This window comes from Paludibaculum fermentans (assembly GCF_051172195.1).
GTDB classification, from domain to species: Bacteria; Acidobacteriota; Terriglobia; order Bryobacterales; family Bryobacteraceae; genus Paludibaculum; species Paludibaculum fermentans_A.
Genome location: NZ_JBPJAQ010000004.1, coordinates 287,371 through 343,195, shown reverse-complemented (window position 1 = coordinate 343,195; position 55,825 = coordinate 287,371). Strand labels below are relative to the sequence as shown.

54 protein-coding genes (1 of these 54 cut by a window edge) are annotated in these 55,825 nt (G+C 62.7%); 28 read left to right on the top strand and 26 right to left on the bottom strand.

What is annotated here, in order from left to right; all coding sequences use genetic code 11:
• Positions 1-322, top strand: partial view of a hypothetical protein gene (locus ACR9Y2_RS38230; protein ID WP_435047178.1) — the final stretch only. 1,334 nt of this gene lie to the left of the window's left edge; the window shows 322 of its 1,656 coding nt (coding positions 1,335-1,656); its start codon lies off the left edge, out of view; its stop codon occupies positions 320-322.
• On the opposite strand, the gene ACR9Y2_RS38225 is transcribed toward ACR9Y2_RS38230, so the two are convergent.
• From ACR9Y2_RS38225 to ACR9Y2_RS38210, 4 genes are read right to left on the bottom strand one after another with little or no spacing between them, the layout of a single operon-like run.
• Complete coding sequence (locus ACR9Y2_RS38225) at positions 319-909, bottom strand: class I SAM-dependent methyltransferase (protein ID WP_435047177.1); 591 nt, start codon at positions 907-909, stop codon at positions 319-321. The two genes, ACR9Y2_RS38230 and ACR9Y2_RS38225, sit on opposite strands and share 4 nt — an antisense overlap.
• Complete coding sequence (locus tag ACR9Y2_RS38220; RefSeq protein ID WP_435047176.1) at positions 906-1,865, bottom strand: uroporphyrinogen decarboxylase family protein; 960 nt, start codon at positions 1,863-1,865, stop codon at positions 906-908. The genes ACR9Y2_RS38225 and ACR9Y2_RS38220 overlap by 4 nt, the downstream gene beginning before the upstream one ends.
• A gap of 21 nt (positions 1,866-1,886) precedes the next feature.
• Positions 1,887-3,314, bottom strand: coding sequence for an FAD-linked oxidase C-terminal domain-containing protein (locus ACR9Y2_RS38215; RefSeq protein WP_435047175.1), 1,428 nt, complete (start codon positions 3,312-3,314; stop codon positions 1,887-1,889).
• 23 nt (positions 3,315-3,337) lie between these two features.
• On the bottom strand, positions 3,338-3,859 hold the full coding sequence (locus ACR9Y2_RS38210; protein ID WP_435047174.1) for a TlpA family protein disulfide reductase: 522 nt from the start codon (positions 3,857-3,859) through the stop codon (positions 3,338-3,340).
• 115 nt (positions 3,860-3,974) lie between these two features.
• On the opposite strand from ACR9Y2_RS38210, the gene ACR9Y2_RS38205 reads away from it, so the two are divergent.
• The 8 genes from ACR9Y2_RS38205 to ACR9Y2_RS38170 all read left to right on the top strand — a co-directional run bounded on the left by ACR9Y2_RS38205 (position 3,975) and on the right by ACR9Y2_RS38170 (position 7,563).
• Positions 3,975-4,385, top strand: a complete 411-nt coding sequence (locus ACR9Y2_RS38205; RefSeq protein ID WP_435047173.1) for a 6-pyruvoyl trahydropterin synthase family protein — start codon at positions 3,975-3,977, stop codon at positions 4,383-4,385.
• A gap of 13 nt (positions 4,386-4,398) precedes the next feature.
• Complete coding sequence (locus tag ACR9Y2_RS38200; RefSeq protein WP_435047172.1) at positions 4,399-4,890, top strand: 6-carboxytetrahydropterin synthase; 492 nt, start codon at positions 4,399-4,401, stop codon at positions 4,888-4,890.
• 37 nt (positions 4,891-4,927) lie between these two features.
• Positions 4,928-5,482, top strand: coding sequence for a GTP cyclohydrolase I FolE (gene folE, locus ACR9Y2_RS38195; RefSeq protein ID WP_435047251.1), 555 nt, complete (start codon positions 4,928-4,930; stop codon positions 5,480-5,482).
• Positions 5,483-5,574: 92 nt separating this feature from the next.
• Complete coding sequence (locus ACR9Y2_RS38190; protein WP_435047171.1) at positions 5,575-5,964, top strand: hypothetical protein; 390 nt, start codon at positions 5,575-5,577, stop codon at positions 5,962-5,964.
• 85 nt (positions 5,965-6,049) lie between these two features.
• Entirely contained in the window at positions 6,050-6,292 is a 243-nt protein-coding gene (locus tag ACR9Y2_RS38185) for an MJ0042-type zinc finger domain-containing protein (protein ID WP_194446547.1), read from the top strand.
• Positions 6,240-6,674, top strand: a complete 435-nt coding sequence (locus ACR9Y2_RS38180) for a carboxypeptidase-like regulatory domain-containing protein (protein WP_435047170.1) — start codon at positions 6,240-6,242, stop codon at positions 6,672-6,674. Before ACR9Y2_RS38185 ends, ACR9Y2_RS38180 begins: the two co-directional genes overlap by 53 nt.
• Positions 6,675-6,683: 9 nt before the next feature.
• A complete protein-coding gene (locus ACR9Y2_RS38175; protein WP_435047169.1) occupies positions 6,684-7,079 on the top strand; it encodes a carboxypeptidase-like regulatory domain-containing protein in 396 nt (131 codons plus the stop codon).
• A gap of 10 nt (positions 7,080-7,089) precedes the next feature.
• Positions 7,090-7,563: a TlpA family protein disulfide reductase gene (locus ACR9Y2_RS38170; RefSeq protein WP_435047168.1), complete on the top strand. Its 474-nt coding sequence runs from the start codon at positions 7,090-7,092 to the stop codon at positions 7,561-7,563.
• Here the strand turns inward: ACR9Y2_RS38170 and lysA are convergent.
• From lysA to ACR9Y2_RS38140, 6 genes are all read right to left on the bottom strand, one after another.
• Positions 7,560-8,807, bottom strand: coding sequence for a diaminopimelate decarboxylase (lysA, locus tag ACR9Y2_RS38165; RefSeq protein WP_435047167.1), 1,248 nt, complete (start codon positions 8,805-8,807; stop codon positions 7,560-7,562). The two genes, ACR9Y2_RS38170 and lysA, sit on opposite strands and share 4 nt — an antisense overlap.
• Before the next feature lie 24 nt (positions 8,808-8,831).
• Complete coding sequence (locus ACR9Y2_RS38160; RefSeq protein ID WP_435047166.1) at positions 8,832-10,583, bottom strand: GAF domain-containing protein; 1,752 nt, start codon at positions 10,581-10,583, stop codon at positions 8,832-8,834.
• A gap of 4 nt (positions 10,584-10,587) precedes the next feature.
• Positions 10,588-11,250, bottom strand: coding sequence for a deoxyribose-phosphate aldolase (deoC, locus tag ACR9Y2_RS38155; protein WP_435047250.1), 663 nt, complete (start codon positions 11,248-11,250; stop codon positions 10,588-10,590).
• Between the two features lie 230 nt (positions 11,251-11,480).
• Positions 11,481-12,167, bottom strand: coding sequence for a ribose 5-phosphate isomerase B (rpiB, locus tag ACR9Y2_RS38150; RefSeq protein ID WP_435047165.1), 687 nt, complete (start codon positions 12,165-12,167; stop codon positions 11,481-11,483).
• Between the two features lie 31 nt (positions 12,168-12,198).
• On the bottom strand, positions 12,199-14,748 hold the full coding sequence (locus ACR9Y2_RS38145; RefSeq protein WP_435047164.1) for an ABC transporter permease: 2,550 nt from the start codon (positions 14,746-14,748) through the stop codon (positions 12,199-12,201).
• Between the two features lie 12 nt (positions 14,749-14,760).
• Positions 14,761-15,087: a PadR family transcriptional regulator gene (locus ACR9Y2_RS38140; protein ID WP_435047163.1), complete on the bottom strand. Its 327-nt coding sequence runs from the start codon at positions 15,085-15,087 to the stop codon at positions 14,761-14,763.
• A 115-nt stretch (positions 15,088-15,202) separates the two neighbouring features.
• On the opposite strand from ACR9Y2_RS38140, the gene ACR9Y2_RS38135 reads away from it, so the two are divergent.
• Positions 15,203-16,147 (top strand): beta-propeller domain-containing protein, encoded by a 945-nt coding sequence (locus ACR9Y2_RS38135; protein ID WP_435047162.1) that lies wholly within the window; start codon positions 15,203-15,205, stop codon positions 16,145-16,147.
• Here the strand turns inward: ACR9Y2_RS38135 and ACR9Y2_RS38130 are convergent, their stop codons facing one another.
• Positions 16,148-16,804: a flavin reductase family protein gene (locus ACR9Y2_RS38130; RefSeq protein WP_435047161.1), complete on the bottom strand. Its 657-nt coding sequence runs from the start codon at positions 16,802-16,804 to the stop codon at positions 16,148-16,150.
• A 92-nt stretch (positions 16,805-16,896) separates the two neighbouring features.
• Here ACR9Y2_RS38130 and ACR9Y2_RS38125 point away from each other — a divergent pair, with 92 nt between their 5' ends.
• The 4 genes from ACR9Y2_RS38125 to rtcA all read left to right on the top strand — a co-directional run bounded on the left by ACR9Y2_RS38125 (position 16,897) and on the right by rtcA (position 22,395).
• Positions 16,897-19,554 carry a hypothetical protein gene (locus ACR9Y2_RS38125; RefSeq protein WP_435047160.1) on the top strand — a complete coding sequence of 886 codons (2,658 nt, stop codon included), beginning with the start codon at positions 16,897-16,899 and terminating at the stop codon, positions 19,552-19,554.
• 334 nt (positions 19,555-19,888) lie between these two features.
• Complete coding sequence (locus tag ACR9Y2_RS38120; RefSeq protein ID WP_435047159.1) at positions 19,889-20,050, top strand: hypothetical protein; 162 nt, start codon at positions 19,889-19,891, stop codon at positions 20,048-20,050.
• A 44-nt stretch (positions 20,051-20,094) separates the two neighbouring features.
• A complete protein-coding gene (locus tag ACR9Y2_RS38115; protein ID WP_435047158.1) occupies positions 20,095-21,330 on the top strand; it encodes an RtcB family protein in 1,236 nt (411 codons plus the stop codon).
• A 45-nt stretch (positions 21,331-21,375) separates the two neighbouring features.
• Complete coding sequence (rtcA, locus tag ACR9Y2_RS38110) at positions 21,376-22,395, top strand: RNA 3'-terminal phosphate cyclase (RefSeq protein ID WP_435047249.1); 1,020 nt, start codon at positions 21,376-21,378, stop codon at positions 22,393-22,395.
• A 28-nt stretch (positions 22,396-22,423) separates the two neighbouring features.
• Here rtcA and ACR9Y2_RS38105 read toward each other — a convergent pair whose 3' ends face one another.
• The 7 genes from ACR9Y2_RS38105 to ACR9Y2_RS38075 form a co-directional block, all read right to left on the bottom strand.
• Entirely contained in the window at positions 22,424-23,221 is a 798-nt protein-coding gene (locus tag ACR9Y2_RS38105) for an SDR family NAD(P)-dependent oxidoreductase (RefSeq protein ID WP_435047157.1), read from the bottom strand.
• Positions 23,222-23,459: 238 nt separating this feature from the next.
• A complete protein-coding gene (locus ACR9Y2_RS38100; RefSeq protein ID WP_435047156.1) occupies positions 23,460-25,688 on the bottom strand; it encodes a molybdopterin cofactor-binding domain-containing protein in 2,229 nt (742 codons plus the stop codon).
• Positions 25,685-26,140, bottom strand: a complete 456-nt coding sequence (locus ACR9Y2_RS38095) for a (2Fe-2S)-binding protein (RefSeq protein WP_435047155.1) — start codon at positions 26,138-26,140, stop codon at positions 25,685-25,687. The genes ACR9Y2_RS38100 and ACR9Y2_RS38095 overlap by 4 nt, the downstream gene beginning before the upstream one ends.
• A 77-nt stretch (positions 26,141-26,217) precedes the next feature.
• Positions 26,218-27,021, bottom strand: a complete 804-nt coding sequence (locus ACR9Y2_RS38090; RefSeq protein WP_435047154.1) for a transporter — start codon at positions 27,019-27,021, stop codon at positions 26,218-26,220.
• 106 nt (positions 27,022-27,127) lie between these two features.
• Positions 27,128-27,628, bottom strand: coding sequence for a hypothetical protein (locus tag ACR9Y2_RS38085; protein WP_435047153.1), 501 nt, complete (start codon positions 27,626-27,628; stop codon positions 27,128-27,130).
• Positions 27,625-29,088, bottom strand: a complete 1,464-nt coding sequence (locus ACR9Y2_RS38080; protein ID WP_435047152.1) for a hypothetical protein — start codon at positions 29,086-29,088, stop codon at positions 27,625-27,627. Before ACR9Y2_RS38080 ends, ACR9Y2_RS38085 begins: the two co-directional genes overlap by 4 nt.
• 38 nt (positions 29,089-29,126) lie before the next feature.
• The gene (locus tag ACR9Y2_RS38075; RefSeq protein ID WP_435047151.1) at positions 29,127-30,389 is read right to left on the bottom strand and encodes a hypothetical protein; all 1,263 of its coding nucleotides are present in this window, start codon (positions 30,387-30,389) and stop codon (positions 29,127-29,129) included.
• 195 nt (positions 30,390-30,584) lie between these two features.
• On the opposite strand from ACR9Y2_RS38075, the gene ACR9Y2_RS38070 reads away from it, so the two are divergent.
• From ACR9Y2_RS38070 to ACR9Y2_RS38035, 8 genes are read left to right on the top strand one after another with little or no spacing between them, the layout of a single operon-like run.
• A complete protein-coding gene (locus ACR9Y2_RS38070; protein WP_435047150.1) occupies positions 30,585-31,637 on the top strand; it encodes an SPFH domain-containing protein in 1,053 nt (350 codons plus the stop codon).
• 27 nt (positions 31,638-31,664) lie between these two features.
• The gene (speD, locus tag ACR9Y2_RS38065; RefSeq protein ID WP_435047149.1) at positions 31,665-32,027 is read left to right on the top strand and encodes an S-adenosylmethionine decarboxylase; all 363 of its coding nucleotides are present in this window, start codon (positions 31,665-31,667) and stop codon (positions 32,025-32,027) included.
• Positions 32,024-32,659 carry a DUF4178 domain-containing protein gene (locus ACR9Y2_RS38060; protein ID WP_435047148.1) on the top strand — a complete coding sequence of 212 codons (636 nt, stop codon included), beginning with the start codon at positions 32,024-32,026 and terminating at the stop codon, positions 32,657-32,659. Before speD ends, ACR9Y2_RS38060 begins: the two co-directional genes overlap by 4 nt.
• Positions 32,653-33,978: a DUF4178 domain-containing protein gene (locus tag ACR9Y2_RS38055; RefSeq protein ID WP_435047147.1), complete on the top strand. Its 1,326-nt coding sequence runs from the start codon at positions 32,653-32,655 to the stop codon at positions 33,976-33,978. Before ACR9Y2_RS38060 ends, ACR9Y2_RS38055 begins: the two co-directional genes overlap by 7 nt.
• A complete protein-coding gene (locus tag ACR9Y2_RS38050) occupies positions 33,978-34,163 on the top strand; it encodes a hypothetical protein (RefSeq protein ID WP_435047146.1) in 186 nt (61 codons plus the stop codon). The genes ACR9Y2_RS38055 and ACR9Y2_RS38050 overlap by 1 nt, the downstream gene beginning before the upstream one ends.
• Before the next feature lie 30 nt (positions 34,164-34,193).
• Complete coding sequence (locus ACR9Y2_RS38045; protein WP_435047145.1) at positions 34,194-34,409, top strand: DUF350 domain-containing protein; 216 nt, start codon at positions 34,194-34,196, stop codon at positions 34,407-34,409.
• A gap of 39 nt (positions 34,410-34,448) precedes the next feature.
• On the top strand, positions 34,449-35,945 hold the full coding sequence (locus ACR9Y2_RS38040) for a polyamine aminopropyltransferase (RefSeq protein WP_435047144.1): 1,497 nt from the start codon (positions 34,449-34,451) through the stop codon (positions 35,943-35,945).
• Positions 35,924-37,453, top strand: a complete 1,530-nt coding sequence (locus tag ACR9Y2_RS38035; protein ID WP_435047143.1) for an FAD-dependent oxidoreductase — start codon at positions 35,924-35,926, stop codon at positions 37,451-37,453. The genes ACR9Y2_RS38040 and ACR9Y2_RS38035 overlap by 22 nt, the downstream gene beginning before the upstream one ends.
• Positions 37,454-37,457: 4 nt before the next feature.
• Here ACR9Y2_RS38035 and ACR9Y2_RS38030 read toward each other — a convergent pair whose 3' ends face one another.
• Positions 37,458-38,180: a methyltransferase family protein gene (locus tag ACR9Y2_RS38030; protein ID WP_435047142.1), complete on the bottom strand. Its 723-nt coding sequence runs from the start codon at positions 38,178-38,180 to the stop codon at positions 37,458-37,460.
• Between the two features lie 97 nt (positions 38,181-38,277).
• Positions 38,278-39,018: a 3-oxoacyl-ACP reductase family protein gene (locus tag ACR9Y2_RS38025; RefSeq protein ID WP_435047141.1), complete on the bottom strand. Its 741-nt coding sequence runs from the start codon at positions 39,016-39,018 to the stop codon at positions 38,278-38,280.
• A gap of 443 nt (positions 39,019-39,461) precedes the next feature.
• On the opposite strand from ACR9Y2_RS38025, the gene ACR9Y2_RS38020 reads away from it, so the two are divergent.
• Positions 39,462-41,471, top strand: a complete 2,010-nt coding sequence (locus ACR9Y2_RS38020; RefSeq protein ID WP_435047140.1) for a hypothetical protein — start codon at positions 39,462-39,464, stop codon at positions 41,469-41,471.
• An 18-nt stretch (positions 41,472-41,489) separates the two neighbouring features.
• Here the strand turns inward: ACR9Y2_RS38020 and ACR9Y2_RS38015 are convergent, their stop codons facing one another.
• The 5 genes from ACR9Y2_RS38015 to ACR9Y2_RS37995 all read right to left on the bottom strand — a co-directional run bounded on the left by ACR9Y2_RS38015 (position 41,490) and on the right by ACR9Y2_RS37995 (position 46,127).
• Positions 41,490-42,260: a hypothetical protein gene (locus ACR9Y2_RS38015; RefSeq protein WP_435047139.1), complete on the bottom strand. Its 771-nt coding sequence runs from the start codon at positions 42,258-42,260 to the stop codon at positions 41,490-41,492.
• Positions 42,261-42,311: 51 nt separating this feature from the next.
• Positions 42,312-42,710, bottom strand: a complete 399-nt coding sequence (locus ACR9Y2_RS38010) for a carboxymuconolactone decarboxylase family protein (RefSeq protein WP_435047138.1) — start codon at positions 42,708-42,710, stop codon at positions 42,312-42,314.
• Between the two features lie 9 nt (positions 42,711-42,719).
• Positions 42,720-43,520, bottom strand: a complete 801-nt coding sequence (locus ACR9Y2_RS38005; protein WP_435047137.1) for a hypothetical protein — start codon at positions 43,518-43,520, stop codon at positions 42,720-42,722.
• 163 nt (positions 43,521-43,683) lie between these two features.
• Positions 43,684-45,033 (bottom strand): Gfo/Idh/MocA family protein, encoded by a 1,350-nt coding sequence (locus ACR9Y2_RS38000; RefSeq protein ID WP_435047136.1) that lies wholly within the window; start codon positions 45,031-45,033, stop codon positions 43,684-43,686.
• A 125-nt stretch (positions 45,034-45,158) separates the two neighbouring features.
• Positions 45,159-46,127 (bottom strand): PEP-CTERM sorting domain-containing protein, encoded by a 969-nt coding sequence (locus ACR9Y2_RS37995; RefSeq protein ID WP_435047135.1) that lies wholly within the window; start codon positions 46,125-46,127, stop codon positions 45,159-45,161.
• 519 nt (positions 46,128-46,646) lie between these two features.
• Here ACR9Y2_RS37995 and ACR9Y2_RS37990 point away from each other — a divergent pair.
• The 5 genes from ACR9Y2_RS37990 (at position 46,647) to ACR9Y2_RS37970 (ending at position 53,157) form a co-directional block, all read left to right on the top strand.
• Positions 46,647-49,397: an InlB B-repeat-containing protein gene (locus ACR9Y2_RS37990; RefSeq protein WP_435047134.1), complete on the top strand. Its 2,751-nt coding sequence runs from the start codon at positions 46,647-46,649 to the stop codon at positions 49,395-49,397.
• A 249-nt stretch (positions 49,398-49,646) separates the two neighbouring features.
• On the top strand, positions 49,647-50,057 hold the full coding sequence (locus ACR9Y2_RS37985) for a gluconate 2-dehydrogenase subunit 3 family protein (protein ID WP_435047133.1): 411 nt from the start codon (positions 49,647-49,649) through the stop codon (positions 50,055-50,057).
• Positions 50,054-51,712 carry a GMC family oxidoreductase gene (locus ACR9Y2_RS37980; protein WP_435047132.1) on the top strand — a complete coding sequence of 553 codons (1,659 nt, stop codon included), beginning with the start codon at positions 50,054-50,056 and terminating at the stop codon, positions 51,710-51,712. The genes ACR9Y2_RS37985 and ACR9Y2_RS37980 overlap by 4 nt, the downstream gene beginning before the upstream one ends.
• Positions 51,709-52,770: a cytochrome c3 family protein gene (locus ACR9Y2_RS37975; RefSeq protein WP_435047131.1), complete on the top strand. Its 1,062-nt coding sequence runs from the start codon at positions 51,709-51,711 to the stop codon at positions 52,768-52,770. The genes ACR9Y2_RS37980 and ACR9Y2_RS37975 overlap by 4 nt, the downstream gene beginning before the upstream one ends.
• Before the next feature lie 102 nt (positions 52,771-52,872).
• The gene (locus ACR9Y2_RS37970) at positions 52,873-53,157 is read left to right on the top strand and encodes a hypothetical protein (RefSeq protein WP_435047130.1); all 285 of its coding nucleotides are present in this window, start codon (positions 52,873-52,875) and stop codon (positions 53,155-53,157) included.
• A gap of 84 nt (positions 53,158-53,241) precedes the next feature.
• Here the strand turns inward: ACR9Y2_RS37970 and ACR9Y2_RS37965 are convergent, their stop codons facing one another.
• Positions 53,242-55,719, bottom strand: coding sequence for an ATP-dependent Clp protease ATP-binding subunit (locus ACR9Y2_RS37965; RefSeq protein ID WP_435047129.1), 2,478 nt, complete (start codon positions 55,717-55,719; stop codon positions 53,242-53,244).
• Positions 55,720-55,825: the final 106 nt, after the last annotated feature.

The window sequence follows — 55,825 nt, the reverse complement described above, 5'->3', positions numbered from 1 at the left end:
CGTGAGGGAGAAGGCGAAGGGCTTCGTGATCGAAATCGAAGCGCAGGGCACGGCGGGCGTGCCTCTCGCCGTTGAGGTGAACCTGCGGGAGACAGCCGTGTTGGAGGGGGTGAGCGCGGCGCCGAAGGTGGCCGGCGGCTTTCTCCTGAAGGATGGCTATGCCGTGGCGCGCGCCGGCGGTGACGCCGTCCGGTTCGGGCCGGGCTTCTCGCAGCACACCTACACCCAGGTGCGCGGGGCCGAAGCCAAGCTGCCGGGGTCCAGCGTCTACCTGTGCGGCCTGACGCCTCTCAGGAAGACCATCGAATTCGAGACGATCTAGCGCTTCTCGAGGCGGGCGATGCGGAACATGCCGTTGAGCATCGCGGCTTCCTCATGGACTACGCGGAAGCCGGCCTGGGCGGCGAGGTCGAGCGTGCGCAGGTTCAGGTCGGTCGCCAGGAACTTCATGAGCGGGTTCAACAGCCGCCGGATGAGCCGCGGTTGGCCCGGCCCGTGGAAATACTTGTCGAACAGCATCACGCGGCCGCCCGGCTTCAGGACGCGGGCCGCTTCCCGCAGGCAGCGCAGCGGCTCCGGCACAATGGCCACGATCAGGTGCAGCAGCACGCAATCGAACGTCGCATCGGGAAAGGCGAGTTGCTGCGCATCCATCACCTGGATGCGGGCGGCGGCGCTCTTGCGGCGGGCCTGCTCCACCATGCCGGGGCTGAGATCGACGGCGTCCACCTCGACGCCCGCCGGGATCAAGGGCAGGTCGAGCCCCGTGCCGCAGCCGTCCACCAGCAATCGTTCCCCGGGCTGCAAAGCCGCCAGCTCCAATGACCGCCGCCGCGAAGGCTCAAAGCCGATCAGCTTGTCGTAGTGGGGTGCGTAGAGGTCCCAGCGGCGCGTTTTCCAGCTCATCATTGGCCGTGCAGGACGCGGCTGAGCTTGAGTTGATTGGCGTCGGTGGCGTCGTCCGGGATCGAGCAACCGGGGGCGCAGATCCACTTCGGCGCCGCGACGCGGGCCTTCTGGACGAGGGCGGAGATATCGGCGGCGGTCGAGGTGACGGACTTGTTCTCGTCGAGGCCGCCCATCAGCACGCCGTTGAAGCGGCGCCGGGCCTCGGACATCGGGAACTTTGTGCCGGCCACCGAGTATTGAATGATGGGCGCGCCCCAGCCCTTCCAGAAATAGTCGAGGAACACGCGATCGCCATGCAGGTGCAGGGTGTTCATGGGTGCATCCTGCGCGGCGGCGAGCACCATGCGGTCGAATGGCTCGCTGAACTTGCGGTACTCGGGCACCGTCATGACGGTCTGCTGCGCATTGGCGATGGAGAGGAAGACGCCGGACGCGCCTGCCTCCAGGGCCGCTTTGACATGGTTCGCTTCGGATTTCGCGATGGCTTCCAGGGCGTCGAGCAGCGACTGGGGTTTGTCATGCATCAACCGCAGGACGGCCTCTTTTGAGGACAGCTTCTCGGCCACATTCCAGGGATTGAACTGCGTCTCGACGAAGTACTTCTGGCCGGCCAGGCCATCGCGGATCAATTCCAGGGCCCGCAACTGCCGGGGAAACGGGGAATCCAGCGGCTTCAGCTCATACCACGCGGCGCCGGCCGGTTTCGGGTAGGGATAGTCGCTCATCACCTTGACGAAGTCGACATGGTAGCGGCGCTGGTAATCCATGGTGAACGCGGCATGTTTTTCGGGCGGCTGGGCCTCGTCGTGGAAGTGATGCCAGAACGAGAAGGGCGGACGATCGGGCATACGGCCTTTGAGGACCGCGGTGACCCGTTCCGTCGGGGTCATGCGCTCTTTCTGGGCGGGCGCGAAGAACGCCATCGCGCCCAGCGAGAATTCTCGTCGGTTGATCATGACCGTTTACCTCCCAAGGGATCAGTAGACCGGGTTTCCGGCGATGAGCGGCGGCTGGCGGATCTCGGCGCAGCCCCTGGCCGCGGGCAGCAGTTTGCCGGGATTGAACAGCCGGGCCGGGTCGAACAGCTCGCGGATGCGGCGCATCATGTCCAGGGATTCGGCGGAGAACTGCTTGTCCATGAGATGCACCTTCTCCATGCCGATGCCGTGTTCGCCGGTGATGGAGCCGCCCACCTGGATGCAGTACTCCAGGATGTCGAAACCGGCGCCCTGGGCGCGGTCGAGATCGCCCGGCTTGCGGGCATCGAACAGGATGATGGGGTGCATGTTGCCGTCGCCGGCATGGAAGATGTTGCCGATGGTCAGGCCGTACTGGCTGGAGATTTCGCCGATGCGGCGCAGGGTGGGCGCGATCTGGGTGCGCGGCACGACGCCGTCGTGGACGTAGTAGAAGGGACTGACGCGGCCGATGGCGCCAAAGGCGTTTTTGCGGCCCTTCCACAGCAACTGCCGCTCGGTCTCGCTGCGGGCGACGCGGAACTCGCGGGCATGGCAGTATTCGCAGGCCTGGCGGACCTGCTCCGCCTGTTCCTCGACGGCTTCGCGTACGCCCTCGAGTTCAATGAGAAGGACGCCATCGGCGTCGAGCGGATAGCCGGCATGCACCGCCGCCTCCACCATCTTGAGCATGCAGCCGTCCAGCATTTCGACGGCGGCGGGCGTAATGGCGCGGGCCGTGATTTCGCTGACCGTCAAGGCGCAGTCGTCGGCGGTATCGAAGATGGCGAGGATCGTCTTGACGCATTCCGGCTTCTTCATCAGCCGGATGACGATCTTCGTGACCAGCCCCATGGTGCCTTCGCTGCCGGTGAGCAAGCCTGTGAGGTCGTAGCCGGGGGTGTCGGGCCACCACGCTCCGGTCTGGACGACCGTGCCGTCGGGCAGCACGACTTCGAGGCCGAGCACATGGTTGGTGGTGACGCCATAGGCCAGGGTGTGCGGGCCGCCGGCGTTCTCAGCGACGTTGCCGCCGATGGTGCAGGCGCGCTGGCTGGAAGGGTCCGGTGCGTAGAAATAGCCGTCGGCGTCGACGGCGAGGCTGATATCGAGGTTGACGACGCCCGGTTGGACGACGGCGCGTTCGTTGGCCAGGTCGATCTCGAGAATGCGGTTCATGCGGGCAAAGCCCACCATGATTCCGCCTTTTTCCGGGATGGCGCCGCCGCTGAGGCCGGTGCCGGCTCCGCGGCCGACGATGGGCACGCCGTTGCGGTGGGCGACACGGACTATGGCGCTGACTTCGTCGGTGGTACGCGGGAAAACGACAATCTCGGGGCGGGCCTTGTCGACACCGCCGTCGTACTCATAGAGCCGCAGGTCCTCGGGGCGGTTCAGGTACCCTCGCGGACCAACGATGCGGATCAGTTCGTCCTTCCAAGCGCCCATGGTTGCCCCTCACTCTACTACAACTACAGGAGGGACTCGATGCTGCGGATGACCTCGGGCGCGGTCCAGTCCTGGGGCCCGATGATCTTCTGGCGAACCTTGCCTTCGCGGTCGATGATGTAGGTTTCGGGGTATTTGAACGTGCCGTAGTCGGCGCTGATGTTGGCTTCAGGGTCGCGGGAGGTTTCGAAGGTTACGCGGGCCTGCTGCAGGAAGCGCTTGTAGGAGACGTCGTTCTTGTCGACGCTGACGCCCAGGACGACGACGCCCTTGGGGCCCAACTGCTGGGCCATGGCTTGCAGCGAGGGCATTTCCTCGATGCAGGGCGGGCACCAGGTGGCCCAGAAGTTAACGACCAGCACCTTGCCGCCGAACTCAGAGGTGGAGAGATCGCGGCCGCGGTCCGTGCGGACTGTAAACTTGGGCGCCTTGTCGCCCACCGCCACAACCCGCTCGCGCAGTGAATTGCCCATGACGAGAGCCAGACCGGCCAACAGCACAACGGCCACCATCTGAATCCTGAATGCCAACTTGTTCTTGTCCATAGCGCCGACTTTCCGGATCTGACGTTCCAGATCCCTACCCCTATAATTGTATCGTCAGGTGCGACCCGCGCATCATTCCTACAGGCAGCATCTGGCCTACAGGCAGCATTTTGTCATGTGGATCACCCGCAAGGTCGAATTCTCCGCCTCCCACACCTGTTACAACCAGGGTTTGTCCGAGGCTGAAAACGCGGCGCTGTATGGCGCTGACGCGAATCCGCATGGTCATGGCCACAATTACTCGCTGGAAGTGACGCTGGAAGGCGCGCCCGACCCGGTTACGGGCATGGTGGTGGATCTAAAGGTAGTTAAGCAGATTCTCGAGCGAGAGGTGGTGGATCCGATGGATCATCGCCACCTCAATCACGAGGTTCCTCCCTTTGATGCCGTGGTGCCGACGACAGAGAACCTGGCGGTGGAGATCTGGCGGCGGCTGGAGCCGCACTTCGCGGCAGGACCCGGACGGCTGCATGCCATCCGGCTGTATGAGACCGACGACCTTTTCGTCGAGTATGAGGGGCGCTGAGCTGAGCCTCGACATGCCTGAAGTACGCCTGGTCCGCCGTTACCGCTTCTCAGCCGCGCACCGCCTGCACACGCCGCTGCTGAGCGACGAGCAGAACCGGGAAGTATACGGAAAATGTAATAATCCCTACGGCCACGGGCACGACTACACGCTGGACGTCTGTGTGCGGGAGGAGATCGATCCTGCACGAGGGCGTGCGATATCGGTCGACGCGCTGGACCAGTTTGTGGAGAGCGTGGTCCTGAAGCAGTTCGACCGGCGCAACCTGAACGTGGAAGTGGCTGAATTTGCGACGCTTGTGCCGACGACAGAAGTGCTGGCGGAAGTGCTGGCGCGGCGTCTGGCGGCAGCCTGGCCGATTGCCTTTGCGGGGCATCCGGCGCGGTTCGAAAAGCTTAGAATCTGGGAAACCAAACGCAACATCTTTGAAGTGGTCGCGCCGGTCCCGGCGCCTCAGGAAAGTACTCGGGATGAAATCATCGAAAGCTGTAGTCAAGGTTCTTGAACCGAAGCGGCTCGAGGCCGCGGGCAATGAGGGGGCCATTGCGGCCAATATGAAGGAAGTACTGCGCGCGCTGGGGGAAGATCCGCAGCGGGAAGGGCTGCTGTCGACCCCGATGCGGGCCGAGAAGGCGCTCAAGTTCCTGACCAGCGGCTACACGGCGGACATCGAGAAGATCGTCAACGGCGCAATCTTCACCGAAAAGTGCGATGAGATGGTGGTGGTCAAGGACATCGAGTTCTTCTCGATGTGCGAGCACCACATGCTGCCCTTCTACGGGAAGGTCCACGTGGCCTACATTCCGAAGAATAAGATCATTGGGCTCAGTAAGATCCCTCGCCTGGTGGATGTCTTTGCGCGGCGCCTGCAGGTGCAGGAGCGGTTGACGCAGCAGATTGCCGAGTGTCTGCAGGAGGTGCTGGATCCGGTAGGCGTAGGGGTGATCACCGAAGCGCGGCACTTCTGCATGATGATGCGCGGGGTGGAGAAGCAGCACTCCTCGACGACGTCTTCGGCGATGCGCGGCGCGTTCCGGCAGCGGAAGGACTCGCGGGACGAGTTCCTGGCGCTGGTGCGGCACAACTCGCTGTTGTAAGTCTTCGATCCACACGTAAGTTTTTTAAAGTTTTGTTCCGGCCGCCATGGCATGCTTGCCGATGGCGGCCGTTGCGTTAGGATAAAAACTGAATGCCAGAGAACTTCCGCCGATTCGAAGTGACCGATCCGTTTGGCCGTGTGTGGCAGGCCGAGTTCCGGTGGCAGCAGAATGCCATCTCGATCCGCCACTGCGATGCCGTGGACTGCAAGTATTACATCACCGACGGCGAGGAGAAGCGTGAGGTGGTGGTGGCGTTGATGCACACCGACCTTCTGGCCGCCTCCGCACGTAGAGGAAGGGCGCTGACCGACGCATGGTGCGGGCGTCTGGCGAGCCTTCATCTCGAGCACATGATTTCGACCTGGGAGGACATGGAAACTGCGATTGCGACCGTGTCATCCGCCTCTCTCGACGCCCATAGCAAGACGATTGAAGAGGCGGAGAACAAGGAGCGCGAGCGACTCCTGTACGCCCACTAAGTTCCCCGTTGCATTAGGACAAGCACTTTGGCGACAATTCACTCTGACGCTTGAAGCGCTTGCCTTCCCTTGAGGAGAATCAGCCATGATCGACTGCCCAGAATGTGGCGCTGCCATCGACGTTGAAGAGGACGAACTGGACGAAGGCGAATCCGTCCTGTGTGAGGAGTGTGGGAAAAACTTCGTAGTCTCGTCCGTCGATCCCCTCGAACTGGAAACTGACGGCGAAGGCTTCGACGACGAAGAGTTCGACGAGGAGTTCGACGAGGAAGACGATGAGGAAGACGAGGAAGAGGAAGAGGAGGAAGAAGACGACGATTGGCGTTAAGCTGGTTGTCCTTCTCCTGTTGCTGGTACTCTCTCCGGTTCTGCCTGCTGGTCTGCTCGCAGCCGGAGACAAACCCTCTGAATCGGCTGTGGTTGCTGGAACCGTGTTCCGGGAGCCTGGTTTTGCGCTGCCCGGCGCCGAAGTCACCCTAACCGTTAAAACCAAGCCCACGGGGGCGAAAACACCCAAGCTGCAGAAGAAGAGTTCTGATGCGCGGGGGGAGTTTGCCTTCTATGTTCCACCCCGGAAGGCGCAGTATCTTGTCACCGTGAAGGCCCGCGGCCACGTCCAACAAGAGAAGGTTGTTGACGTGAACGACAGTCCGGACCGGCTGGATGTGTACTTCCAGTTGAAGGCCGAGGCTGCGCCGGAGTCCAAATAGGAGTTCACCATGAATCGCCGCTTGTTTGTCCTGATGCCGCTGCTGGCCGCTTCGCTGTTTGCCTTCCAGTTCACGAACCAGAAGAAGTCGAAGTCACGCGACCCGAACGTGAGGAACGTGGAAGGCGTCGTTTCCCTGGAGGATGGGGCTCCGGCGGTGGGCGCGGTGGTGCAACTGAAGAACCTGAAGAGCCTGCAGGTGAAGTCGTTCATTACGCAGGACGGCGGCAAGTATCAGTTCCAGAACCTGTCGACGCACACCGACTATGAGCTGAAGGCGGACTACAAGGAGTTTGCGAGTCCGACGCGGTCGCTGACGATCTTCGACACCCGGTTGGACGCGGTGGTGAACCTGAAACTGGAGCCGAAGAAGGCTGAAGAGAAGAAGTCCGACGACAAAAAGTGAGACCGGCGCCATGCAACGAATCCTGCTGACCCTGCTGCTGGCTGCCGCTTCCGTGACGGCCGCCGACCTGAAGCCTGTCGACGAGGCGACCTACACCGCCAAGGTGATCGCCCCAGCGAAGGGCAAGGTGCTGCTGGTGAACTTCTGGGCCACCTATTGCGTGCCGTGCCGCAAGGAGATGCCGCAATTGGTGGCGTTGGCTGCGCGGCTGAAGGCTCAGGGCTTCGAACTGGCGACGATCTCGGCCGATGAGCCCGAACAGGCGAAGGATGCCGGCGCATACCTGGATAAGACCAAGGTGCCGGCTCCGGTGTACATCCGGCGGGCCAAGGACGACGACAAGTTCGCGGCGGGCCTGGATCCGAAGTGGTCGGGCGCGCTGCCCGCGTCGTTCCTCTACGACAAGACTGGCAAGAAGGTCCGGTCGTTCTTCGGCGAGGTGAACCTCACCGAACTGGAAGCGGCGATCAAGAAGCTGCTCTAGAGTTCTTCCCCGCGAATCAAGTCATCCAGCGTCTCGCGTTGGCGGATGACGCGCCAGGTGTCTCCCTCGACCAGAATCTCAGGAGGCCGTACGCGCGAATTGTAGTTCGACGCCATGACGAAGCCGTAGGCTCCGGCGGTCATGATGGCGAGCAGGTCGCCGGGGAGGACATTGGCGACTTCGCGATTCTCGGCCAGGAAGTCGCCGCTTTCGCAGACGGGTCCTACAATGTTGGCGACGACGGTGCCGAACTTGGACTTCCGCAGCGGCAGGATTTCGTGGTGGGCCTCGTAGAGGGCGGGCCGGATGAGTTCGGTCATGGAGGCGTCGATGATGACGAACTCTTTCTCTCCGTTCTTCTTCCGGTAGAGAACCCGGGAGAGCAGGGCTCCGGATTCGGCGACGACGGAGCGGCCGGGCTCGAACATCAGGAAGAGATTGTGGCCGTCGACGAGCTGGCGGATTTTGCGCAGGAACGTGTCGACATCGGGGCGCGGATCGCCTGCGTGATAGGGCACGCCGAGGCCGCCGCCGAGATCCAACTCTTTGATGGCAATGCCTTTGGCGCGCAGGCGGCCGACCAGGGCGAGCATCTTCGTGGCCGCTTCGAGCAGGGGGGCGGGATCGAGCAACTGGGAGCCGATGTGGCAGCTTACGCCATCGAGTGAGATGCCGGGCAGGGCGGCGGCGCGCTGATAGACGCCTTCGACTTCGGCGATGTCGATGCCGAACTTGTGTTCTTTCAGGCCAGTCGAGATGTAGGGATGGGTGGAGGCGTCGACGTCGGGATTGACGCGCAGGGCAATGGACGCCGTCTTGCCGAGGCGGGAAGCGAGGGAGCTGATGAGGGCGATTTCGGCTTCACTCTCGCAGTTGAAGCTGTGGATGCCTTGTTGGAGGGCTGAGTCGATCTCTTCGCGGGTCTTGCCGACGCCGGAGAAGACGACCTTGCCCGGGTCTCCGCCGGCTTTGAGGACGCGGTGGAGTTCCCCGCCGGAGACGATGTCGAAGCCCGCACCGGCCTGGGCTAGCAAGTTGAGCAGGCTGAGGTTGCTGTTGGCCTTGACGGCGTAGCAAACGCGGTGGGGGATGCCGTAGAGGCCCTGGTCGTAGGCGTGGAAGCGATCGAGAATGCCGCGCGCGGAGTAGACGTAGCAGGGTGTGCCGGCGTGATCGGCGATTTTGGACAGCTCCACGCCCTCGCAGTAGAGGAAGCCTTCCCGGTATTCGAACGGTTGAAACATAACTGTGTAGAGCCCCCTGTGACGTCAGATTACTTTGAGGACGATGACGGTCTGATCGTCGTGGACGGGAGTGGTTTCGCGGTACTCCTCAATGTCGGCCAGGAGGCCATCGGCCAGGTCCTGAGCGGAGTCGGCGCAATGGGCTTCGAGGAAGCGCCGCAGCCGGCGGCGGCCGTACTCCTCGCCGGTGGGGTTGCCCTGGTCCTGGACACCGTCGCTGAAGAGGACGAAGACGTCGCCGCTCTTGGCCTGAAACTCGGTCTCGTCGTACTCGACATTTTCCAGCAGGCCGACGGGCACGCCGGCAGCGTGCGGCTGCAGGATTTGACCTCCACGGCAGACCAGCGGAGTAGTGGAGCCGGCGTTGGCCATGATGAATTTCTTCTCGGCGGCGCGCCAGAGCATGACGAGCAGGGTGACGTAGCGCGCCGGCACCTGGCGCTCCATGAGGGTGTCGTTGAGCGACTTCAGGAGTTGGGCCGGACTGCGGCGTCGCGGTGCGGCGCCCCGGAGCATGCCGCTGAAGAGGGCTCCGTAGAGGGCGGCGGCAGCGCCCTTGCCGCTGGAGTCGCCGAAGGCGAGCATGGTGTGGTCGTCTGTGTATTCGAAGAAGTCGAAGACGTCGCCGCTGATGAGGCGGGCGGGCTTCATGCGGACGCCGACGTGGAGGCCCGGGAGGTCCGGCGCGGCCTGCGGCATCATGATGGACTGAACCTCGTGGGCGGCTTCGAGGTCTTCCTGAATGGCCTTTTCGCGCTGCTCCAGTTCCTGGTAGAGCCGGGCGTTTTCAATGGCGATGGCGACAGAGGGCGCGATCAGGGACAGGGTGCGGACGTGGTCCTCATTGAAGTAGCCGACGCGTTCGCTTTCGAGGTCCATGACGCCGACGACGCGGTCCTTAACGATGAGCGGGACGGCGACTTCACTGCGGATGCCGGCGTGGGAGTCGATGTAGCGCGGGTCGGTGGAGGTGTCGCGGGAGAGGACGGGCTGGCGCGACTCGGCGGCGGCTCCGGTGATGCCTTTGCCCAGCGGCAGGCTTTCCATCTGGACGCGCTTGTCGTAGCGCTGGCTGAAGAGGCTGACGAGCTCTTTGCGGTCTTCGTCGACCTGCAGGACTATGAAGGCGTCGAAGTTGATGAGGGTCCGGACGCTTTTGGCGATTTTGACGAGGAGCTGGTCGAGTTTGAGAATGGACGAGAACTCGTGGGCCATGTGGCCGAGGGCACGCTGGGTTTTGTTCTGGCGTTCGACGCGGCGGTAGAGGCGGGCGTTGTCGATGGCGGCGCCGACGCGGGAGGCGATGAGCTGGAGCAGGGCGCGGTCCTGGGCGGAGAAGGCGTCGGGTGTGGTGGATTCGAGGTCGATGACTCCGACGAGCTTGTGGCGGGCGAGCATGGGGACGGCGAGCTCGCTGCGGACGGCGTCGAGGGCGTTGAGGTAGTTCTTATCTTCCTCGACATTGCCGGTCATGACGGGCTGGCGCGTGGCGGCAGCTGTGCCGGTGAGGCCTTCCCCCAATGGAATGAGTAGGTTGTGGGCGACCTCGTGGCGATGGCCGAGGGAGTAGCGGATGCGCAGGCCGCGGCGGCGTTCGCTATAGAGCAGGATGGCGAAGAGGTCGTGCGGGATGACCTGGCGAACGATATTGGAGACGTTCTCCATGAGGCGTTCGAGGTCGAGGGTCTCGCCGGTGGCGGCAGACACCTCCAGCAGGAAGTCGAGCAATTCCGCCCGCTCCCGGAAGCGAACCCGGGTTTTGCGTGTGACGGCCATGGGGCTATCGAGCCGTGGCCTCTACGATTTTGACGCTGGCGCTGGCACCGATGCGGCTGGCGCCGGCGGTGTACATGGTTTCGAGGTCTTCGAGCGTGCGGATGCCGCCGGAGGCTTTGACGCCCATCTCGGGGCCGACGACCTTGCGCATGAGGGCGACGTCGTTGGCGGTGGCGCCGTGTTTGGAGAAGCCGGTGGAGGTTTTCACGAAGTCGGCTCCGGCGACCTTACAGAGGGCGCAGGCGATGGCCTTTTCCTCGTCGGTGAGGAGGGCGGTTTCGAGGATCACCTTGAGGATGGCGCCGTGACGATGGCAGGCTTCGGCCACGAGCTGGACGTCGGTCTTCACAGTAATGTGGTCGCCGCTCTTCAGGGCCCCGATATTGAGGACCATGTCGATCTCCTGGGCTCCGGTGCGGACGGCGATTTCGGTTTCGGCCACTTTGGAGGCGGTGGAGGTCGCGCCGAGCGGGAATCCGATGACAGTACAGACTTTAACAGGCGTGCCTTTGAGTTCGGCGGCCACCAGCGGGACCCAGTGGGGGTTCACGCAGACGCTGGCGAAATTGTACTGCTTGGCTTCCGAGCAGACCTTGAGGACCTCGGCTCGGGTGGCCTCGGGTTTGAGGATGGTGTGGTCGATGAGGGCGGCGATTTTGGGATCGATCTTGGTGAGCTTTTCGCTGGAGGAGACGCGATCGGCTCCGGCGGAGATGATGTTCTTTGTTTTCAACGCGCACATCTGGGCGCAGCGCTGGACGCAGCCGGGGCAGACGTCCTCCGACTCGTTCAGGCCTTCGCGGCCCTTGACCGGGTTGCCGGGCTTGAGTGAAGGCAGGGCGGCCGCGGCCGGGGTACCGCCGGCGCCGGCGAGGATCTGTTCGGCGATGGCCGCCGCTATGCTTTCGAGTTCTGCGCGTTCCACGTTGAATACGCCCGTTCGATTTCAGTAATCTTGTCGATTCGGCCCTGATGCCGGCCGCCGCCGAAGGGTGTGGCGAGCCAGGTACGGAGCACGTCCTCGGCTTGGCTTTCGGTGAGCATTCGCCCTCCTAAAGTGAGCACGTTGGCGTGGTTGTGCTCGCGGCTGTTCCGAGCGGAAGCCCTATCATAACATAGGGCTGCGCGGATTCCGGGCACCTTGTTGGCGGCCATGGAGCTACCGATTCCGGCACCATCGACGAGGATGCCGAGAGCCGCCTTGCCTTGCGCCACGAGTTTGGCCACCGCGTGGGCGATATCGGGGTAATCGGCGGCCTTTTCTTCGAAGACACCGACGTCGATTAAGGTCCAGCCGAGGTCGTCGAGCACCGGTTTCAGGTGCTCTTTCATCTGAAAGCCGCCATGATCGGAGCCGATGGCGATCTTTTTGTCAGGTTGGACCAGACGGGCGATCTCCTCGGAGGCGAGTTCGACGATCTGGATGCCGCGTTCCGCGGCGAGATCGCGGGCCGAAGGAGTGAAGATGGAGCCGGGGGGGACGTGGAGCACGCCCTCGCGGGGTACATCCTCCATGGTGACGACTCGGCGCATCAGACTCGATGATCGCACAACGGGAAGTTGGGCCCCGGCGATCTGCGCCACGAAATGTGCGTCTATTTTGCGACAGGCCGGGCTAGTCGTTGCGCAGCGCCTGCATGGGGTCGATCCGGAGCGCTTTGCGGGCCGGGAACAGGGACGCGAGGGCGACGGTGAGGGTGAAGAGACCGATGGCGCTGAAGTAGGCGACGGGATCGAGCGGGCCGAGCCCGAAGAGGACTTTGCGCAGGACCTGGGCGAGGGCGGCGGCCGCGGCGGCTCCGATGACGAGTCCAATGCCGAGAGGCCGAGCAAACTGGCGCATCACGATCAGTACGACGTCGGCCGGTTTGGCGCCCAGGGCCATGCGGATGCCGATCTCCTTGGTGCGCTGCGAGACGGCGTAAGCGATGAGGCCGGCGATGCCGAGGCAAGCGAGGAACAGGGCGATGGCTGCCAGGATACTGACGGAAAGGACCCCGTATTGCGTGCCCTGCAGCCGGCGCTGGAAGGAGTTCTTCATCAACTGGACGTCGGGCATGACATTGGGATCGACGGCCTTGGCGAGGGAAGAAAGCGTGGGCACCAGGGATTCGGGGCTGGCGGAGGTCCGGACCAGGAGGACCATGGAGGGCAGATCGGCCTCGACGGCCAGGAAGTAGGCTTCGGCGGCGGCTTTGTCCTGCTGGGAAGTGACATGGGCATTCGCCGCGATGCCGACGATGGTGTAGCGATTGCCCGCGAGGTCGAGCGGCTTGCCGAGCGGATCCGCGCCGGGCCAGGCGAGTTCGGCCAAGGACTGGCTGATGACCAGGGAGTGGGTGTCGCCGGCGGTGAGGTTGCGGCCTCGGTGGAGGGGGATGCGCAGGGTCTCGAAGTACTGCGGGTCGATGTTGTTGGCCCGGATGCTGACGGCGCGTCCGTCGAATTCGGCCCGAATCGAAATCGTCTTATTGCCGAAGGGAGGCGCCGACGAAGTGGAGATGGCATCGATTCCGGGCAGATTGCGGAGGCGGCCCTGGAGGGTGTCGAGATAGGTGCGGGCCTGGGCGGCGGAGTAGTTGTGGTTGCCGAGTTCCGGATTGATGGTGACGACCTGCCGGTATTCGAAGCCGGGATCCGATGAAGCATGGGTGAGGGCTCGGACGAGAAGTCCGGCGACGATCAGGAGTACGCAACTGGCCGCGACCTGGGCCGAGATGAGGATCTGGCGGGTACGGGTAGCACGGTGGCGCTGGCGGACGACCTGGAAGGCGGGTGTCACGCCGAATAGCAGGGCTGAGAAGAGGCCCATGGAGGCGCAGAAGAGCAGGACGCGCCAGTCGGGGGAAGGGTCTAGCCAAAGTGGAGTGCTGGTGACAGACATGAGTCCGCGCATGATGAGGTAGCCGACTCCGAGACCGGCGGCGGAGCCAAGGAGGCCGAGCAGGGCGCTTTCGGTGAGGAGCTGGCGAATGAGCCGGGCGCTGCCGGCGCCGACGGAGACGCGGATGGAGATTTCGCGCTCGCGGGCGACGCCGCGGGCGAGCAGGAGGCTGCCCAGGTTGCCGCAGGCCACGGCGAGGATGAGCAGGACCAGTGCCGCAATGAGGCTCGCCACGGGGAGGATCTCGCTGGGGTCCTTGGCTCCGGTGCCGTGATGGGCGCGGCCGAGGATGCTGGTGACGTAGCCGCCGGGCTCGCTGGGCAGGGTTTCGTTCTCCCAGATCCCCTCGGGGTGTTCGGCGCGGAGGGTGGCGGCGAGGGCACGCAACTCGTCCTCAGCGGCTTTTGGGGTGAGGCCCTGTTTCAGGCGGCCCCAGACCTCTTCACCGGCCGTTTCGACGGAGAAGTCGGTGAGGAGTTTGCTGCCGCTGACGAGGTGGGGATGTTGAGTGACCGGGATCCAGAGGTCGGGTGTTTCGAGGGCTAGGCTGCTGGATTCGTCCGAGGCGACTCCGATGACGGTGACTGGCTTGCCGTTGAGGTGGATGATGCGGCCGGGCAGGGAAGCATCGGCGCCAAAGCGGCGCTGCCAGAAGCCACGGCTGAGCACGACCACTGGATCCGCTCCGGCGGCTTCGTCGCGAGTGGGGTCGAGGAGGCGGCCGAGTGAGGCGGAGGCTCCGAGTTCTGTGAAGAAGTTAGCGGAGACGAAGTGCGCTTTGAGCGGCTTGTCGTCACCTGCCATCTGGACGGAAGCGCGGCTGCGGGCGATGAGGGCGGAGAGCGTCGTCGTGTGCCGGCGGAAGAAGTCGAACTCGGGGTAAGGCAGGACCGAGGCGTAGCCGGCGGGCGCCTGGCGTTGAAAGTGGAGTAGGGTGGCCGGATCGCGGACCGGTAGTGGACGGAGAACCATCAGGTTGAAGAAGCCGAAGGCGGCCACGTTCGCACCGATGCCGACAGCGAGGATGAGGATGGCGGAGAGGGTGAAGCCGGGCGACTTGCGGAGGAGGCGCGTGGCGTAGCGGAGGTCCTGGCCCAGGCGGTCGATCCAGGTCCAGCCCCAGGCGTCGCGGGCTTCTTCTCGAAGGCGCAGCGGATCGCCCACCGGCTTGCCGCCTGCCAGCGCGGCCATTTCGCGATGGAATTCGAGGTCGTTGGCGAGCTCGTCGTCGAAGCGACGGCGGTTCAGGAGGTAGCGTAGCCGGCGGAGGAGCTTGTCCATTTTCTTAGGTTGCTAGGCGGTGCGCAGGACGGCCTGGATGGCTTCATGGAGACGGTCGTAGCCGGACAGCTCGGCTTCGAGCTGCTGGAGGCCAGAGGGGGTGAGTTCGTAGAAGCGGACTTTGCGATTGGTCTCGGAGATACCCCAGTTGGACGTGACCCAGCCCTGGAGCAGGATGCGTTGGAGGGCGGGGTAGAGCGCGCCTTCTTCGACGTGAAGGACCTCCGAGGACAGGGTGTGAATGCGCTGGGCGATGGCGTAGCCATGGAGGGGTCCGGAGCGCAGGACGCGGAGGATGAGGAGGACCAGGGCTCCGGCAGGCATTTCTTTTTTAGGCATAATATCGTTAGGGGTAGTATGCATATGCCTGACGGCAGCTGTCAATCGAAAAGTGACTGAGATCGGGACGCTATACAATAGCGGCGGTTTGCCTCTTTGAGAAAGGTAGGGTTCCATGGCTGCTTCGACTGCAGTGAGGTTGTTGCTGGCGGCGCTGCCGCTGATGGCTGGTGCGCAGACGGCCGGGCCGCGGCTGCCGGGCAAGGGCATGGCGCAGCACTCCTTTCTTTATTGCGGGGAATGGCAGAACCGCAGCCTGACGGAGCAGGTGATCCATGTGATTCGCGGTGGGCAGGTGGTTTGGTCGTACACGAATCCGTTGCGGGGCGAGTTGGGCGATTGTTCCATGCTGCCCAACGGGAACATTCTATTTTCGCGGCAGTTTGGGGCGAGTGAGATTACTCCGGACAAGAAGATCGTCTGGAACTACGATGCGGCTCCGAAGACCGAGATGCACACGGCTTGGCCGGTGGACGGGGATCGTGTGCTGGTGATGCAGAATGGGAACCCGGCGAAGGCGATGATCCTGCGTAAATCGACGGGTGTGGTGGAGAAGGAGATCGTGCTGCCGACGAAGAATCCGGATGGGGTCCACGGGCAGTTCCGGCACATCCGGATGACGGCGGACGGGCACTTCCTGGTGGCGCACATGGATCTGGGCAAGGTGGTGGAGTACGATGCGGCGGGCCAGCCGGTGTGGAGCGTGGAGGCTCCGTCGGCTTGGGCGGCGGTGCGGCTGAAGAACGGCAATACATTGATCAGCGGGAATCAGCACGGCTATGTGCGCGAGGTGAACCCGAAGGGCGAGACGGTGTGGGCCGTGGAGAAAGACGACCTGCCGGGGATCCCGTTGCTCACCGTACAGGAGGTTTCACGCCTGGCGAATGGTCACACGTTGATCAACAACTGGTGCGGCAGCCGGCCGCAGGCGGAATGGCCGCAGACGGTGCAGTTGATTGAAGTGGACGCGAAGAAGAAGGTCGTATGGGCGCTGCGGGACTGGAGCGTGTTGGGCCCGGCGACTTCGACGCACCTGCTGGATGGCAAGAGCGAGCGGTAGTCAGCGCCGCAAGGCAGGCGCGCCTCCGCCCTGCTGCATGAACTTCATGAAGTCCGACTCGGCGAGGCGTGAGGGATGGACTTCGCCTCCCAGCCCGAAGAAGCGGCAGAAGCTCATGATGAGGGGCTGCCAGCGCAGGGGATCGATGTGGGCACGCGGTCCGTTGTCAGTGAGCAGGCTCTCCTCGACGTGCAGTTTCACGATGTGGATCTCGAAGACATTGGCATTGACGTTTTTGCCGAAGGGGCGGTGGTGGTGGACGATGCCTTCCATCTGGACCGGGCATTCGGCGACGCGCGGTGGAGCTACGGATACGGAGTCGAGGGCAGTGAGGCCGGCGGCTCCGAACTTGTCGGGCTCGTGACGATAGCCCCAGCCGAGCTTGAGTTCGGGTACGGGATTGCGGCCGGTGGTGAGGGCGAGGCAGTCGATTTCGGAGACCTGATTCTGGGAGGGCAGATTGATGACGCATTCGCCCGTGCGGATGAGGTTCCCGGAGGTTTGGCTCAACTGGCCGAGGCCGAGCATGCAGGTCCAGCCCAGCCACCAGGCAGAGGACATAGGCGCGAGGTTGGGGGAGCCGTCGGGGTTCAAGGTGCTGATGAGGGCGACGGGGGTTCCGAAGTAGAGCACGGTGGGGTCGACAGTTCTGTGCATGGTTTGAAGGTAGGGGATGAGTGGGTGGGGGCGATATCCGGAAGTTGCTGTGATGCGAACGGCCGGGGCTATCGGGTAGGCTTCGAAATGGCATGAGTCAGTCGGGAAAAGCCGGATGGAAGGATGACGGCGCGGAGCGGGTGCTGTCCGTCGTCCGTAGCGCGAAGGGTCTCTCCGCGCAGATTTGCAGGCGGACCCGTGCCGGCGGGTCGGACGGGCCGTTTCGGGTTGTTCCTGTCGAGCTCTCGCGTGTGAAGCGATCGCTTTATCCGGCGCGGGATCGCCTGTTGGCGTCGTGGCAGAAGCTGAGCGTGGTGAAGGCGGCCGATGCGGAGACGCTCTTCCATGTGCTGGTTGTGTTGCTGGAGACGGTGCCGGAGTTGCCGGGCGCCGGGGTTGTTGATCCGCTGCCCGCCGGATGGGGTGAGACGGAAGTTGCGGTGCGGGCCACAGCAGCAAACCCGAGAGCGTATCGGGGTACGAAGTACCAGCCTCCGAAACGGCGCCGGCTGCCAGAGACGGACGTGCGGCCGCATTTGTGCCACGCGCGAGCACTGCCGGTGTTGGTGGCGCCGCTTATGCGGTTCCTGGGCGAGGTCCGTTCACGACTGCTGGAAGCGGGATACGGCGCTGCTGATCTGGATGCGCTGGAACTGGAACTGCAGCCGGGTTCATTTTCGAAAGCGCCATGGCGAATGCCGGGTCCTTTAGTGCGTCTTGTGTGGCCGGCCGTGCGGACGAAGCCGGTGCGGCAGCAGTCGCGGCTGCTGGCGCTGTCTTCGCGGTTGAGCCTGGCCAGTGACGAGAAGGCCTTGGTCGTCTTCGCACGACTGGTTTCCTTAGGAGATGTCGAGGGCGCGTACGCATGGGGCGAGGCGAGTGAGCAGGTTCCGGCTGAGCAGCGCGCCCTGTTCTTTCAACTGGTACTGGAAACCGGCGCCTACAGTGCAAAGCCTTCCATGGAGTTCTTGTGCGCCATCAAAGAGGCCTTTCTGGTGGTAGCCGATGAGCATCTGGCCTATTGGCTGGAGCAGTTGCTGTCGGCGGCCGTGCGCGGAGCGCCGCTCGACTACGTGATGGCCGGGCTTCGATTGACGGCGCAATTCAATCCAGAGCGTCGATTTGATGAGATTGGGCAGTGCTTCGATTTTCCCGAGCAGGTGGTGATGGAGGTTGGAACCAGGTCGGATTCTTCTTCCTGGTTGGTGCCGGCCTTGTGGGAGCTGTGCGGCCGGATGCCTGGGCTGGCGGAGGCAATTGCCCGGTCGCGGTGGAGGGAGTTTACAGCACCAGCGGCCTTGCGGTATTTCGAGATGCTGGCCAGCCTGCAGCAGTATGAGATGCCCGCGCGTGTCGCCCGGCGGAAATGGAGTGCCATTGCGGAGCTACTGCCGCGCCTGGAGGCGGCAGTGCTTGGGACCGCGCCTGAGTATCAGGAGAAGTGGGTTGAGCACATAGCGGATTGGTGGTGGTGTTGGGACGACCCCGCGACGATACGCCGCTGCTTCCCCATGGGGGTTGCCCTGCTGTCGAGGGTCTGCGTCATTCCGTTCGGGGTGGGGTGCAACGGTGCGCGTGCTTTGATGACGTTGCTGGAGGTGGAGAAGGACACGGAGCTTGCACGGCTTCTGGCCGCTCCGGATCGCTGCCTGCAGGCGTTGGAGAAGGCTTGCGTGCGCGACGGCGACTCCGTCCTGGTGACCCGTGGGCTTGGAGCACTGGCAAAGTTCCAGACCGAGTTTGCGGTTGGTTCCTTCCTGGCCGAGCCGAAGCGGTTCTGCAGGACCGCGAAGATAGTGGGGAGCTTGAGCGCTCCGCTAGGGGCGCAAGTGGTCAAGGAGGCTCGAGAGCACCCGCTCTTCCGGCTGGACCCAACGGGTATGCCGGTGAGGGAGCTGTGCGCCGAGATTGCAGAGCACTTGCGGGATGGTTATGCGAATCCCGTGCCGGCCCGGCTGAAGTCGTGGCTGCAAGGGGAAGTCACGCTGACACCGGCGCAGTTGGAGCGGTATCAACGCGTGCTGGTGGATAACCTTGTGCTGACTCGTTTGAGCGTGGTGGAGGCTGCGGTTTTGGCGGCTTTGCAGCGTGGGTTGCCGGCGGTGGGAGTCACGAGGGAAGGCGAGCATGCGTTGCGGCTCCTGGGCTCGATTGGTTGGAATCGCCGGGGATTGCGAAAGTTCCTGCGGGCTTACTGGGCTGGCGATACGGCGTATCTGGCGCAGCACCGGGAGACCAGGGAGTGGTACCGGAAGCATCACAGAGTTGCGAGAGACCTGTGGGAGCGTGGGATTCCATTCGAGTCCGAACGTTATCGCATCGAACTGGAGCAGGATCCGTTTGAGGTGTTGAAGTTGGGCACGTATGTGGGCTCGTGCCTGGCCGTGGGCGGCCTGTGCTCTGAATCGGCGGTGGCGGCATTGGTGGATGTGAACAAGCAGGTTCTGTACCTACGGGATGAACGGCGCAGGGTGATCGCCCGGCAGTTGATTGCCATCTCCGACGACGACCGGCTGGTCTGCTTCCCTGTGTATCCAAGTTCCACGGGGCGCGAGTCCAAGGCTCTATTTCGTCAATACGACTACGCCTTTGCCGCGGCATTGGGTCTGCCCGTCTACGAGCCGAAGGACGATGATGACGAATATTCGGTGGGCTGCGTACTGTCTGACGCGTGGTGGGACGATGGCAGTTGGGACTTTGATGTTGGGGCGAGTCCATCAGGGTCGAAGAGTCGCTCAAATTTAGGTTAATTAGTACTTGCATTGTTGGACGATGGTGATTTAGGATTGAACTGCATGACCTATACATTCCAATTCGGCGGATGCCTCAGTGGCTCGCTGGCGCGCGTCAATCATGACGCCCGCGAGGTGACTTAACCGGCTTGGAATAATTGGATTTCAAGAAGGGGCGGCCACCGAGTGGCCGCCCCTTCTTGCGTGCGATCACGATTAAATAACTGTCCCGGCTGCTGAAGCCTGGTTTCGGACACTCTGCGTGTGCCCAACGGAGTTTAATTCTGCGGGCCCGCTCCACTAATTATGATTGGCTGCGCAGATTCCGCAGATCTTTCGAAAGATGGAAATCATGACTTTCGAGGAGAGGTCGGATTATGCGACGAATATCCGGCTTTGGAAGGTAGAGCGCGAGACGGAGACGACGCAGGGCTACTTCTACGATTCGATGGAAAACGCCGGCCAGCCGAGCCAGGTTGCGCTTCACGCAAAGGGGCTCCGGACGGCCGGTTGATGAGAGCCGGAAGCGGAATCGCTAGGCTTGGGAAGGAATACGAAATGCCTGAATTTACTGGATACAACGTCATCACAACGGAGAAGGGGGTCCCCATCAAGGCCTGGACGAAGGGTGTCCAGGTGGAGGACCAGGCGCGCCAGCAGTTGATCAACGCGGCGCAGCTGCCCTTCATCTACAAGTGGATCGCGGCCATGCCGGACGTCCATTGGGGCGTGGGCGCGACCGTGGGCAGCGTGATTCCTACCAAGGGTGCGATCATTCCGGCCGCTGTTGGCGTCGACATTGGGTGCGGCATGATGGCGGTGCAGACCGACCTGAATGCCAACCATCTGCCGGACAACCTGAAGGCAATTCGGTCAGCGATTGAGGCTGCCGTTCCGCACGGGCGGACGAACCACGGCGGAGCGGGCGACCGCGGCGCGTGGGGCTCGATCCCAGGGCGCAACCAGGAGGTCTGGCGGGATGAGCTGAAGCAGCGGTATGACACCATCCTCCGGAAGCATCCGAAGCTGGATCGTGGCAACCACGCGAACCACCTGGGGACGCTGGGCACGGGCAACCACTTCATCGAGGTCTGCCTGGACGAAGCGGATCATGTGTGGTTCATGCTGCACAGCGGATCGCGCGGCGTCGGCAACCGGATGGGCAGCTACTTCATTGAGCTGGCCCGTAAGGAGATGCGGAGGTTCTACATCAACCTGCCGGATATCGACTTGGCGTACTTTCCGGAGCACACGGAACACTTCGACGACTATGTCGAGGCGGTCGAGTGGGCCCAGGACTATGCGCGCCGGAACAGGGACCTGATGATGGAGCAGATGATCGGCGCGGTTCAGGCTTCCGGTAAGCTGCCCCCGTTCACCACTGAGTTGGAGGTGATCAACTGTCACCACAACTACGTGGCGCGGGAATCGCATTTTGGCGAAAACGTGCTGGTGACCCGTAAGGGCGCGGTGCGGGCGCGCGAGGGCGATATGGGGATCATCCCCGGCAGCATGGGCGCGCGGTCGTATATCGTCCGCGGCAAAGGCAACGTGGAGAGCTTCCATAGCTGCAGCCACGGGGCCGGGCGGGCGATGTCGCGCAACGAGGCGCGGCGGCGCTTCACAGTGGACGACCACATCCGCATGACCGAGGGTGTGGAGTGCCGGAAGGATGAGGCGGTGATCGATGAGACGCCGGCGGCGTACAAGCCAATTGATGCGGTGATGGCGGCGCAGGCGGATCTTGTCGAGATCGTGCATACCTTGCGGCAGCTAGTTTGCGTGAAGGGATGAGGGGGTGCGGAGTCGATCCGCCCCCCTTCGGAAGGGGATCCAGTGTTGATTCAAATTGACGGGTCGTTTGGGGAAGGCGGCGGGCAGATTCTGCGGACCGCGCTGAGCCTTTCGCTGGTGACCGGCCGGCCCATCCGAATCGACAATATCCGCGCGGGCCGCGAGCGGCCTGGCCTGCTGCGCCAGCATTTGACGGCGGTGCTGGCGGCGGCGGAGATCGGACAGGCGCAGGTGGAAGGAGCAGTGATGGGATCGACTTCCATCGGCTTCGTGCCGGGGTCTGTCAAGGCGGGCGAATACCGGTTTGCGGTTGGGTCGGCTGGCAGTGGAACGCTGGTGTTCCAGACCATACTGCCGGCGCTGATGCTGGCCGAGGGTCCCAGTAAGTTGGTGATCGAAGGTGGAACGCACAATGATGCGGCTCCGCCGTTTCCATTCCTGGAACGGGCATTCCTGCCGCTGGTGGAGCGGATGGGACCGCGGGTTCAAGTTGTCCTGGAGCGGCCTGGGTTCTACCCGGCGGGCGGCGGACGGTTCACGGCGGAGATCCTGCCTGCGGTCCGGCTGAAGCCGCTGCACACTGGGGAGCGGGCGGAGATCACGGGCCGCCGTGTGATTGCGATCATCGCGAACTTGCCAAGCGACATTGCCGAGCGGGAAGCCAGGACGGCGGCGCGGCTTCTCGAGTGGGGGCCCGAAACTCAGGTGATCGAGTCGTCACGCGAGTCGGCGGGCCCTGGCAACGTCGTGATGGTGGAGGTGCAGAGCCGTGGAGTGACGGAGATCTTCACGGCGTTCGGGAAGGTGGGGGTGAGCGCGGAACGGGTGGCGAAGCGGGCGGTGCAGGAGGCGCAGGAGTACCTGGTGTCGAAGGCGGCAGTGGGCGAGCATCTGGCGGATCAGTTGTTGTTGCCGATGGCGCTGGCGGGTGCGGGTTCGTTTACGGCAGTGAAGCTGAACCAGCACTCGCTGACCAACATGGAGGTGATCCGGCGGTTCCTGCCTGTGCGCTTTGAGATCAGTGAAGCAGGGGAATGCGTAACCGTTGCGGTGCGGCCGGAGTGAGCCCCGGCCGCCCGGAGGGATTCAGAATCTAGACTATGGAGTGGATGAGTCCGCCTTCGGCCCGCACAGCCGCGCCGTTGGTGGCTGCCGCGAGCGGGCTGGCCAGATAGGCGACGAGACTGGCGATCTCTTCGGGCTGGATCAGGCGCTGGAGCAGGGAAGCGGAGCGGTGCTTCTTGAAGAAGGCCGCTTCCAGTTGGGCGAAGTCCGCGGTGGGGTCATCGGAGAGCGATTTGATGAAATCGACGACGCCGGCGGACATCGTCGGTCCGGGCATGACGGTGTTGACGGTGACCCCGGTGCCGGTGGTCATTTCGGCTAAGCCTCGTGAGATCGAGAGTTGGGCCGTCTTCGTCATGCCATAGTGCATCATCTCAGCGGGCACGGCGATGGCGGATTCACTGGCGATGAAGATGATGCGGCCGGTCTTGCGTGCCAGCATGCCGGGGAGGTAAGCACGGGATGCTCTCACGCCGCTCAGCACGTTGACTTCGAAGAGGCGGAGCCAGTCCTCGTCGGGGATGTCGACGAAGGGCTTGGGTTCGTAGATGCCGAGGTTATTGACGAGGATGTCGACCGAGGGCAATTGCCGGATGAGGGTGTCGGCGCCTTCGCGGGTGCCGAGGTCGGCCAGGATGCTAGTTACGCTGCCCCGGCCCGTGATCTTCGGGGTGATTTCCGCAATTCCACGATCGAGGCTGGCCTGGGTGCGGCCGGTAATGAACACCCGGACGCCTTCCTGCGCGAGTTGGGCGGCGATGGCCTGGCCGATGCCCGCGGTCCCGCCGGTGACGATGGCGGATTTGCCTTCCAATTGAAGGTTCATAGGTTTTCTGACTTCCTTTCAGTTACGGTGTGTGGTGGTTCGGAAAACAGTACCAGTGAGTCGTTATCCTAGTATTGGCACTACCATGAGGCAGCTCAATTGGCCGTAAAAGGCGAAGGGCGGCCGGATCGCTCCAGCCGCCGCCGTTTGTTCTTCGATGGATTGCTCCCGGACTAGGTCTGCGATCAGAACTGCAGGTTTCTGTCGAAGGTCCTCCGCTTCCTTACGGTCGCGGCTCCTATACCAGCTTGGTCTTCTTCAGCGGCAATTCACGGATGCGCTTGCCGGTCGCCGCGAAGATTGCGTTGGCCAGGGCCGGGGCGATGGTGGGTACGCCGGGTTCGCCCACGCCTCCGGGGGGTTCGTTGCTGGGCACGATGTGAACATGCACCTGCTGGGGCGAGTCGTTCATGCGGGCTACCGGATAGTTGTTGAAGTTGGCTTGCTTCACCTTGCCGCCCGTGGCGGTGATTTCGCCCAGGAGGGCTCCACTGGTGGCGAAGACCGCGGCGCCCTGGAACTGGGACATGACACGGTCGGGGTGAATCACCTGACCCGGGTCGATGGCGTAGTGAACGGTGGGAATGGTGAGCTTGCCAGCCTTGTCCACCTTCACTTCGACGACTGAGGCGACGTAGCAGAGGAAGCTGCGATGCGCCGCGAAGCCCCAGGCATGGCCGGGGGTTGACTTGTTTTTGCTCCAACCCGACTTCTCGGCGGCCACCTCGATCACGCGGCGCAGACGGGCTGTGTCGAAGGGAAATTTGTCTTCCTTCTGGCCGTAGTTGGCGTGCTCGAAGCCCTGGCCGGAGAAGTCGACGTGGCGTGATGGGCCGATTAGGTCCATCGCGTAGTCCACGGTGTCGCGGCCGGCCAGGTGGGCCAGTTCGTCGACGAAGGAGTGGATGGCGAAAGCGTGCTGGATGTTGTTTACGGAGCGTAGCCAGCCGATGCGGACATGGGCGGCGGCGGGTCCGTTCTCCACCCGCAGATTGGCGATATCAAAGGGAACGTCGATGAAACCCAAGCCGAGTTCCAGCGGGCTGAGCTCCATCGTGTCCTTCTGATAGAGGTTCATCAGCGAGGGGGCGGCTACGCGTTGGAGCCAGGCCTCCGGGCGTCCCTGCGCGTTCAGGCCTGCCTTCATGTAGACGGAGGCGCAGGCGTGGTAGTAGTCGAATTTGATGTCGTCCTGGCGAGTCCAGCTCACCTTGACGGGGCGGCCGGTCTGCTTGGAGAGCAATGCGGCCTCGACCACGTAATCGGGCTTGGATTTGCGTCCGAAGCCTCCACCCAGGAGAGTTACGTGGCAAAAGACATCGGTCTTTGGGATGCCGAGAGCTTCCGACACGGCTTCCTGGACCGCCTGCGGATTTTGGGTGGCGGCCCACGCCGTCACCTTGCCGTCCTTGAATTCGGCAACCGCGGCCGGCGGCTCCATGGGAGCGTGGGAGAGCAGCGGTGAGTAGTACTCGGCCTCGTGCGTCTTCGCGGCCGAGGCGAAGGCTTTGTCGACGTCGCCTTTGTTGCGGGCCGACTTCTGCGGAGACCGGACTGTCTCGCTCATCTTCTTGCGGAAGGCGTCGGAATCGAACGATTCGTTCTCCCCGCCGACCCATTCCACCTGCAGCTTCTTGCGGCCTTCCATGGCGGCCCAGGTGTTGTCGGCCAGCACAGCGACTCCGCCCAATTGCTTGTAGCCGTACGGCTTCTGGAACGTGGGGAGGACGACGGCGTCCTTCACACCTTTGACTGCTTTGGCTGCCGTTCCGTCGAAGTTCTTCACGCTGCCGCCCACCACCGGCGGGCGCTCGATAGAGGCGTAGAGCATGCCGGGCATTTTGGCGTCGTAGCCGAAAGTGCCTTTGCCGCGCACGATGTCGTTCTGGTCGGCCATCGGCACGCCCTTGCCGATGTACTTGAACTCGGATGCCGGCTTGAGCTTCAGGTCGGCCTTGGCCGGCACGGGCTGCTTGGCTGCGGCGGCCACCAGTGAGCCGAAGCCGGCCTTTTTGCCGGAGTTGCGATGAACAATCTCGTGGTCGACAGCGGCGCATTCATTCAAAGGCACTTGCCATTGGGCGGCGGCGGCGCGCTCGAGCATCATGCGGGCGGTGGCGCCGGCTTCGCGCAGGGCTCCGTAGAAGTCGCGGATGGAGCACGAGCCGTCGGTATTCTGCGAGCCGTACTTCTCGTCGCCGAGCGCCTGCTCGATGCGGACGCGTTTCCAGTCGGCACCAAGTTCGTCGGCGGCCACCATCGGGAGGGAGGTACGGATGCCGGTGCCCATTTCGGAACGGTGGGCCACGATGACCACGGTGCCATCGGGTTCCAGGCCCAGATAGACGGTCGGCATGAAGGAGGGGACAGCGCCTTCCACGGCCATGGGAGCGGCCAGGACCAGGGCTCCGGCGGAGAAGAGCCCGCCCAGGAATTCGCGGCGATCGAGGCGGTATACGGCGTTCATGCCTTCACCCCCGCGGCCTTCTTGATGGCGGACCGGATGCGCTGGTAGGTGCCGCAGCGGCAGATGTTGCCGGTCATGTAGGCATCGATGTCGGCGTCGGTCGGTTTCGGTTTTTCTTTCAACAGGCCGGCGGCCTGCATGATCTGGCCGCTCTGGCAGTAGCCGCACTGCATGACGTTCAGCTCCTGCCAGGCCAATTGCAGCGGGTGTTTGCCGTCGGGGCTCAGCCCTTCGATGGTGGTGATTTTCTTGCCGGCGGTATCCTTCATCGCCGTGATGCAACTGCGCACCGGTTGTCCGTTCAGATGGACGGTGCAAGCGCCGCAGAGGCCGGCTCCGCACCCGTACTTTGTTCCTGCCAGATCGAGCAGATCGCGCAGATACCACAGCAGGGGCATCTCCGGATCGCCGTCATATTTGTGGGCGACGCCATTCACACTCAGTTGGACCATAGTTTTTCCCCAGGATCACGTTCCCAGCTTGGGCGTAGTATAGCGCCACGCTGGGGATGGCGCATCCACGCCGCCTGCTAATGGCTTTCCCGGCTGTGATGCTTCCAGTTGAGGGATCCGAAGCGGCGGCCGATGATCATCTTCATGATCATGTGATCGGTCGAGCCGGTGAAGCCGAGCCCGACTCCGAAGTTGAACTCCCAGTCAGGGCCGAAGTCGATATCGACCGTGGGGAAGATCTGATGTTCCTGTTCGCGCAGCAGGGCGAAAGAGTGCAGGGGGCCGAGCGAGCCATAATACTCAGCGCCGAAGTTCACCTTCTTCGTGACGGCGTAACTCGCCTTGAAGTTGGGCGAGAAGACGACTCCTGAGGCCACGCCGGGGCCGTGGAAGGCGCGGTCGACGGTCGGGTTGAAACTCATGTACCAGCGGCCGAGCTCCTTGTCGACGATGGGACGAATCTCCATATTCCAGGTGTCTCCGGCGTAGGCGGCACGCTGGTAGCCGACCTCAGTGGAGAGGCTGACGCCGACCGGCCAGTTCCAGGACGGTGGGACCCGTACGCGGGGCCGGATGTGGTCGCCCACCCATTGCCAGCCGTAGCCGCGGCTATTCGTCATGAAGACGTAGAATCCGGTTTCGAACCAGTCGTTGAAGCCGTGAGTCAGTTCGAGAGTCTCGTGCCAGGCGTGATTCGTGGGGCGCATCCCGTCGGTTTCCGTCTTGGTCCCCTGGACCGTGAAATTCGTATGGAACTCGAGCATGGTCTTGTGGGGCGGCATGGTTTCACTGCCGTAGACCTGAATCTCGTAGTTCTCCTGAGCGCGGGATAGCGACTGGAAAGAGAGGACCGACAGAAGGATGGTTAGGAGTAGTCGCATAGCCCAGTAGGTCCCGCCGCCGGTTGGTGAATGGGCTGCGGAGCCCACTGTGCGGGGTATTTATCCCACATTAGCAAAAAACCTGAAAGCTCCAACGCGGCTGCGATCAGGGCCTGGCAAGCTCGAATACGATGATCTGGTTGTCTGCCCGGCCGTCGCGCATCAATGGCACGTAGCGGATGCGGGCATGCATGCTATCGGCCAGTACGACGGAATTCTCACCGGCGTTGTGGAAGGCGTTCTGCTCCACGTTTCGGGCGTACACAAAGGAGACCCCATCAACGATGAACCCTTCCCATTCATATGTACCCTGGTCGTCGGAGCGGGTCTCCATCCGGGTCCAGTAACCGGTGATTGGTCCTTCCACCTGCCGGGCGGACCGGTTGCCGGCAAGGTAGCGCTGCTCGACGACATAACCGCCGCCCAGGAGGAATACGATCAGCGTGATGGAGCCCAGGAGCTTGACCCCGGCATGTAGTCGCAGGGCGCGCACCCGAAGGTAGAGCACCCAGAGGCCAGTCGCCACCGCCAGGGCGGCACCGAAGAGGAAGGCCACCTTCGGCGCCTGCGAATCCTGGGCGATGTCGTAGATGAGCTCGTAGTTCAATCCCGGCCCCCGGGATCGGGCCCAAGCTCCTTGAGGAATTGATCCCGCTCGAGCGACAAGGCTGCGCCTTCACCGCCGCTGGTGGCGAACCCTGCGTAGGCGCACGCCCAGTCGGCGGCCTTCTTCCACGCATGGTGTGCTCCCTGGTCGTCGTGCTGTTCCCGCAGGCGGATCATGCGCTGGCGGTACATATCGGCGGTGGCGATCGCGAAGGCGATGTGGGGCACGGAGTCGACGATCATCTTCTCGGCCTCCTCCAACCGGTCGGCGTGCTCGAGCGCCACAGCCTTGTGCCACCATTCGGGCAGGCTGGGGTCGCGTTCGAAACCGGGGAATGAGACGCTCTTCAGGATCAACTCGCCCAGGTTTGCGGCGTCCACCATGCGCCCCGGAGTCGCCGTCACCCTGGCACGGACCATGGTGGACCCATTGCGTCCATCGCGCAGCAGGTGGAGTTGCTCGATCTCGACGCCGTTGTCGAAGATGTTGCGAATGCTTAGACCGTAGAGCCCCCCCTCGGACACCCGCAGGACCTTGGGATCGTCGTAAGAATCGTCTGCCTCGCGCTGCAGGTTATCCAGAATCTCATCGGCACTGCGGAGGAAGCGGGGGATGACATTCAGGTTGATCTGGACCTCACCCGTGGGCTCAAACACAAGCGTTCGCTTGCCATCGTCCATGACGTACCAGCCCATGGGCACGTCCACCAGCGCGGCAATGGCGCCGGCGGCGATAGTCACCTTGCGCGCCTCCGAGTCCTCAGCTTTGATGCGCGGCGTCAAACCCTGGCCGCTCTCGCGGAGGTTGGTATTCACGGAGTTGTCCGGGTCCAGCGAAGCCGTGTCTTCCGCCAGGGCGTACCGGGCGAAACCTGCCGGCTTCTCCGCCGGAGTCTGCGTGGTCGCCTCCACTTCCGGCGCTGCCTGCGGCTCCTCGGCTGGCGGCGGGACGTAGGAAACAGGCGTGGTCTGGCCCTTTGGCGCAGAGAGCTTGAAGTATTCCATCACCGCCTGCCAGACAGGTTCGAAGGAACCGGCGATGGACTCGGGCGCCATCAGGTTGACGTTTACCAGCCGGCCGCCGTCTTCAAAGATGAAGAAGCGGTGATCCAGCCATGTGCCCTCCTGGTTTTGCCGGCCCAGGGCCATGATGCCCTCAAGCGGTCCTACTTCGCGCGGGCCGCCGGCGGTCATCTGGATCTCGTTGTTCTCGAGCAAATAGGTAACCCAGTCGCGCACTGACCCGTTGTCGTAGGCCGGACGGGCGGAGACTGTGAGCGCGACCACGGCCACAGGTGAAGTGGCGACCATCAGCGGCGCGAATGCGATGGGGTTGCTGAAGTCGACGTCCTCCAGAGGCAGGTCGTGGACGGTCCAGTCGCTGGGGACAGAGATCTCGAAACCGAGGTCCGCCAACCGGGCCGGAAACGTGTAGATGGTAAAACCAAATGAATTGGACATGGGCGATGGGCTTTCGAGTTGAGATATAGACGGGTTCGTTACTGGTGCTGTACCTGCAGGTCGGTACGGAGGGTGTCGGCCAAGGCTGCGAATTCGTAACTGTCGTTCGAACGTGCTTCGACCACTGACTGCAGGGCCATCATGGAGTCGTGGAAATCGGTCATCTTGTGATCCTGGACGAAGCCCGCGAGCTGATGCCAGGTCCAGTAGACACCTCGCAACTGCCCCACCAAGTTGTTGTCCTCGTCCTTGACTGGTGACGGGATGGCGCGCAGGCGTTCGGCCAGAACCCCGGCAGACTGGCGCAGTGCTTCGGCCGCCGACGGGGGCAGCGTCTGGACCGTGGACAGGACGATGGTCAGGCCGCGCAGGTGCTCCGGGTCGGAAGACCGAAGCAGGGCAGGGAGTTCGGCGATACGATCGACCAGCACCCTTGCGATGCGGTGCTTATCCGTAGTATCGTCGACGCCGAAGCCGACCCACAGATCGAGCGGTGAGTCTGGCGTGAGGGCTGCGAAAGCCTGCATCTTCTTTTCGTGTTCCGCCTGGGCAGCTTGCTGGGCCTCACTCCGGGCCTCGGAGACGCGGCGCACGCGGAAACGGTACGAGTAGTCTCTGATTGGCTTGTCTTTCTCTTCCAGAAACCGGTCGCTGCGCCAGGTGCTCCATTCGAAGTGTTCTTTGCCTGGTTTCCCGGGCAAGGGCAGCATGAACTCGATGTCAGTCGAAGTGTTCATGAGCATACGCACCGTACGCATCGACGAGTCGCTGAACAACCAGACGCGGCAAGGGACCGTCCACTGGCCGCCGGATTCGCTGGCCTGCTTCCAGAGTATTACTCCACCCTTGGAATCGAGGCGTTTGTTGCCCGAGCCGAGAGGCGTCAGCGTGCAACTCAGGTAGTTGCGGTCGGGCCGTTCTGTCGGAACCATGCCGCGAGGACATTTGAGCTCCACTTCCAGATCAAGTTGCTCGCCATCAATCGTGGGCGCGATGGTGCCGCCCAGGCGGCAGAACAGGGCAATCACGCAGAAGAGGATGGCAACTTCAGCGAGGGAGATGCCCTGCGCCCGAAGGAACCCGGGCGAGGTCCCTCCGGCGACGACGCGGGAGGTGACGATGCCCAGGATCAGGCCGATGACAATGCCGAACAGTGTGAGGAAGGCAACGAAGTAGCCGGAGCCCCCTTCGAAGCTCGAGATGCTGTACCACTCGACGCACAGGGTGCCCAGGTAACAGGCCGCGGCGCCACAGGCAGCGGCAGTAATCAAGCCAATGAGAATGGTCAGCAGCCAGTTCAATGTACAGCTCCAGAGTCAATTAGCGGCGCGGGCGGCGACTGGCCAATTCCGCGCTCAACCGTAACTAGCGCGGTGGCAGCACGATTTCGATCACAAGATCGACAGGAATGCGCGAGCGGGCCGCTCCCGGATTGTCCGATTCCGGGAACAACTGTCAACGGGTTGCCGTATACTCAGTTGACGCGGAGAGTCAACATGGCCCTTGGTGATCAGATCAAATCCTTTCTCAAGAAACAGTTCATTGACGTTATCCAGTGGACCGACCAGGAAGATGGCGTCCTTGCGTACCGGTATCCCATGCAGGACATGGAAATCCAGAATGGTGCGCAACTTACGGTGCGTGAATCGCAGGCAGCGATGTTCGTCAACGAAGGACGTTGCGCGGATATCTTCAGCCCCGGGCTGTACACGCTAAACACGCGTACCCTGCCGTTGATGACGAACCTGCAGAACTGGGACAAGATGTTCGCGTCGCCCTTCAAGAGCGACGTCTTCTACTTCTCGACCAGGCAGCAGATTGCCCAGCGCTGGGGCACGGCCCAGCCGGTGACGATTCGCGACAAGGACTTTGGCGCGATCCGTCTGCGTGGTTTCGGTGTTTATTCGTGGCATATCGACAATCCCAAGCTCTTCCTGACGAAGGTGAGCGGCTTCGGTGAAGTCTACCGGGTGAGCGAAGTGGAACCGCAGCTGCGCCAGACGATTGTCGGCCGCATGTCGGATGCCTTCGCCGAAAGCCAGATTCCGTTCCTGGACATGGCCGCCAACCTGGTGGAAGTGGGCGAGCGCATCAAGGCGTCGATTACGCCCGTATTTGCGGAGCTGGGCATCGCCATCGACCAGTTCGTGGTGGAAAACCTCTCGCTGCCGGAAGAACTGCAGAAGTTCCTCGACACGCGCGTGGGCATGAATATGATCGGCAATATGCAGCAGTACACGCAGTTCCAAGCGGCCAACTCGCTGCCGATCGCGGCTGCGAACGAGGGTGGCGGACTGGCTGGACTGGGTGTCGGCCTGGGTGCGGGCGTTGGGCTGGGGCAGGTGTTTTCCCAGGCGATGAACCCGCAGGCGCAGCAGCCGCCGCAGGCTCCTCCTCCTGTTGCTCCAATGGGAGCTCCCCCGGTTGTGCCGGTGGTGCCAGTGGCTGGCGCGGCAGCGGCGCCGGATACGAAGTTCTGCTCCGAATGCGGGCAGAAAATCCCACGGGCGTCGAAGTTCTGCCCGGAGTGCGGTAAGCCTCAGCAGTAACTTGCAAATCGAGTTACCATCACTCCAATGACTTCCGGCTGTGAATGGGTGGTCGACGCCGCAGGATGCGATCCGGCCACCCTGGCCTCTCTGCCGGCGCTTGAGGCCCTATTCGACGACATGGTTGCCGGTCTGCAGCTACATCCAGTCGCGCCTACGGTGTGGCACCAGTTTCCCGGACTGACTCCGGCAGCCCCCGGAGGAATCACGGGGTTGTCGCTGTTGGCGGAATCTCATCTGGCCGTGCATACTTTTCCGGAGCACGGCGCTTTGTCCCTGAACCTCTTCTGTTGCAAGCCTCGTGAGAACTGGGCCTTCGAGAATGAACTGACCCGCCGGTTCGAGGCGCGCCGGGTGGATGTCAGAAGATTGGAGCGCGCTCTTTCATGAGTGGACCCTCCTCAAACTGCCCCAATTGCGGCGCCCCCATCAAATTTGCCTGGTCCAGCGCGGTGCAGGCTGCCTGTCCTTATTGCCAGGCGATCATTGTCCGCCGGGATGTGAATCTGGAAGCGGTGGGCGTCGTCGCCGACCTGCCACCGGACGCCTCTGCGATTCAGCTGATGTCGGAGGGCTTCTTCGACAACAAGCACTTCATCGTGATCGGCCGCATCCGCTATGAGTGGGAACAAGGCAACTGGAACGAGTGGCACCTGCTGTTCAATGACGGCACCAACGGCTGGTTGAGCGATGCCCAGGCGGATTACGCCGTGTCGTTCGCCGTGGCCCCTCCCATTGCGTTCCCGACGCCGCTGGAGCTGAAAAAGGGGCAGGTCTTTCAATTGCAGGGCGGGCAGTTCATGGTGACTCACCTGACCAAGGTCCGCTATGTCGGCTTTGAAGGCGAACTGCCCTTTACTACAACGGACCGTAGTGAGTTCATGACGGCGGACCTGCGCACCATGGATGCGCGCTTTGCGACCATCGACTATTCCGAGACGCCGCCGCTGTTGTTCATGGGCCGGTATGTGGACATCGAAGCGCTGAAGTTGACCGGCCTCAGGGAGTTTGAAGGATGGTAGCACCGTCCCGCGTCCCGAAACCCAAAGCGATCAATTGCCCCAATTGCGGCGGCAACATCGAACTGCGCGGCTTTGCGCACACGCGGAGCGCAGTGTGCGTCCAGTGCTGCAGCATCATCGATCCGACGACACCGGAACTCCAGATCCTGCAGCAGTTCGACGAGCGCCTGCGCGTGCGGCCGCTGATCCCGCTGGGCAGCCGCGGCAAGTATCGCGGAGTGCCTTACGAAGTGATCGGCTTCCAGGTGCGGTCGATCAATGCGGACGGCGTGGAGTACTCATGGCACGAGTACCTGCTGTTCAACCCTTTCAAGGGGTTCCGCTACCTGACGCAGTACGACGGGCACTGGAACGATGTGCTGACCGTGCACGGACTGCCCGCCTTCACCACACTGGGCGGCCGGAAAGCGGTCACCTACAACAACGTCCCTTACAAGCACTTTCAGAATGCGGTGGCCCGCACGGCATTCGTGATGGGCGAATTCCCCTGGGCCGTCCGCGTCGGGGAGACCAATACGGTCGACGACTATGTTGCTCCGCCCTACATGATGTCGTCGGAGCAGACCGACGGTGAGGTGAACTGGTCGTTCGGAACCTACATTGCGGGCAGCGAAGTCGAGCAGGCCTTCCAGCTCAAGACCAAGCTGCCGGCGCCCAATGGCGTCTACGCCAACCAGCCGTCGCCGTTCCAAGGCAAGGTGCGGGCCTCGTGGCGTACTTTTCTGATGTTGTGCCTGGTTTGGGCGGTGCTGGTTGCCTTCTTCACGTTCAGCGCCAGCAACCGCGTGATTTTTGACCAGAATTTCCACTTTGCACAGGCAGTGCCCGGCGAGCATTCCTTCGTCACGCAGCCGTTCGACGTGCCGGGCCGCGGCAATGTCGAGGTGGAGTTGAGTACGGACCTGAGGAACAATTGGGCCTACTTCAGCCTGGCGTTGCTGCGCGAGGACGGAGCCCAGGGGTTTGATTTCGGCCGCGAGGTCAGCTACTACAGCGGACGGGACAGCGACGGCTCCTGGTCGGAAGGCAAAGCGAAGGACAGCGTGATTTTGCCGAAGGTCCCGGCCGGCCGATACTATTTGCGGATCGAACCCGAAATGGATGCACAAGCATCCGCCACGGCGGCGTCGGGGATGACAATGAACTACGAGGTGACCGTGCGGCGCGACGTGCCCACCACCTGGCTGTTCTGGCTGGTGCTGCCATTGCTGCTGATTCCGCCGATACTGACAAGCATCCGGTCGATGACTTTCGAGGGACGGCGCTGGTCTGAGAGCGACTACGCCCCGGCATCCTCCAGCAGCGGAGACGACGACTGATGAAAAGCCCACTTTACACACTCTATGGCATGGTCCTGCTGGGGATGGTCTCAGTGGGGCAGTGGACCGGCTTCAGCCTGTCCTCCATCAACGAAGTGAAAAACATCCCCAAGTCCGTTCGCGAGAATCCCGGGGTCTACCGCTCGCACTACGGCTATCTGCCACACTGGTTTGGCGGCAAGTAGCGCATCGCTGAAAATGAGGAAAGGAAACACATGGGCATTGAATTCCATCTCGGTTCGTTGATCAACGCGCTCATCTATGCCGTGGTCGGCGTGGTGATTCTCGTGGCGAGCTTCATCACGTGGGATAAGATCACGCCTTACGATCTCTGGAAGGAGATCGTGGAGAAACAGAACATGGCCCTGGCTATCTTCGCGGGGCTGATGGCGCTGGGCATAGCGATCATCGTTGCCTCAGCCGTCCACTAATCGGAGGCCCGTGCCTGCGGGCCGGGCACACGTCTCCTCATGGCGCTGGTTCTCTTCCTTTCCGTCTTTCTGATTGCCGCCTGCGGCCTGATCTATGAACTGATCGCCGGCACCCTCGCCAGTTACCTGCTGGGCGACAGCGTGCTTCAGTTCAGCACAATTATCGGCAGTTATCTGTTTGCGATGGGCATCGGCAGCTGGCTGTCGAGATTCATCGACCGCGCCCTGGTGTCGCGTTTTATCACGATTGAACTCATGGTGGGCCTGTTGGGCGGATTCTCTTCCACCATCCTGTTTCTCTCCTTCACTTACACGACGGGGTTCCGGTTCCTGCTGTACGCCCTGGTCATCGGCATCGGGATCCTGGTGGGCCTCGAAATCCCCCTGCTGATGCGCATCCTGCGCGAGCGCTTTCAGTTCAAGGAACTGGTGGCCAACGTCCTCACCTTCGACTACATGGGGGCTCTCGGCGCGTCGCTGCTGTTCCCGCTGTTCCTGGTGCCGAAGCTGGGCATGGTCCGCAGCGCTGTGTTGTTCGGACTGGTGAACGCCGGTGTCGCTCTCTGGTCAACGTTCCTGTTCAAGGAGCACCTTCCGTCGCCGCTTATGCAGCGAGCCGTCTGTGCCGTGGTCGTGCTGATCCTGGGTGGTGGCATGGCCGTCGCCGACCGCATCACCGATACCGCCGATGCCGCACTCTATGCCGACGACGTGATCTTCTCGAAGACCACCCCCTACCAGCGCATGGTGCTGACAAAGTGGAAGCAGGATTACCGGCTCTACCTGAACTCGCATCTGCAATTCAGCTCGCGCGATGAGTACCGCTACCACGAGTGCCTGGTCCACCCCGGCCTGGCTTCGATTCCCGGAGCGAAACACGCGCTGGTGTTGGGCGGAGGCGATGGGTTGGCCGTCCGCGAGATGTTAAAGTACCCGGGCCTGGAATCCATCACGCTGGTGGATCTGGATCCCGAGATGACGCGCCAGTTTTCCACTCATCCCCTGCTGGTGCAATTGAATGGCGGCTCGTTCAAGAACCCCAAGGTCCACATTGTGAACGCCGACGCGTTCCCGTGGTTGGAGAAGAATGAGGCGCTCTACGACTTCATCGCAGTCGACTTCCCCGATCCCAATAATTACTCTCTCGGGAAGCTCTACACCACTGCGTTCTACCGCCTGCTGAAGCACCACCTCTCGCAGAATGGCGTGGCGGTGGTGCAGTCCACATCACCGATGTTTGCGCGTCAATCGTTCTGGTGCATCAACGAGACGATGAAACAGGCCGGCTTCAATGTTCACGCCTATCACGTCTACGTGCCGTCCTTCGGCGAATGGGGCTACGTCATCGGGACGCAGGGCGACTGGCGGCCGCCCACGCAACTGCCGTCCGGGTTGAAGTTCCTCACGTTGAAAAACGTGGCAGGCCTGTTCGATTTCCCACCAGACCTCGCGCCCGTGCCGGTGGAGCCCAACCGTTTGAACGATCAGAGCCTGGTGCGCTACTACGATCGCGAGTGGCGCGAAATCGTGCGATGAAGCCGACGCGGCGCGAATTCGGTGCGTCCGCCCTGGTTGGTCTCGCGCCCAAGACCGACCGCAAAACCGAAGGCGGCTTCGTCTTCGAATCGCAGGAACGCGGCCACCTGTTGCGGGATCATGCCCGCATCGCGGCGCCTCGTGAACGGGTGAAGGTGCCCGTGGTCATAGTCGGCGGCGGAATCGCGGGCCTGTCGGCGGCCTGGCGCATGGACAAGCGCGGCTTCCACAACTTCATCCTGCTCGAGATGGAACAACAGGCCGGCGGCAATGCACGTTCCGGCCAGAACGAGATCTCCGCCTATCCCTGGGCTGCTCATTACCTGCCCGTCCCCGACAAGAACGAGACACTGGTCCGCGAACTTGGCGAAGAGATCGGGCTCCTGCAGGATGGGGTCTGGAGTGAACGCTGGCTCTGCCACTCTCCGCAGGAGCGTCTGTTCCTGCACGGCCGCTGGCAGGATAGCATCGAGCCGGCTATCGGGCTGACCAAGGACGATGCGCGCCAGTTCAAACACTTCGAAGAGCGCATCGCCGAGTTCCATGCCTCCGGCGCCTTCCGCATTCCCATGGAAGAGGGACTGGTCAAGTCGACGGATCGCGAGCGCCAGTTGGACCGCGTCACCATGGGCGAATGGATGCGGCGCGAGGGCCTCTACTCGCCCTACCTGAAATGGTTCATCGACTACTCCACGCGCGACGACTATGGGACCCACGCCGAGGAGATCTCCGCCTGGGCCGGACTACACTACTTCGCCGCCCGGGCGCCCGAAGACAAAGGGCCGCTTACCTGGCCCGAGGGCAATGGGTGGATCGTTAAGAAGCTGTTGGCGAAGCTCGGTAAGTATGTCCGCACAGGTTCGATGGTCTACCGCATCCAGCCGTTAGGCCGCCGGTGGGAGATCCTCACCGAAAAGACGCTCTACGAAGCGGACTTCGTGATCTACGCAGCGCCGACGTTCCTGGCGTCGTGGCTGATCGATCCGGCTCCGCCGCGCTGGCCCATCGACTCCGCACCCTGGTTGACCGCGAATCTCACACTCGATCGCTGGCCCGCCAACAAGGGTCTGGAGTATGCCTGGGACAACGTGATCTACAATTCGCCCGCGCTGGGCTATGTCATCGCTACCCACCAGAGTGTGGCGATTCATCAACCCGAGACTGTCTGGACCTTCTACTGGGCACTCGCCGACGGCAACGCAGCCGACCAACGCCGCATCCTGCTAGGCGGTGACTGGAACTGGTGGAAAGAGAAGATTCTGGCCGACCTGGAACGGGCCCATCCCGACATTCGCCAATGCGTAAAGCGTCTCGACATCTTCCGCATCGGACATGCCATGCCACGGCCTCTGCCCGGAACGATCTTCCATCCGGAACGGCAGCGTCGCGCCCACCCCGCCGGATCGCTCGTTTACGCGAATTGCGACTTGAGCGGATTGTCGTTGTTCGAGGAGGCGCAATACCGCGGAGTCAAGGCGGCGGAGCACGTCCTGCGCCTGGTGGGCTAGCCGGCTACCAGACAGCCGGAAGCAGCCGGTCTTTGACGCGGGCCGCGTACTCCGCATAGCCAGGCAGTTCCGCCTGCAAGGTGCGATCTTCCAGTGCGGTGCGTAGCGCCAGGACCGCGGCGGTCAGCACGGCGGGAACCAGCGCGTACCATGAGCCCAGCGCGGCAGGCGTCGCCAGTGTGAAGGCCAGCGCACCGGTATAGCCGGGATGGCGGATCACCCGGTACGGACCCGCATCGACCACCACTTGCCCGCGATCGTCCTGGATGCGCACCGTGGCTGCAAAGAACGGGTTCGAGACCATCGCCCAGGCCGTCAGGAGAATGCCCAACAGGCAGACGGCGAGGGCGGCCACGCTGTAGGAGAGGTCGATCCTCGGCGGCCAGAACCAGCGAGCCTCCAGCGCGGCTGTAATCCACATCGCCAGCGGACCGGCCAACGCCACGATCGGAGCCAGCCACTGGTCCCACGCCTTCGTGCCCTTCTGAAGGCGCGACCGTTCGACCAGCAGGTCCGGATTCACCCGCATCAGGATCACGCCGACAACAATCTGGGCGCCCAGCATCAGGTCCACATACACCCACGCCCGGTACCAGTCGCCCCTGCCCGACACGAATCGCAACACGGAAAACAGGACGAGCGCCATGGCGCAGTACTTTACCAGCGCGCCTCGCAGTGGATTGCTGGTACGAGGAGCCTGCGGCGCCGCCTCGGCATTGCCAGTCATACTTCGGATCTCCCGCCCCACATTGTCTCATGAGGGGTGGATTAAGGCCTGTAACTATTAAAAGAATTGAGCGGGAAGCCCCGCCCGCGCCGGGGGCTCAGGCGCTGAAGCCCCCGTCGATGTTCAGGCTCGCGCCTGTGATGTAGCCGCCCTCGGGCCCTGCCAGCAGCGAAACCAACGCGGCGATTTCGCTTACCTGTCCGAACCGCTGCAGCGCCATCATGGCCTTCAGTCCAGCAGCGTTCGGCCCCCCAGCCGGGTTCAGATCCGTGTCCACTGGTCCAGGCTGCAGGTTGTTCACCGTGATGCCGCGCGGACCGAGATCGCGTGCCAGGCCGCGCGTGAATCCCGAGATCGCCGCCTTGGTCAGCGCGTAGACAGACCCGCCAGTGAATGGCACGAAATCGCCATTGATGCTGCCGATCATGATGATCCGGCCGCCATCCCCCATGTGCCGGACCGCCTCTTTGGTCGCACTGAAGACGCCGCGCACATTCACAGCCAGCAGTCGCTCAAACTGCTCTTCCGGGAATTCGCCAATCGGAGCCATAAATGCCACCCCGGCATTGTTCACCAGGATATCCAGCCGTCCAAACTTCGCGGCAGTGAACGCCACTGCCCCTTTCACCGCTGCCGGGTCGCCGCTATCCGCCTGGATCGCCAGCGCTTGGCCACCGGCCGCTTCGATGGACTTCACCACCTCTTCCGCCTTCTCCGGTGAAGTGGCGTACGTAATGGCGACAGTCGCGCCATCCTGGGCCAATCGCTTTGCGATGGCCGCCCCAATCCCTCGTGAGGCTCCCGTCACGAGGGCGACCTTGCCGGCTAACTGTGACATTGCTGCTCCTTTTCAAAGGGCGGACTGATTGATTCTCATTTAGGATGGGGACTCGGCTACGCTGGATTCCGCAATTTGTACTCTCTAATGAATAATTGAAGCTCGAGAGGTGGCATGCGGCTCGGTCGCACCTGGCAGTACCGCTGAAACGCAGGGCGGATGCTCCGCGTCTGGCTAAGTTACACTTCCTTCGGAGCAATATTGTGCGAATTGGCGTGTGGCCTTCTGTAGTAATTCTGGGATTGGCCGCGGCGCCCTATGCCCAGGCCGCGCTGCCTGAACCGCCCAATCAGCACAAGCCCTGGACTCCTGCCGAGAGCAATCAGATTCCGGAGTACCTGTCCGCTGCAGTCGCGGCCCTGTTTGAGGCCGGCCTGGCCGACCCGAGGGGCGGAGTGTATCGGGAGATTGAAGTACTGAGCGGCAACTGGGAGAACCGCCGCTTGAAGACCCGCGGCTGGGTGTTCCCGGAGGGCTTCGCGGTCTGCTGGAACGGAATGGTCTACCGAACTCTGAGCGTGGGCGAGCCGGGTGACCTCGACGACGACGTCAAGAAGATCATCGCGTCGGATCCCAGGAAGAATGGGGACTTCACCAGGTTCACCAGGAACGAGGAGACTCCACCTGCGGTCGCGTTCTGGTTCGACCTCGAACTCCGAGGATCCATGGTGCCGGCGTCGATAGCCCTGCTCCTGCGGCTCAACCGGCCTGACCTCGCGACGGCCCTCTGGCAGGCCTATCAGGTGCCCGATGTGAGAGGCGGGGTGCGTGGTACGGCCCAGAGCACACCGGAGTGGTTTCGCGCGGCCTCGGTGGAATGGCTCATTACGGCCTTCCACCGCTTGACCGGCCATTTCTCAAATGCAGATGATCTGGATGCCGTCGAAGTCGGAGAGTCCCTGATCGCATGGGGCGACCACGTGCGCGCCGCCCTGCGGAAGGACCGCCCTGATCGGGTTGCGAACCTCACCGTACTTGATTTTCTGCATCCTGCCCCGGTGTTCCTTTCCGACGCGCGGCGCCGTCTCGGCGCGCCGCTAAGATCGCCCTGGCCAAACACCGTAATCGAGAAGAGAGCAGTTCCGGCCCATGACCCAGCCGCCCGTCCGAATAGCCCGTCTCGCCACTCAATCGTCGAGTTGATCGACCGGCTGGAGAGCATCAAGACAGAAAAAATCATGTGGCCCGGCATACTCATTTTCTCCGTCGAGCCAATCTGCCTGGAACTGTCTCAATGGGGCGACGCCGCGGTGGAGCCATTGCTGGATGTCCTGGAGAACGATCGGAGGCTCACCCGCACGCTGGAGTTCGATCGGCCTTGGTCCATCGAGCAGAAGCCTGTTTGGGTGAAGGACGTCGCAAAGGAACTCCTCGGCAATCTCCTCGATTCTCCGGCCTTGATTGCCAGTTCGACCCCTGGAGAATTGCGGCTGTGGTGGGCCGGGAATAGAACGACTGCCCGGCTCGGCCGGCAATTTGAACTCTTGGCCGCTGAGAATAGTCCGCCAGAGACCTGGATAAGTAGCGCGGAGTATCTCACCCGGCGTTCAGACATCATTGTCTCGACGACCGGAGTGTCCCGGCGCGCGATGGGCGGGTGCAATCCGGATCAGCCGGTTCCTCCCATGCTGGGTGAGGACCTGCGTGCTGGCCACGGCGCTGAAGTGACCGGGTTGCTGCACCGGCGCACACTGACATTGGCCGCTGCTCATCGTTCGGATGAGGCGTGCCGCATGGCATTCCTCGCATACTTATGGGAACCTGCCTCCGCCCTTCCGTCGCTTCAGGCAGCAGCCGGCGACAAGTCGTGTCGCGACTACCATCTCGTAACGGCAGCACGATTAGCTCTGCGGGATCTGCCGGCTGCCAGCGAGTGGTCCGAAATGGTCAGAGAACCTGCTTCGAGTCCATTCGCTGGAGGCGAGGCACTACTGCCGCTCTGGTTGTACCCGGATAACCCCGTCCTCGCTCAGGCCGCTGAGTGGCTCGCGTCGAGGTTGCAGCCTTCGACACTCAGCCTCTTTGCGTCCAACGCATCGGTGTTGGCAGTTCCAGCATTCCGCCGGGCTGCGATCCGCCTGCTTTCCGATGCAACAGCATTCGGCGTGGTGACCAGAAGTTTGGACGGGTCTTTGGGATATAGCTGGACGACCGGCGCGGTTGAAGGGGGAGCTGGAGGTGGCGGCTGGCTGGAAGTCGGTCTTGAGGAGACCTTGGGACAGCTGCCACCCGGTAAAAGCCATCCGCTTCGCATAAACGACTTCCTTGCCACGCAGATCTCTTCAGTGGCGGGAACTCCAGGCTTCAGGCTCGACTGGTCTGAGGCTGATAGGAACCGCGCCATTGCGGCCATCGCAAGGTATCTCGATAGCAATGGGAATCGCTTTCGGGCAAGGCCCACCAGATTGGAAGATGTCGCATGCTCGGGCCCAGGCGTCTACCTGGAACCTTGAGCTTCATGCACTCCATCGTTACGGCTGCTTTGCGCGCACTAGCGAAGGTGCCCGCCTTGCCGGACTCAGCGCCTCGACGAATCGTTGGAGCTCCGCGCGACAGGTCTCGAAGTCCACACTGTCCTGCCGCGTCTGACCCACCACGGTGTCCAATGACCTCAGCGCCGCGAGCCGCTCTTCAATCTCCACGTGCTGGAGATCCGTCGCCGTTGCGCCGGCCGCACGCCGCACATACGTTCCGAGCGCCCGTGCGTCAAACCCGGCGGCATCCAGTGCCTTCCAGGCCAGTGCATCGGCTTCCAGTTCCTGCTGCTTCAGCGCCGCGGCATATCCGAGAGGAACACTCCGCCGGCCCTGGCAATCGCTCGTCCAACTTCCAAGCATCATCAGTGGGATCGTGGCCCCGTTCTTTCGTGGATTCGGCACGGGAACCCGGTGCAGCACCTCATGTGCGACTGCATGCGCCACCACCGCCGCGAACTCACTTTCGTTCCGAGCGGCTGCCAGCAGGCGGGCAGGGAAGAACACAAATCCGCCAGGCAGGGTCGCCGGTTCCCGAATCGCTGGACACGCGACAAATTCCGCCACCGTGAACTCGAACGAAGGCGGCGGGCCCGGCATCTGCGCCGCCAGCATCCTGCCCATGCGGTCCACATACCCCCGCACGGCCGAGTTCTCCAGCACGACCGTCTCACTGCGTAGCTGCCGGGCGTACTCCCGGCCCATCGCCGTCTGCCGGGCACGGGCCCTTTCTTCAATGGATCCAGCCGGAGCCTGGGCGAGCAGCACACCGCCGGCTAGCGCCCAAATACTGAGCGGCCCAGGAGCACAACGCGCATTCTACGTTCGCCGGAACTGCTCATCCACCGGAACCCTGTATCCGTTTGCCAACCGGTTCGTCTTATTGGCGAGCGACGCTACGGCCAGCACCTCGCCCAGCATCTCTTCGGTCATACCCTTGGCCCGCGCTCCAGCGGTATGGGAGTAAGTGCAGTATTCGCAGCCATTGGTCGCGCTGACAGCGACATAGATCATCTCCTTCACCAGAGGATCCAGCGCGCCGGGCGCCATCACGGCCTTCACTTCCTCCCACACCTGCCGGAGCGTGGCCGGATGATTCGCCAGGGCCTTCCAGAAATTGTTGACGCGGTCCACCTTGCGAGTGGTCATGATGTCATCAAAGACGGCCCTGACTTCGGCGGACGCATCCGCGTATTCGATCAATGAAACAACGGACATGCCTTCAGTCTAATCGCGCCAGCGCAATTCTCCACGGCCGTCGAGGTCCATGCGGATCTCTTTGACATGATCGCGGTGATTCGTCTCGAGATACATCAGGCCCGAGAGGCCGTTGCCCGTCATACGAGCCACCACGCGGTCGCCTTCCATTCGCACGATACGGCCGTTCAGGGCCAAGCGCCCGCGCCGGTCAGAATCGAACGACACGAAGACATTTCCGCCCCGTGCGATATTCACATCGCAGTTATACACACGGTTCCGTCCGCCACCCGCGTCGGCGAAGTAGCCGTCGCCCCGGCCGCGATACCGCAGGTCGTTGTTCCACGAGAAGTCGTCCCGGTCGTTACGGCGATCGTAGCCGCGATCATTGCCGTCCCAGAATCCGCGGCCCCGGCCCCGGTTGTCATAGTCGCCGCCGCGCCACTCCAGATCAAAGGTGTAGCCTTCCCGGCCGCCCTTGCGGTCGACGATGCGGACAACAGCCGGCCGTCCGCGACCCGGTTGCTGCACCAGGTTGACATCGCCTCTGCCGTCAATGCCCCGGAACCGGAAATCGTACGGATTACTGGGCAGGGGCGCGTTGCATTCCAGCCTGCGCCAATGCGCTGGCGATCCGGAAAGCGTGCGGATCGTGCCCATATCGCCGGAAACAGCGATTTCCGCCGCCTGGTCTACTTCCACTTCAATCGTGCACTTGCCATGATCCCCACCCCCACGGATAGAGGCGCGTCTGGTCTCTTCAAATCGGCCCCAACCCGGTAGGGCCACCACCGCCATTATTGCGGGAGCCAACCACTTTGCCGATTTCATATGAGCCTCCTTACCGGACATCCCGAAAGATGTGTGCGGAAGCGAACGCGTTTCCAAAATCGGTAAGCCGCCGGAAGACACAACGAAAACGGCCCGTCCCAGAATCACCCTGGCTGGGTGACTATGGAACGGGCCGTCTCGTGTCAACGGAAAGACTACAGTCTTAAGCGAACTTCCAACCCTTGCGGAATTTCGGTTTCAAGTACTGGTTCGCTTCGGGGTGGCTCGTGATACGGCCTTTGTTGGCGTCCCACTCCAGCTTGCCTTCCACGCGCATGGCGATGGTGCCCAGCAGCATCCATTCCACGAACGGGCCGGCGACGCTGAAGTTGGAGCACGCTGGAGCCCCGCCCTTGCAGGCGCGCAGCCAGTCGCGATAGTGGCCGGGCGACCGCGTCAGCAGCGGAGGCGGCATCGTGTAGTCCTTCATCTTCGCATCGGGCAACAGCCGCGTACGCTCGCCGTAGCAGCCAGTGGTGACAATGCCCTTCTCGCCGATAAACACGCTGCCGTTGATGTCCTTGTCCCCCAGCAATTCGCCTTCGGGCACGCCCGGAATCTTAGGCTGCTCCTTCAGGCTGTCGTACCAGAACAACTTCAGGGCCGGCATCGTGCCGCGGGCCGGGAAGTCAAAGCGGATGACGGCCTGGTGCGGGAACGTGTACTGGTTCGCGCCTTCCTTCTTGATGCACTCGACGCTGGTGGGCGCAGTCAGCAACAGAGCCATGTTCGGAGTGCCCAGGATGTGGCAGGCCATGTCGCCGATAGCGCCGCAGCCGAAGTCCGGGAATGCGCGCCAGTTGTGCGGGACATACGCGGGGCTGTAGGGCCGGGGCTCGGCATCCGCCAGCCAGGCATCCCAATCGAGCGTGGAGGGAACCGCCTCTTCCTTCGGCGCCACCTCCGGACCCTGCGGCCAGTAGTGGCCCGGCCGGTCGGTGAACGCGTGAACTTCCGTCACGCCGCCGATGTCGCCGTTCCAGATGATCTCCGCGCACTGCCGCGCGCCCAGGTTGGAGTACCCCTGGTTACCCATCTGCGTCGCGACGCCATACTTCGCCGCCGCCGCCGTCACCTGCTGCGCTTCCCATACCGTGCGCACCAGCGGCTTCTGGCAGTACACATGCTTGCCCCGCGTCATCGCCCACATCGACGCGCTGGCATGCACGTGGTCCGGGCACGACACCAGGACCGCATCGATGTTCTTCTCTTCCTTGTCGAACATGCGCCGGAAATCTTTGTACTTCGGCACGTTCGGATACTGCTGGAAGGTCTGCGCGGCACGTTTGTCGTCGGGATCGGCAAAGGCCACGATGTTCTCGGTATTGCAGCCTGCAATGTCGCTGCGGCCCTTGCCGCCCGCGCCGATCGCGGCAATGTTCAACTTCTCGTTGGGAGACTTGAAACCAGCCCTCGACAGGGAGGCAGTGCTGCCGAAGCCAGCGGCGGGCACGGCGCCAGCGAGTAGGGATCCATAGAAGAAATGACGTCTTGAGAATTCGCGCTCGGACATTTTGTTACTCCTGGGAACAATTAGATCTATGCTATCTCAGGTCACTCGGCCATGGTAGTCCCGCGCCGTGCAAACTTCTATGGGGATGGGCCGCGCCAGCCTTGCCGGCTCTCGCGGCCCGGGGATCATCGTCTACGCAACCGGGCACCCAGGATCAATACCAGGCCCGATGCCAGCAACACCAGCGACCCAGGCTCGGGGATTGCAAAGAACCCCCCGGTGGAGTAGTAGTTGGGGTCGTTGAACGGGTTGGTCGTGTCCAGGTGCAGATGGTACAACCCTCCGCCCAGAAAGGCGTCCGCCACCAGAAAGACACTCGAATTGTGCGGATTGGGGTTCGTCAGCACATAGTTGCCCTGCCCCAGCTCCAGGCGATAGAGGTTCGGGCCGTCCTGCACCGCCAGATCCACACCCGCGGTGTAAATGAACGTCATGGCCGCATCACTGAACCCGTTGCCGCCTTCCGGCACGAAATCACCCGCTGTCGTAATGTAGCCCCATTGCGCGTTTGGACTGGAACTGAAGAATGTCGCCGAGGCGTTCAGGTAGGTGTCGTCCGGCTTCCACAGGAATCCGTTCGGATCGCCCACATAAACGCCGAGGTCGGCGAACATGGAACCGCCCTTCTGCTCCGCACTGGCCAGCCCCAGGGACTTCTTCAACGTCTCAATGTCGCTGGGGGTGAACTCTCGGCTGTCCGCCTTGCGCTGTGCCGTCGTGATCTTGCCGCCGTCGGTCATCTTGCTGGGCGGACTGTCTTCGTTGTGCTTCAACCCTAACTTGTGCCCCGCCTCATGAGCCGCGCTTTCACCGATCGACGTTGCCAGTTCGTCCCCCGTGAATCCGTCAGCGGTGAATTCCCCCTCGTGCACGACCCCAGGCTTTCCTTCCACCCCGGCGTCGCCATACTCCTTGCCCTGATTCACTCCCGGCGCCTTGCCGCCGTTGATAATAATGTCGAGATCTCCGCCGGACCCCTCCTCCACTTTGACCTTGCCCGCGCCCAGCGCGGTGTCATACTCCTCCTGAATCTTCTTGATGACAATCGCCTTCTGGGCGGCAGTGAGGGCGCTCTTGGTAGCGGTTCCCTCCACCTTATCGCTCTCGGTGAACTTGTCTGTAGAGTCAAAATTGACTTTGATTTTTTTCTGCGCACTGGCGACCGTTGCCGTTATCAGCAACAGACCCAAAACGCAGAGTGGACGGATACGAGCAAACGCGAGCATAGGCACCCCCTTTGAGAGCGATCGCGCTGTTCGAACCTGGATACAGGCCGCGTGATGCGGCCAGGTGACATACCCCAACCGTGATTGTCCGTGGGTTGCTCCTCACAGTCCACGAATCATGATTGCGGTGTACGGATTTTGGAGCGAGTATACACCGGCCACGCCGTTTTTCAACTTCTCCTCGAAAATTAATGTTTAGCAGCAGCGCGCCATAAGCCTGAATTGGTTAGGCCGTCCGTCGCTCCGGACACGGTTCAATGTTGCCTCTATGATTTTATAAAGATAAAGGGACCTGAAATACTATGTGCAAAAGACCGGCAGAAGACTATAGTGGGAATGCCGCGGCCGGGAGCCGCAATGCTCCCGGCTACCTGGAGGAGGTTTCTGATGTTGCCCGCAATTTGCTCATACACATGCAGGCCCTCACCGGCCGCCCCGGCCCTGTGGCTGGCCGCCCTGATCCTTGCCGGCTGGATGCCGACCGCCGCCGGGCAATCGCCCATGAACTGTACCCTCGGGGCTGGAACTCCTGTAACCGTGCGGTCCGACGAACTCGCCGCGAAGACAGCCGACATGGTTCTCGTCTGCACGGGGGGCACTCCTACCACCGCGACCCAACCTGTACCCACCGCCAATTTCCAGGTGTTCCTGAATACCAACATCACTTCGCGCACCATCGGTACGCTGGCTGAGGCTTTGCTTCTCATCGATGAACCGGCTCCTGCGTCCCAAGCCGTCTGCATCACCGCTCAGAGTACCTGCGGCTGGACCGGAGGCGGCGCCCACACACCAAACGTGTTTCAGGGCACTGTCGTCGGCAGCAACAGTATTGCCTTCATGAGCGTGCCTGTCGACCCACCCACCCTCGGCGGCCAGCGCGTGTTCAGGATCTCGAACCTTCGCGCAAATCCCGCTCAGATGGGCGTTCCCGGTCCTATCCCGACTGAGATTCAGGCCTACCTCAGTATTTCGGGCACCTCCTCCATCACCTTGTCCAACTCAATAACGACGGTCGCCTATATCCAGAATTCGCTGAACCCGGCAGTGAGGAACTCCTCGAATGACGCCCAGGTGAACGCCACCACCGGCGTCGAGTTCCAGAAATGCGCTGCCGCTGTCCAGCAGCGCTTCTCCACTCTCCGGTTTCAGGAACTGCTTCCCAGCGCATTTCTGCCCAGGTCATCGGCCCCCTTCGTAAACGCCGACACTTCCCCCAGCCCGCTGCCGCAGAGCGTACCCGGGCTCCCCTATGCCTCCGAGACCGGCTTCTACAACCCGCTATTCCCGGCCACCAACGGCCTGAACATCGTCGGGCTGGCCGACAGCGGGACCAGATTGCAGGCGTCCTTCACGAACATGCCGGCCGGCGTTACGCTCTATGCCAGTACCGTTCCTGTCACCTTCCTTCATGGCATTCCCACCGCGAACAGCGGCAGCCAGTTGCGCGCCAGGATGATCAGTGCGGCCCAGGGCCCCTTCGCCGCCACGACGCCCACCACGACTCTGGAAGGAATCCCGGCCGCCGCTATTCCCTTCTCCGGTGGAGCGGCTTCGGTGGTGTGGGAAGTGCTGCAGGCGGATGTGTCCACTATCTCCAGCAGCGACTTCCTCCTTTGGATCTCCTACCCCGCCAACACAGTGGGGCTCGGCACCGCCAGTGTCTCCCTGCACTTCGCGCCCGTCTCGACAATATCTACAGCCAGTTCCAGCGCACCTCTGCCCCGCTTCCAGGCGAACCCCACTGCAGTGCCGCTGCTCACCGTCGGCACGTCGTGCGCAGGCTCACCCTACACCGTCGACACACAACCGGCGGGCCTGCAGTTCACCGCGGACGGCACCACCTACACTGCGCCGAAATCGTTCAACTGGACTCCGGGCTCCTCCCACACGATCGCTGTGGCTTCACCCCAATCGGCCGGCGCCACCCGTTATGTCTTCACTTCGTGGAGCGACGGCGGATCGGCCTCTCATTCCGTCACAGTGCCGGCCACCGCACAAACCTACACCGCCAGCTTCAAGACCCAACACCAATTGACGCGAACCTCCGTGCCAGCCGGCGGCGGCCTCCTGACGGCCATGCCCGCTTCTGCGGATGGCTTCTATGACGCGGGCACCAGTGTGACCCTCACTGCCTTGCCCAGCACCGGGTTCAGCTTCGTAAACTTCACTGGCTCTCTCACCGGGACCGCGAATCCGGGTTCCGTCACCATGTCCGCCCCACGCAGCGTGGTAGCAAACTTCAGCGTCAACACCACCACCGTAGGGGTGACACCCTCCAACGGCAAAGGCACCCAGCAACTCTTCCAAGCTCAGTACTCGCACAGCAAGGGATACCAACGGATTCGCTGGGTCCAGTTGCTGCTGGCCACAGATCCAAATGGCGGCGGACAGCCTTTCTGCTTCCTCCACTACGACGTCCAGGGCAATGGCCTGTGGCTCTACTCCGATCAGGCCGGCTTCTTCCAGGGACCCATCCACCCCGGCGTGGCCTCCAATACACTGCAGTCCTCTAATTGCGCCCTGAACACTGCCGCCTCCAGCGCCGCCGGCAGCGGCTCTATCCTGGAAGTCGACTTTACTGTCTTCTTCAAAGCGGCCGGCGCTCGCAACATCTATATGCGAGCCCTCGACATCGACGAATTCGATACCGGCTGGAGTCAGTTGGGCACCTGGACACAGATGGCCTCCGCTCAGCCGGTCTTGTCCGTCTCGCCCGCCGCCGGCAGCGGCGCTGCCCCCACGTTTACCTTGAACTTCGCCGACCCGCCCGGGTTCACGGGTTACCCCTTCGGCTGGGTTGAGTTCCTCGTCGCAGCCGATCCGACGGGCGGTGGACAACCGTTCTGTTTCGTCCACTACGATCGGGCTGGGAATGGCCTGTGGATGTACTCCTCCGACGTCGGGTACTTTGTCGGACCGGTGGCGCCGGGCGTGATCTCCAGCGCGCTCAGCAGTTCGGCCTGTGCGGTAAAGACGGGCCTGGTCACCAGGCAGAACTTCAAGGGAGACTTCATTCTCACCGTTCCCCTCACCTTGAAGGCCCCGATGACGGGCCAGAGGAACACCTATTTGCGGATGTTCGACGCCTTGTCCCGCGACACCGACTGGCAGCTAAAAGGGACATGGACCAAGCCATAGCCCGATCTCCAATCGCATACCGGTGAACGGATCCGTGGCTCGGGTTTGCACCCCGCGGCCCCGTGCCGCATAGTTGCCTGCTTGCTGCCTCGCACAGCCGCACGATATGATCACGGTGGATTTATTTTCGGAGGTATAGCTCTGAAACGCCGAATATTTATCGCCGCTGCAGCCGCGGCAACCGCCGCCTGCTCGCGCGTGCCGCTGGTCCCTTCGTCCCTCCGCGTCTTATCCCCGGAACAGGCCGTCGTGCTGGAAGCCTGGGTGGACGCTCTCATTCCTGCCGATCAGGACCCTGGGGCGCGCGATGCCCGTGTAGTGCTCTACATCGACCGCCAGCTCGCCCGCAAGTTCAAACGCCAGCAGCCGGCTTATCGCGAGGCACTTTCCGCGGTCGATCGCCTGGCGGAGGGCCAATTCGCCCAAATTCCCCTCGCGGAACGTTCTGAATTTCTCGCAGCCATGGAACGCGGAGAAGCGCCGCAAGGCCTGTTTCCCGATGGCGGCAAGGCAGCCTTCGAAATGGTGCTGGCCCACACGCTGCAAGGCTTCTATGGCAGCCCGCGCCACGGCGGCAACAAGGATTACGCCTCCTGGAAGATGATCGGCGTCGCACCCCTCCCCGTCCGCGGCCGGCAGCAGTACGAGGTGCAATCGTGAGCATCCTGCCGCGCGTCAAAGCCGTTGTCATCGGCGCCGGCGCCGGCGGCCCCATTGCCGCCAAGGAATTGACCCAGGCCGGCTGGCCCGTCGTCTTGCTCGAACGTGGGCAATGGTATACCGGTTACGACTGCCGCAAAGACGACCTCCGCAATCAGCGCAATTCCACCCTCGGCCATCCCTTTGGACCCGATGACGACGGCAATCCGCGCGTCGTCGTGAACGCCAAAGGCCAGCAGCGCCTCGCGGAGCCTTCCGGTCCCGGCTACTCCAACAACGCGGCCTGCGTCGGCGGCGGCACTCTCTCCTACGGCGCCATGGCCTGGCGCTTCCACCCCAACGATTTCCAGATGAAGACCGTCTATGGCGCCAAAATCCCGCGCGCCGTCGAAGGTTCCACCCTGGCAGACTGGCCCATCACCTACGACGAGCTCGAGCCCTTCTACGAAAAGGCCGAATGGGAGATCGGCGTCTCCGGCGACGTCTCCACCGACCCGTTCCATGGGCCCCGCAACAAGCCGCTGCCCATGCCGCCGCTGCCGCCCACCCGCGAGCACCTCATCCTCGAAAAAGGCGCCAAGGCGCTGGGCCTGCATCCCTTCCACATCCCCATGCTGCGGAACTCCGTGCCCTACAACGGCCGCCCCGCCTGCATGCGCTGCCGCTGGTGCGTCGGCTTCGCCTGCGAAGTGGATGCCAAGTGCGGCACCCAGAACACCGTATTGCCCACCGCGCTCAAGACCGGACTGCTCGAACTGCGCCTGCAATGCATGGTCAAGGAGATCCTCGTCGACGAGCACGGCAAGGCCACCGGTGTCGCCTACTTCGACCGCGAAGGCCAGTTGTGGGAACAGCCCGCTGACCAGGTCATCGTCGCCGGCTCCGCCATCGAATCCGCGCGCCTGCTGCTCAACAGCAAGTCCCGCCTCTTCCCCAACGGCCTCGGCAATCGCCACGACTGGGTGGGCCGCAACCTCCAAGGCCACACCTATACCGGAGCCTTCGGCCTCTTCGACGAGGATACCTATGACGACGTGGGCCCCGGAGCCGGCATCGCCATCTGTGATTACAACCACGGCAACCCCGATCTCGCCGGCGGAGCCATGCTCGCCAATGAGTTCATTCGCCTCCCCTACCAGTTCGTCACCGGACTCCGCGCGCCCGGCATCCCTCGCTGGGGTCTCGCCCATAAGGAATTCGTCCGCCGCTTCTACCGCCGCTCCATCGCCGTCCAGGGACCCACGCAGGAGATGCCGTTCTTCGACTCGCGCGTCTCCGTCGATCCCCAGGTCCGTGACAAGTTCGGGATTCCCGTCGCCCGGCTCAGCGGCAACAAGCACCCCCACACCATCGAGATCGGAGACGCCATGACGGCCAAAGCCGAGGCTTGGCTCAAGGCCTCCGGCGCCATTCAGACCTGGCCCAAGAAGGCAGGGCAGGGCACCAGCGGCGGCCAGCACCAGGCCGGCACCTGCCGCATGGGCAACGACCCCCGCACTTCCGTCGTCGATCGCTGGTGCCGCATCCACGAAGTGGAAAACGTCCACGTCGTCGACGGTTCCGTCCACGTCACCAATGGCGGCTTCAACCCCGTCCTCACCATCATGGCGAACGCCTATCGCGTGGCCGGTCATCTCGTGGGCGGTGCGCGGTGAAGATCGCCCTTGTCGTCGCACTCCTCGCGGCCGCCCTCATCCTCATTGTGCCGGCCGCCAGCTTCGTCTATGAATCAGGAGGCCCTGCCGCCTGCGCCCGCTGTCACGAAATGGGCACCCCTGTCGGGCAGTGGATGGGCTCCACCCACCGCAAAGTGCCCTGCGCCGATTGCCACGGCGACGCCATGACCGCCGATCCAAGCTTCCACATCACCAACGCCCGCCGCGTCCTCGAACACGCCCAGGGCCAAGCGCCGGACCGCGCTCATCTGCGCCCCGTCGACATCTTCAACATGCTGCCCCGCTGCCAGCGCTGCCATCAGCAGGAGTTTGCCGCCTGGGCCAACGGCCCGCACGCTACCCCGTACAAACGCATCTTCCTCGACCAGAAGCACAACAGCACCCGCCACCTCATGGACGACTGCCTGCGTTGTCATGGCGCCCACCTGGACGGCGGCGTACGCGATCTCGTTCAGCCCATGAACCGCAAAGGCCCCTGGACCCTGCTGCGTTCTGAACTCTCTGACAGCCCGGCCATCCCCTGCCTCAGCTGCCACGCCCTGCATAGCGCCGGCATGCCCCTGGAAAACCGCCGTCTGGAATCGCGTACCGTCGGAAACCGGCAGGAGCGCTTCCGCCCCTCCCTGGCCTTCTACGACCGCCGCGAACAGGCGTCCGTTCCTGCCGCCATGCTGCCCGTCCCCGCGGTGTTGGACGGCGACCGCCCGGTCAAAATGAGCCCGGACCCACGCGGAGCGCTCTGCTACCAGTGCCACGCCCCGCTCTCCACCATGCAGGTGCGCTCCGGCGACGACCGCACCCCCATCGGCGTACACGAAGGTTTGTCATGCCTCGCCTGCCACGACAAGCACCGCCAGACCACGCATGCCAGTTGCTCCACCTGCCACCCGCGTCTCTCCAATTGCGGACTCGACGTCGAAAAGATGGACACAACCTTCGCCAAGACTGGCAGCGCACACAATGTTCATTTCGTGAAGTGTCAGGATTGCCACCCGAAAGGCGTACCTCCGAAAAGGGCTGCCGCGAAGCTTCCCTAGGGCGGCCGTTACTCCTTCCATGGATAGGACTTCACGAAGAAAAGTACTCCAAATCTCTACCCGGATGATGCGGTTGCCTTTCATCTCGGATACGATTGTGGTTTGAAGCGAGTATTGCTCATCGCGGTGTTGGTGCTGGCAGGGGGAGGCGTCTCGGATCTCATGCTCGGGCAAAGCCCGAGTCCTGCGCCTCAGGGCACCAATTACGACCCGCCCATCGTCGCCCGGCCCAAGGAGCCGGCCCCGCCGCCTCCGCCGCCTGAAGAACCAGTATTCGGCTTCCAGGAAATCGACCTCGACAAATCAGATACCTGGGTCAAGATGGCCCTGCTGATGGGCTCCATCGTCCTCGCCCTGCGCGCCTTCCGCCAGATGAAAGGCGACTAGCGCGGTCCACCCGGATCACCCGGAAGATACAAAAAGGGCCGCCCCGTTTGAGGGCGGCCCTTTTGCTTGCGGGTTTGGTGTTGCTTAGAACGGATACAACGAGATGGCTTCGCCGGACGAAGGTCCGCCAGCGCCCACCGTGGCGACATCGCCTTCCGGGTTGATCACCCGGCAGAAGATGCCCGTCTCGCCGAGATAGACTTCATACTCGGCCGGACGCAGCAGCGACCCTTGGATCAGGGCCTCCGACAGCGGATCCTCGATGTACTTCTGCAGTGCCCTGCGCAGCGGCCGCGCGCCGTAGCTGCGGTCCGTGCAGGTCTTTTCCAGAATGTACTTTGCGGCATCCGGCGCCAGCTTCAGCTTGATCTGCTTCGCCACCAGGTTGATGTTGATCTGGGCCACCATCAGGTCGATGATCTGGACCAGATCCTCTTCCGCCAGCGAGGTGAACAGAATCACCTCATCCAGGCGGTTCAGGAATTCAGGATTGAAGGCGCGCTTCACTTCCGCCTGAACCATGTCCTCGATCTTGGACGGCACGCCAGAGGCCGTCTGCGCCGCGAAGCCCAGTTGCCCCTTTTTGTCGAGGAACCGCGCCCCCAGGTTCGAGGTCATGATGATGATCGTATTTTTGAAGTCCACCTGGTTGCCGATCCCATCGGTCAACTGGCCGTCTTCAAAAACCTGCAGCAGGATGTTGTAGATGTCCGGATGAGCCTTCTCGATTTCATCCAGCAGGATGATCGAGTAAGGATTCCGCTTCACCCGCTCGGTGAGCTGCCCGCCCTCCTCATAGCCGACATAGCCGGGAGGCGAACCAATCAGCTTCGACACTGAATGCTTTTCCATGAACTCCGACATGTCGAAGCGGATCAGCGATTTCTCACTGCCGAACAGGAACTCGGCCAAGGCCCGCGCAGCTTCGGTCTTGCCGACGCCTGTGGGGCCCAGGAACAGGAAGCAGCCCGACGGCCGCTTGGGTGACTTCAAACCCGCACGGGAACGCCGGATGGCGCGCGCCAGGGCGCTGATCGCCTTCTCCTGGCTGATCACCCTCTTGTGCAGCTCTTCCTCGATCCGGATGAGCTTGCTGACTTCTTCTTCCTTGATCGCCGTCATCGGCACGCCGGTCCACTTGGCGACGACTTCTTCAATGTCGTCCTTCGTGACCACGCCCGTCGACGTATCGTCCAGGTTGTACTTCTCGCGCAGCAGCCGCAGGTTTTCGCGTTCCTTGCGCTCTTCATCGCTATAGAACCGCGCCTTCTCGAACTCGTGGTTCGCGATGGCCGTCTCCATGCGATGGACAATGAACTTCACCCGCTTCTGGATGTCGCTGATGTCCGGCGGCAACGTGGTCTGCCGCAGCTTCACCCGCGCCCCAGCCTCGTCGATCAGGTCGATCGCCTTGTCGGGCAGGAACCGGTCGGGGATAAACCGGCTGGAGGCGAACACCGAGGTTTCAATCGCATCGTCCGTATAGGCGACAGCGTGGAACTTCTCGTAGCGTTCCTTGATGCCGAACAGAATCCGGCAGGCGTCCGCTTCACTCGGAGGCGGCACCTTCACCGCCTGGAAACGGCGTTCCAGCGAGCGGTCTTTCTCAATCGACTTGCGATATTCCGCCGGCGTCGTGGCGCCGATGCACTGAATCTCGCCCCGCGAAAGCGCGGGCTTCAGGATGTTGGCGGCGTCCAGCGACCCTTCGGCCGAACCGGCGCCCACCAGCGTATGCAACTCGTCGATGAAGATGATGGCGTTCTGGTTCTCCATCAACTCCTTCATGATCGTTTTGAGCCGCTCTTCAAACTGGCCGCGATACTTCGTGCCGGCCACGATCAGCGACAGGTCCAGCGCCAGGATGCGTTTGTCCGCCAGAAAGCTGGGGACATCGCCTTCGCTGATCTTCTGCGCCAACCCTTCCACGATGGCCGTCTTGCCCACGCCAGGCTCGCCAATCAATACCGGATTGTTCTTCGTGCGGCGGCAAAGAATCTGGATCACACGCTCCAGTTCATAGTCGCGGCCGATCAGTGGATCCAATGCACTGTCGGAAGCCGATTGCGTCAGGTCGCGGCTGAATTCGCTCAGCAGCGAAGACTCCTTCGGTCGCGATGCGGTGGTCTTCTCGGAACTCGCCCGCGCGATCTCATCGCGCACCTGGTTGAGCCGCAGGCCACGCTCGTGGAGGATTTCGGCCGCGAAGCACTTCTCCTCCCGCAACAACCCCAGTAGAAGATGCTCCGTGCCGATATGCTTGTGCCCCAGGCGCTCGGCCTCTTCTGCCGCATACGCCAGGACGTGTTTGCATTCAGTGCTCAGCGGAAGGTCGACCGACGTCGATACCTTCTCCCGGACAGTCGTCTGCGCCTCGATCTGCTTGCGGATCGACTCGATGTTCGCCTGCGACCGCAAAAAGCGGTTCGCCAGCGGCTTGTCTTCCCGCAGCAGCCCGAGCAGCAGATGTTCCGTCTCAATGTACGGGCTGCCGAACTGGCTGGCCTCATAGCGCGCGAAGAAGATTACTCTCCGCGCCTTTTCTGTATAGCGTTCAAACATAGGTTTGCGCCTCTCGTGGAGCCCGGGACTCGGACGGAGATGCCCCTGGCTTCCCAGCACCGGCGCGACCAGAGCCGATGCATCATTCCGGCGCGCCGGTCTGCAG

What these genes read in the sequence shown, in the direction of transcription:
- ACR9Y2_RS38225 (WP_435047177.1), bottom strand. Translation starts at nt 909, where the DNA reads ATGATGAGCTGGAAAACGCGCCGCTGGGACCTCTACGCACCCCACTAC.
- ACR9Y2_RS38220 (WP_435047176.1), bottom strand. Translation starts at nt 1,865, where the DNA reads ATGATCAACCGACGAGAATTCTCGCTGGGCGCGATGGCGTTCTTCGCG.
- ACR9Y2_RS38215 (WP_435047175.1), bottom strand. Translation starts at nt 3,314, where the DNA reads ATGGGCGCTTGGAAGGACGAACTGATCCGCATCGTTGGTCCGCGAGGG.
- ACR9Y2_RS38210 (WP_435047174.1), bottom strand. Translation starts at nt 3,859, where the DNA reads ATGGACAAGAACAAGTTGGCATTCAGGATTCAGATGGTGGCCGTTGTG.
- ACR9Y2_RS38205 (WP_435047173.1), top strand. Translation starts at nt 3,975, where the DNA reads ATGTGGATCACCCGCAAGGTCGAATTCTCCGCCTCCCACACCTGTTAC.
- ACR9Y2_RS38200 (WP_435047172.1), top strand. Translation starts at nt 4,399, where the DNA reads ATGCCTGAAGTACGCCTGGTCCGCCGTTACCGCTTCTCAGCCGCGCAC.
- ACR9Y2_RS38190 (WP_435047171.1), top strand. Translation starts at nt 5,575, where the DNA reads ATGCCAGAGAACTTCCGCCGATTCGAAGTGACCGATCCGTTTGGCCGT.
- ACR9Y2_RS38185 (WP_194446547.1), top strand. Translation starts at nt 6,050, where the DNA reads ATGATCGACTGCCCAGAATGTGGCGCTGCCATCGACGTTGAAGAGGAC.
- ACR9Y2_RS38180 (WP_435047170.1), top strand. Translation starts at nt 6,240, where the DNA reads ATGAGGAAGACGAGGAAGAGGAAGAGGAGGAAGAAGACGACGATTGGC.
- ACR9Y2_RS38175 (WP_435047169.1), top strand. Translation starts at nt 6,684, where the DNA reads ATGAATCGCCGCTTGTTTGTCCTGATGCCGCTGCTGGCCGCTTCGCTG.
- ACR9Y2_RS38170 (WP_435047168.1), top strand. Translation starts at nt 7,090, where the DNA reads ATGCAACGAATCCTGCTGACCCTGCTGCTGGCTGCCGCTTCCGTGACG.
- lysA (WP_435047167.1), bottom strand. Translation starts at nt 8,807, where the DNA reads ATGTTTCAACCGTTCGAATACCGGGAAGGCTTCCTCTACTGCGAGGGC.
- ACR9Y2_RS38160 (WP_435047166.1), bottom strand. Translation starts at nt 10,583, where the DNA reads ATGGCCGTCACACGCAAAACCCGGGTTCGCTTCCGGGAGCGGGCGGAA.
- ACR9Y2_RS38145 (WP_435047164.1), bottom strand. Translation starts at nt 14,748, where the DNA reads ATGGACAAGCTCCTCCGCCGGCTACGCTACCTCCTGAACCGCCGTCGC.
- ACR9Y2_RS38140 (WP_435047163.1), bottom strand. Translation starts at nt 15,087, where the DNA reads ATGCCTAAAAAAGAAATGCCTGCCGGAGCCCTGGTCCTCCTCATCCTC.
- ACR9Y2_RS38135 (WP_435047162.1), top strand. Translation starts at nt 15,203, where the DNA reads ATGGCTGCTTCGACTGCAGTGAGGTTGTTGCTGGCGGCGCTGCCGCTG.
- ACR9Y2_RS38130 (WP_435047161.1), bottom strand. Translation starts at nt 16,804, where the DNA reads ATGCACAGAACTGTCGACCCCACCGTGCTCTACTTCGGAACCCCCGTC.
- ACR9Y2_RS38125 (WP_435047160.1), top strand. Translation starts at nt 16,897, where the DNA reads ATGAGTCAGTCGGGAAAAGCCGGATGGAAGGATGACGGCGCGGAGCGG.
- ACR9Y2_RS38120 (WP_435047159.1), top strand. Translation starts at nt 19,889, where the DNA reads ATGACTTTCGAGGAGAGGTCGGATTATGCGACGAATATCCGGCTTTGG.
- ACR9Y2_RS38115 (WP_435047158.1), top strand. Translation starts at nt 20,095, where the DNA reads ATGCCTGAATTTACTGGATACAACGTCATCACAACGGAGAAGGGGGTC.
- ACR9Y2_RS38105 (WP_435047157.1), bottom strand. Translation starts at nt 23,221, where the DNA reads ATGAACCTTCAATTGGAAGGCAAATCCGCCATCGTCACCGGCGGGACC.
- ACR9Y2_RS38100 (WP_435047156.1), bottom strand. Translation starts at nt 25,688, where the DNA reads ATGAACGCCGTATACCGCCTCGATCGCCGCGAATTCCTGGGCGGGCTC.
- ACR9Y2_RS38095 (WP_435047155.1), bottom strand. Translation starts at nt 26,140, where the DNA reads ATGGTCCAACTGAGTGTGAATGGCGTCGCCCACAAATATGACGGCGAT.
- ACR9Y2_RS38090 (WP_435047154.1), bottom strand. Translation starts at nt 27,021, where the DNA reads ATGCGACTACTCCTAACCATCCTTCTGTCGGTCCTCTCTTTCCAGTCG.
- ACR9Y2_RS38080 (WP_435047152.1), bottom strand. Translation starts at nt 29,088, where the DNA reads ATGTCCAATTCATTTGGTTTTACCATCTACACGTTTCCGGCCCGGTTG.
- ACR9Y2_RS38070 (WP_435047150.1), top strand. Translation starts at nt 30,585, where the DNA reads ATGGCCCTTGGTGATCAGATCAAATCCTTTCTCAAGAAACAGTTCATT.
- speD (WP_435047149.1), top strand. Translation starts at nt 31,665, where the DNA reads ATGACTTCCGGCTGTGAATGGGTGGTCGACGCCGCAGGATGCGATCCG.
- ACR9Y2_RS38060 (WP_435047148.1), top strand. Translation starts at nt 32,024, where the DNA reads ATGAGTGGACCCTCCTCAAACTGCCCCAATTGCGGCGCCCCCATCAAA.
- ACR9Y2_RS38055 (WP_435047147.1), top strand. Translation starts at nt 32,653, where the DNA reads ATGGTAGCACCGTCCCGCGTCCCGAAACCCAAAGCGATCAATTGCCCC.
- ACR9Y2_RS38050 (WP_435047146.1), top strand. Translation starts at nt 33,978, where the DNA reads ATGAAAAGCCCACTTTACACACTCTATGGCATGGTCCTGCTGGGGATG.
- ACR9Y2_RS38045 (WP_435047145.1), top strand. Translation starts at nt 34,194, where the DNA reads ATGGGCATTGAATTCCATCTCGGTTCGTTGATCAACGCGCTCATCTAT.
- ACR9Y2_RS38040 (WP_435047144.1), top strand. Translation starts at nt 34,449, where the DNA reads ATGGCGCTGGTTCTCTTCCTTTCCGTCTTTCTGATTGCCGCCTGCGGC.
- ACR9Y2_RS38030 (WP_435047142.1), bottom strand. Translation starts at nt 38,180, where the DNA reads ATGACTGGCAATGCCGAGGCGGCGCCGCAGGCTCCTCGTACCAGCAAT.
- ACR9Y2_RS38025 (WP_435047141.1), bottom strand. Translation starts at nt 39,018, where the DNA reads ATGTCACAGTTAGCCGGCAAGGTCGCCCTCGTGACGGGAGCCTCACGA.
- ACR9Y2_RS38010 (WP_435047138.1), bottom strand. Translation starts at nt 42,710, where the DNA reads ATGTCCGTTGTTTCATTGATCGAATACGCGGATGCGTCCGCCGAAGTC.
- ACR9Y2_RS38005 (WP_435047137.1), bottom strand. Translation starts at nt 43,520, where the DNA reads ATGAAATCGGCAAAGTGGTTGGCTCCCGCAATAATGGCGGTGGTGGCC.
- ACR9Y2_RS38000 (WP_435047136.1), bottom strand. Translation starts at nt 45,033, where the DNA reads ATGTCCGAGCGCGAATTCTCAAGACGTCATTTCTTCTATGGATCCCTA.
- ACR9Y2_RS37990 (WP_435047134.1), top strand. Translation starts at nt 46,647, where the DNA reads ATGTTGCCCGCAATTTGCTCATACACATGCAGGCCCTCACCGGCCGCC.
- ACR9Y2_RS37965 (WP_435047129.1), bottom strand. Translation starts at nt 55,719, where the DNA reads ATGTTTGAACGCTATACAGAAAAGGCGCGGAGAGTAATCTTCTTCGCG.